The following is a 55,838-nucleotide window of genomic DNA, read 5'->3' on the forward strand; positions in this document are numbered from 1 at the left end:
AACCGGCGAGCCGGTTGAGGCTGCCATCCTCCAGCTGCACGTCGAGGAAGAAGGACTCGAGCAGCTCCAGCCGCTGCAGTGCGGCAACGAAGGCCGGCGTCGCATCCACGCCCTCATGCAGCGCCAGCAGCACCGACCGGATGCGCTCGAGGTGCTCGCTCGATGCGCCCTCCGCGTCGAACAGCAGTGCGCCATCGCTGCCGGCGTCGCGCACGCGGGGATGATCCAGGTCGACGTGGACCAGTCGCTCGCCGCCCGCGACGCCGATCAGGAATGGCTGGCGCTGTACCGACAGCGGAACATAGGTCGCATCCCAGCGGTCGCCGTCGAGGAACAGGTTGCAGCCCTCCTGCAGGCCGAACAGCACCAGCGGCAGGAAGCCCCCCGCCGGCTCGCGACGGAACACGATCGGATAGTGCGCCTGCACGTTCCGGAACTCGTCCGGGAACGTCAATGCACCCATGACGTCGTCACCCAGCCGGGCGCCGTGACCGGCGTGCACGCGCAGCCCACGGTGTTCCACGCTGTTCAGGAGGACATGCTGGCCCATCGATCCTCGATCGTTCCGGGGGCGGGTGTCGCGGGTCAATCGTGCCCCATCGACGCCCACAGGGAAAGAAGCCGACGGGGATCCGTCGGCCTCTTCCGCTGCGCGCCGCTGCGGGCGGGAGCCCGCCTCCATCAGAACTTGTAGCGCACCCCGAACATGTAGCGTGGGCCGGTCTGGGTCGCGAACCGGACCATGTTCTCGTGGCGCGCGTGCGTGCGCATCGTCTCGTCGGTGAGATTGATGCCTTCCAGGCTGAGCGTCAGGTTGTCGCTGACCTGGTAGCTGATGTTGGCATCCAGCTGGCCGTACGCCTCGACATGGTTGGGATCGGTCCGCGGGCCGACACCGTTGAAGAACTCGTCGCGCCAGTTGTAGGCCAGGCGCACCTGCCAGTCGTTCCGGTCGTAGAACGCCACCAGGTTCGCCGAATCGCTCAGGCCGACCAGCGGATACTGCTGGCCCAGGCTCAGGTCGTCGAACGTCAGGCCGGAGTCGACCATGGTGTAGTTCGCCGCCAGGCCGAAGCCGGTCTGGCCGAACATGTGCTGGACGTTGATTTCCCAGCCGTCGATCTCGTCGGAGCGCTGGTTGGCCGGCACGCTGATGTTGAAACCGGCAACCGGATCGCCCGGCTGTCCGGTGATGCCGCCGGTCGGGTTGCCCTCACCGTCGAACCCGGTCTGGACCACGCCCGGCTGGCCGGCGAAGTTCTCGAAAATGTAGTTGCGGATGCAGGCGCCGTCGGTCGCCGGGCACACGGAGAGCGCGGCGTTCCAGTAGGCGCCGCCCACCGGCGTGGTCATCTCGAACGGCTGTTCGCGCACGATCGTCTGGCTGATGAAATTCTCGATGTCCTTGCGGAAGTAGCCGACGGAGAAGTAGTTGCCCTCACCGTAGTACCACTCGAACGACAGGTCGAAGTTGTCCGACTTCAGAGGCTCCAGTGATGGATCTCCGCGCCGTCCGTCGCCGCCGGAGGCACGCACGACCGGCTGCAGCACCTGTCCGGCGCTGATGTCGCCCCAGCCGGGACGGGCGATGGTCTGGCTGTAGCTGCCGCGCAGGACCATCTCGTCGCTGAGGTCGAGCTTCAGGTCGAGGTTGGGCAGGACGAAGTCGTAACTGCCCGTGTCGCGCGTGAACTCGCGCTCGGGCGCATAGTCCACCGCAAGCTCGTTCGCGGCGATCCAGGTGATGGTCTGGCCGACGCGCTGCAGCCCTTCGGATTCGACGTCGGTCTTCTCGTAGCGCACGCCGAGCGCCACATGCAGCGGCATGACGTCACCGAACGTGGACGTCCACTGCAGGTACGCACTCTGCGACTTCTCGCGGGTACGGATGTCGTCGGTGAACTCGGTCGGCATCTCGTAGCAGCTCGGGCAGCCGGTGATCTCGATCGCCGCCTGGCGCAGGCGCTCGAAGTCGAACACCAGGAAGTCGTCGGTCCACATCGGGTTGTCGTGGTTGCCGAACGCCTCGAAGTAGCGCGACATGCTGTCGTTGTACCAGATGTCGTCGTCGTAATCGGCCGGGGTGCCCACGCCGCCCCACGTATCGCGCTGCATCACCGCCGATGCGGACCGGTTGTTGACCTCCATCGTGGAGATGCCGAAGTCCAGCCCGGAATAGTCGCCGAACTCGAACCGGCCATTGGCCTGGAGCTGCTCGACCTCGGACTTGTTGTAGCTGTTCTGGAACACCGACCCGGTCACCAGGGCCTGCGACGGATCGACCTGGCTCACGCCCGCCGGCAGCAGCACGTTGACGATCGGAATCTCGCCGCTGTAGTCCACCGTGGTGTTGCCGCGGATGTACGCGGCCACGCCGAGCACGCCTGCCGAACCGTACGGGCCGTCGGGCCGCGATGTGGCGCTCGAATCGTGATAGTCGAACTCCAGGCTCAGGGCGTCGTTGACCTGCCACTCGACGTTGAAGCCGAGCATGTCGCTGGTGGTCTCGTTGCCGATCTTGGCACCGCCCATCGACAGGTCCGAACCGACCATGTCCTCCGAGTACATGATCGGCGCCGCGATCGGGCCATCGGTCCAGCTGCTGTCGCCGGCGCCCTGGTTGAACCACACCGAGAGCTCGCTGCGCTGCAGCTGCACCTGCTGCTCGATGTAGTTGTAGTCGACCGTCGCGGTCACGTTGTCGGTCGGCGCCCACTGCAGGGTCACCTGGCCGTTGGTGCGCTGGCGCTGGATGCCGTTGACGCTGTAGCCGGTGTTCTGCGGACGGGCATAGATGTCGCCCGGGCCCGGCCGGTTCTCGATGCGGTCGGAGTAGCCCTGGCCTTCCTGCGGCAGGCACTGCCAGCAACCCGGATCGGCGTTGTCGCCGGCGAAGGTCAGCCAGCCATCGGCGACCGAGGCCTGGTTGAACCCGGAGTCGCGCTCCTGGTAGCTGCCGCTGAGCATCACGCCGAAGCGGCCGTCGGCGTAGGTCTGGCTGAAGATGCCCGACAGTTCGCCGGTGAAATCGCTGCCCTGCAAGGTGCGCGGCAGGCGCTGGTTGGACTCGTCGTAGACCGACTTGAGTCCGACGCTGACCACGGGCTCGGCCTCGAGCGGACGCGCGGTGCGCACGTCGATGGTCGCGCCGATGCCACCGGTCGGATTGTCCGCGCGCCCCGTCTTGTAGACGTTGACCGCGGAGATGGATTCGCTGGCCAGGTTCGAGAAGTCGAACGAGCGCGCCGAGGACGCGCCTGCTCCGCCGGGCCCGAGGTTCGACGCGGGCATCTGGCGGCCGTTGAGCAGCACCAGGTTGTAGTCCGGCCCGAGGCCGCGGACGGTGATCTTCTGGCCTTCGCCGCTCGACGTGCGGTCGATCGACACGCCGCTGATGCGCTGCAGCGATTCGGCCAGGTTGGTGTCGGGGAACTTGCCGATGTCCTCGGCGACGATGCCGTCGACGACGCCCTGGGCATCGCGCTTGATGTTCATCGACGACTCCAGGCTCGCACGGATGCCGGTGACGACGATGGTGTCGAGTTCCGCGGGATCGTCGTTCGTCGCCTGTTCGGCGGACGTCGACGGCGCGGGATCCTGGGTAACGGTTTGTGCCGCGAGCGGCGGGGCCAGCGCAATCAGCAGCGCAGACGTCAACAGGCGCCGCTTGGGCGCTGCATGCGTGTATTTCATGAACCTTCCCTCTCCCAAGGTCGTCACGAAAGCGATTTGTGATGCCACGACCATTGCGGTCGAAGCGCGGGCATTAGGAAACCAACCTGACAGCGTTGTCAACCGCCGATTGGCGTGTTACCGCTAACTTTTTTTCAGATCGTGCGTGCCGATTTCGCGCAGGCCATGCACGGGTCAAACGATGACCTGCGTGTGTCATTGCAGCGCAGGAGCGCGACGAACGCGTGGGCTTCGGGAGGCCGTTGACTGCGTGCGACGGAGGGTGTGCGAGACACGCGCGCACGCAGCGTCACGCCGCCGAGGGTCCTCGGATCGAATGCCGCAATGCGAACCGTCGCGCATCTCGACGTGGCGATGCCCAGGCAGCGGAGTTGTGGGTGTCTGGAGCGGCAGGGCTGGCGCGTGCGGCCCCGGACATCATGCGCGTGCGGCCGCGAGGCCTGCGCGTCCACTCCGAAGTCTCCCGTTGCGCCCGCGGAGGGACGTCGCGCATTGCGCACGCGCAGGTCGCGATGCGACCTGCGTAGATTCAGATGCGTCGCCCCGGCACCTCGAGCGCCGCAATCATCCTCACGCGCCGCGATCGCTCGCGACCCGTGCACGCGCCCGCGTGCTGCACGCACGGCGGCCAGCGTCAACGTGCGTGTCGCGCAATGACGCAGGATCGCGTCAGCCGCGCCGTGGACCGGTCGAGCGCCGCAGTTCCAGCGTGTACGGCACGGTCACCAGGCCACCTTCGCCGTGGTCGCGGATCGCCTTGAGCAGTTCCAGGCCCGCCAGGCGGCCCATCTCGCGCGTGGGCTGGCGCACGGTGGTGAGCGAGGGATAGATGTGGCGCGCGATCGGCGTGTCGTCGAATCCGCACACCGACACGTCGCGCGGCACCGACATTCCACGCTCGCAGATCGCGCCGATCGCGCCGGCGGCCATGTCGTCGTTGGCGGCGAAGATCGCGGTCGGCGGGTCCGGGAGGTCGAGCAGCCGGTTGGTGGCGTCGAAGCCCGAGTCGTAGGAGAACTCGCCCTGCACGACGAGCGCTTCGTCCGGCGCGATGCCCGCGTTCGCGAGTCCGTCGCGATAGCCGGCCAGCCGCCACGCGCTCGCGCCGTGCGCCGCGTGCCCCTTGATGTGCGCGATCCGCCGGTGCCCGAGCGAGACCAGGTGCGCCACCATGTCGGCGACCGCGCTGCGTTCGTCGACGACCACGCCGATGCGGCGGTTCGACTCGGTCGGCGAGATGCTCGACCACGGGATCTCGAGTTCGTCCAGGCGCGCCAGCAGCGCAGCGTCGTCGGTGATCGGCGGCGTCAGTACCACGCCGTCCAGCCGCGACTGCAGCACCAGCGACTCGACTTTCGAGACGATGTCCTTGGCGTCGTAGACCAGCGGCGCCAGCATCAGGTTGTAGTGCTGCGCCTGGCAGGCATCGAGCACGCCGAGCTCGACCTCCATCAGGTAGTTGCTCGACGGGTTGTCGTAGAGCATCGCCACCAGGTACGACCTGCGCCCGGCCAGCACCCGTGCGGAGGGATGGGGCCGGTACTGCAGGCGTTCGACCACGGCGCGCACCCGTTCGCGGGTGGACTCGGAGACGTTCGGTTCCTCGTTGAGCACGCGCGAGACGGTCTTCATCGACACGCCCGCTTCCGCCGCCACATCCTCGATCCGTACGCGCGCCATCGGTCTGCCGGTCCTTCCCGCGAAGGCTGCGGATTCTGCCAGAGCCGCGGGCATCGCATCGGCATCGCGCGCGCCACGGGCGACGGACTTGCCTGCCCCATCGCGTTGCGGTGCCATTGCGCTGCTCCGGTCGGGCGCGGTCCGCGCTTGTGCTGTGCAACAAGCTTCGCCGCGGCAGACCGGGTATGGTGCATATTCTGACAACGCTGTCATGCCGCGCCGCGCCATCGCGCCACGGCTGGTGGGCTGGCATACGACCCTACGGAACCGATTCCCATGAGCACACCCCGCGCCTTCCTGTCCGTGTCGCGCCTGAGTGCCGGCCTGGCCGTCGCCCTGCTGCTGGCCGCCTGCGGCGACCGCGAAGCTGCCACCGCGAATGTCGCCACTCCGGCGGATGCACCCGCGAGCACGGCCGATGCCACCGGCGTCGATCCGGCCAACTGGCCGCAGCCCGAATGGCCGTTCGCCGAGGATGCCGCGCTCGAACAGAAGGTGGACGCGCTGCTGGCGTCGATGACGGTCGAGGAAAAGGTCGGGCAGCTCATCCAGGGCGACATCGGCAGCGTCACGCCGGAGGACGTGCGCAAGTACCGGCTGGGCTCCATTCTCGCCGGCGGCGGCTCGGATCCGGGCGGCCAGTACAACGCGAAGGCCGAGGCGTGGCTCGCGCTTGCCGACGAATTCTGGGAGGCGTCGATGGACACCTCCGGCGGCGGCAAGGCGATCCCCGTGATCTGGGGCATCGACGCGATGCACGGCCAGAGCAACATCGTCGGCGCCACGCTGTTCCCCCACAACATCGGCCTGGGCGCGATGCGCAACCCCGAGCTGCTGCGCGAGATCGCGCGCATCACCGCGATCGAGACCCGCGCCACCGGCATGGAGTGGACGTTCGCGCCGACCGTCGCCGTGCCGCAGGACGACCGCTGGGGCCGCGCCTACGAAGGCTATTCCGAGGATCCCGAGCTGGTCGCCAGCTACGCCGGCGTGTTCGTCGAGGGCCTGCAGGGCAAGCCCGGCACGCCCGAGTTCCTCGACGACCACCACGTCATGAGTTCGGTCAAGCACTATCTCGGCGACGGCGGCACCGGCAACGGCAAGGACCAGGGCGACACCACGGTCGACGAGGCGCAGCTGCGCGACATCCATGCCGCCGGCTACATCCCCTCGATCGCCGCCGGCGCGCAGGCGGTGATGGCGTCGTTCAACAGCTTCCACGGCGAGAAGATGCACGGCCACAAGCCGCTGCTCACCGACGTGCTGAAGGAGCGGATGAACTTCGGCGGCTTCATCGTCGGCGACTGGAACGGGCACGGCCAGGTGCGCGGCTGCAGCAATACCGACTGCGCGCAGACCTTCACCGCCGGCCTCGACATGGCGATGGCGCCCGACAGCTGGAAGGGCATGTACGACTCGACCCTGGCGCACGTGAAGGCCGGCACGATCCCGATGGAACGTCTCGACGACGCGGTGCGCCGCATCCTGCGGGTCAAGTTCCGGGCCAACCTGTTCGAGAAGCCGAAGCCGTCCGAGCGCGCGCTCGGCGGCAGGTTCGAACTGCTCGGCTCGCCGGAGCATCGCGAGGTCGCGCGACGCGCGGTGCGCGAATCGCTGGTGCTGTTGAAGAACCAGGGCGGAATCCTGCCGCTGTCGCCGACGTCGAACGTGCTGGTGGCCGGCGACGCCGCCGACGACATGAGCAAGCAGGCCGGCGGCTGGACGCTGACCTGGCAGGGCAGCGACACGAAGCGCGAGGACTTCCCGAACGCCGACACGATCTGGGACGGGTTGAAGGAACAGGTCGAGGCCGCCGGCGGCAGCGCCACCCTGTCGGCCGACGGCAGCTACACCGCCAAGCCCGACGTGGCGGTGGTGGTGTTCGGTGAAGACCCCTATGCCGAGTTCCAGGGCGACCTGGCGAACCTGATGTTCAAGGGCGGCAAGTCCGGCGACCTGGAACTGATGCGCAAGCTCAAGGAAGACGGCATCCCGGTGGTGGCGGTGTTCCTCAGCGGCCGCCCGCTGTGGCTCAACCGCGAGATCAACGCCGCCGATGCGTTCGTCGCGGCCTGGCTGCCGGGTTCGGAGGGCGGCGGCGTGGCCGACGTGCTGCTGCAGGGCGCCGACGGCAAGCCGCAGCATGACTTCAAGGGCACGCTCAGCTTCTCCTGGCCCAAGCGCGCGGACCAGTACGCCAACAACCACGGCCAGGACGGCTACGACCCGCTGTTCGCGTTCGGCCATGGCCTGACCTACGCCGACAGCGGCGACCTCGCCGCGCTGCCGGAGGATCCGGGCATCGATGCGGATGCGGCGTCTGGCAACGTCTGGTTCGAGCGCGGCGTGCCGACCACGGGCCTCACGCTGCGCCTGGTCGGCGCCGACGGCAGCGCGATGGACGTGGTGCATCCGGCGGCGAAGACCGCGGACGGTTCGCTGGAGATGACCGCGGTCAACACCGACGTGCAGGAAGGCGCGCGGCTGTTCGCCTGGACCGGTCCGGGCACCGTGCAGCTGCTGTCCAACGCGCCCCTGGACCTGACCCGCGAGACCAACGGCGACGTGCCCGTGGTCCTGTCCCTGCGCGTGGATGCGATGCCGTCCGACGGCAAGGCGTCGCTGCTGGCTGCCTGCGGCGAAGGCTGCAGCGGCACGGTCGAGGTCGGCGAGGCGCTGGCCAAACTTCCGGCAGGGCAATGGACGCGCCTCGCGGTGCCGCTGAAGTGCCTGCGGGCGCAGGGTGCGGACACCAGCCGCCTGGACGTGCCGGTCCAGCTGCGGACCGGTGCCGGCGCGAAGATCGCGCTGGCGCGGGTGGCGGCCAGCACCGAGTTCGACCACCAGGTGGACTGCACCACCAACTGAGGGCTTCCTCCGCCGGGGCGCGCCGATCGGGAGACCGGTCGCCCCGGTTTTTTCGACAGCAAGAGCCTGCAATGGCATCGGCAGGCGTGCGCACGCACCGCCAGCGCCGCACCGGACCGGCGCTGCGCGCGGCTTGCACGCGAACCGTCTGCGACCATCGCGCCATCTGCAACGCAGCAACCCGCCGCCCGTGACGCTGCCTGCGCATCGCGCGGCCTAGACTGGCGACCCACGTCGCAGGAGGCCGCCATGATCGACCTGTACTACTGGCCCACGCCCAACGGGCACAAGGTCACGCTGCTGCTCGAGGAACTCGCCGATGCCGGCGCGCGCCTCGACTACGCCGTGAAGCCGGTGAACATCGGCAAGGGCGACCAGTTCGCGCCCGACTACCTGGCGATCTCGCCCAACAACAAGATGCCGGCGATCGTCGACGACGATCCCGAGGACGGCGGCGCGCCGCTGAGCGTCTTCGAGTCCGGCGCGATCCTGCTCTATCTCGCGGAGAAGACCGGTCGCTTCCTGCCGACCGGCCTGCGCGATCGCACCGCAGCGCTGGAATGGCTGTTCTGGCAGATGGGCGGCCTCGGGCCGATGACGGGGCAGTACGGCCACTTCCATGTCTACGCGCCGGAACCGATCGAGTACGCGAAGACACGCTACGCCGGCGAGGCCAACCGCCTGCTGGGCGTGCTCGACCGCCGCCTGGTCGGGCGCGCGTTCGTGGCCGGCGACGAGTACTCCATCGCCGACATGGCGATCTATCCGTGGATCGGCGTGTACGACAAGGCCCCGATCGACATGACGCCGTATCCGGAAGTCCGCCGCTGGCACGCCGCGATCGCCGCGCGCCCGGCCACGGTGCGGGCCTATGCGCTGGCCGCGCAGGTCAACCCGGATGCGGGCAAGCCGATGGGCGAGGCGGAGAAGAAGCTGCTGTTCGGGATCGAACCGAAGGGTTGAGAGCACTCGCGTCGCTCGCGTAGCCCGGATAATCGCAGCGCATCCGGGTTCGCCTTCGCCGACACGTCTGCCCCGGATGCGCTTCGCTTATCCGGGCTACAGGGCGGGCTCAATGATGCGGGCGCCGGGCGGTACGCGCTCCTACAATGGGCGGCAAGCCCGCCGGATGTCGTCCATGCGCCTGACCGCCCTGCTCACCATGACCCTGATCGCCGCCACCGCCGCGCACGCCGCGCCCGACTCCCGCCCCGGCAAGCTCACCCTCGAGGCCATCACCGGAGATGCGCCGCTGTCCGGCCCGACGCTGATGAAGCCGCTGGTCGCGCCCGACGGCTCGCGCGTGAGCTTCTTGCGCGGCAAGGACAGCGACCGCAACCGGCTGGACCTGTGGGAATACGACATCGCCAGCGGCGAAACGCGGATGCTGGTCGATTCGCGCGTGGTGCTGCCCGGAGAGGAATCGCTCAGCGACGAGGAGAAGGCGCGACGGGAACGCCAGCGCATCGCCGGGCTGTCGGGCATCGTCGACTACCAGTGGGCGCCGGACGCACGGTCGCTGCTGTTCCCGCTCGGCGGCGAGCTGTACCTGTACGACCTGGCGAAGTCGGGTCGCGACGCGGTTCGCAAGCTCACCGGTGACGGCGGCTTCGCCACCGACCCCAAGCTCTCGCCCGGCGGCGGCTTCGTCAGCTTCGTGCGCGAGCGCGAGCTGTGGGTGATCGACCTGGCCAGCGGCAGGGAAGTCCGCCTGACCCACGACGCCAGCGACACCGTCGCCAACGGCATCGCCGAATTCGTCGCCGACGAGGAGATGGACCGCCACACCGGCTACTGGTGGGCACCGGACGATTCGGCCATCGCCTTTGCCCGCATCGACGAGTCGCCGGTGCCGCTGGTCAAACGCTACGAGATGTACGCCGACCGCACCGAGATGGTCGAGCAGCGCTATCCGGCCGCCGGCGAGGCCAACGTGCGCGTACGCCTGGGCGTGGTCGCGCCGCGCGCGGGCGCGAAGCCGCAGTGGATCGACCTCGGCCCGGAGCAGGACATCTACCTCGCCCGCGTCGACTGGCGCGATCCGGCGCGGCTGACCTTCCAGCGCCAGTCGCGCGACCAGCAGCGCCTCGATCTGGTGGAGACCACGCTCGCTACCGGCGCACAGCGCACCCTGATCACCGAGACGTCCGGGACCTGGGTACCGCTTCACAACAGCCTGCGCTTCCTCGACGACGGACGCTTCGTGTGGCAGTCCGAGCGCGACGGATTCGAGCATCTGTACCTGGCCAGCGAGGACGGTTCGACGCTGACCCGGCTCACCCGCGGCGACTGGCCGGTCGACGCGCTGCTCGCGGTCGACCAGGCCGCAGGCCAGGTGTATTTCAGCGCCGGCATGGTCACGCGCCGGCCCGGCGTGCGCACCGACGCCGAACTGCCGGCGCCGGTGGCGGCGCCGACGCAGCGCCACATCCATGCCGTGTCGCTCGAAGGCGGGCGCATCCAGACGCTCTCGCGCGAGAACGGGATCCACAACGCCAGCTTCGCGCGCAACGCCAGCGTCTACGTCGACAACTGGTCGAACACCACCACCCCGCCGCAGATCGAACTGTTCAAGGCCGACGGTGCCCGCATCGCCACCCTGGTGCCGAACGACCTCGACGCGCCCGACCATCCCTACGCGTCCTTCCGCGCCGCCCACCTGCCGACGGAGTTCGGCACCCTGACCGCGGCCGACGGCGCGACCCCGCTGCACTACAGCCTGATCCGGCCTGCCGGCTTCGATCCGTCTCTCCGGTATCCCGTGGTCGTGTACGTCTACGGCGGGCCCGCGGCGCAGACCGTGACCGACGCCTGGCCCGGGCGGACGGATGCGTTCTTCAACCAGTACCTCGCGCAGCAGGGCTACGTCGTATTCTCGCTCGACAACCGCGGCACACCGCGGCGCGGGCGCGAGTTCGGCGGCGCCCTGTACGGCGTACAGGGGACGGTGGAAGTGGACGACCAGCGCAAGGGCGTGGAATGGCTGCGCGCGCAGCCGTGGGTCGACGGCGCACGCATCGGCGTGCACGGCTGGTCCAACGGCGGCTACATGGCGCTGATGCTGCTCGGCCGCGCACCGGACAACTACGCCTGCGGCGTGGCCGGCGCGCCGGTCACCGACTGGGCGCTGTACGACACCCACTACACCGAACGCTACATGGGGCTGCCCAACGCCAACCCCGCCGGTTACCGCGACGCGCGCGTACTCGAACACGCCGCGGGCATCCGCCCCGGCGCACTGCTGCTGATCCACGGCATGGCCGACGACAACGTGTTGTTCACCAACTCCACCGCGCTGATGAGCGACCTGCAGCAGCGTGGCACCGGGTTCGAGCTGATGACCTACCCCGGCGCCAAGCACGGTCTGCGCGGCAGCGACGCACTGCACCGCTACCGGTTGGCCGAGTCCTTCCTCGGGCGTTGCCTCGCGACCGGCGGGTAGGGTCGCCGGCGCTGGCCGGGCCCGGTGCCGGACCACGGTCCGGTCGCAACGCCGCTGATGGATGGTCCCGTGTGCGGCGACGTCGCCCGCGCAGGACGCTCAGGCGATCCGGGCCAGCATCGCGCGGTCGCCGACCAGCCGCGCCCAGCGCGCGCCGAGGTCGACCCAGCACACGCAAGCCGATTCGCAGGCGATGCGCCACAGCGTCAATGGTGTCCAGCGCAGCGCAGGTTCCGCCGCGCACAGTTCGTGCTCATAGCCCAGCCAGCCGGCGAACAGCGCACAGCGTGCCAGGTGGTAGCGGCTGCTCAGCAACACTACCGGTGCGGCGCCGGCCTGGCCGCACAGCAGCACGCGTGCGTTGCGCAGGTTCTGCAAGGTGTCGCGCGAACCCGATTCGAGCAGGCACGTGGCTTCGTCCGTGACCCCTTCGTCGAGCAGTCCGCGCCGTGCGAGTTCGGCCTCGCTCGCGCCAATACCGAAGCCGCCGCCCAGCAGCACCATCGGCCGCGACGGCGACTGCCGCCACACGTGGGCGGCGCGGCGCAGGCGCCCGCGGAAATCCGCGTCGACGCGTCCGCCGGGCGCATGCTTGCCGAACACCAGCAGGCAACCCTCGCCCGCCGGGCGGCTCGGGGCACGCCGGGCGGTCCGCAGCACGTGCAGGAAGTAGCCGACGTAGACCAGGCCGAAACTGAACACGCAGGCGGCGCCCGCCACGGCCAGCGCGGTCCAGGCGTGCCGGTCGCCGAGCAGCCGGGCGCGGTGGGCCAGCCGCCCGTTGCGCGGCGCGGCCGTGTCGATGTGATCGTGGGTCTGTTCCACGCCGATATAATCCACGGTTTCCCGTCCGGTGGCATCCGTGGTCGAAACGCAATCGCCTCAAGCCATGCCTGCGCTGGCGATCCGCGCCTTCACTGCCACCACCGCCGTCGGCCGCGGCCGCGAAGCCCAGGCCCAGGCCCTGCGCCAGCGCCGGAGCGGGCTGCGCGGCAACGACTTCGGTGACCAGCCCCTGCCGACCTGGATCGGCCGCGTCGATGGCCTCGAGCACGCACCGTTGCCCGATCGGCTGGCGCAGTGGGAGTGCCGCAACAACCGGCTGGCCTGGCTGGCGCTGTCGCAGGATGGTCTGCAGGGCGACCTGGAGGCGCTGGTGGCGCGCCACGGCGCCGGCCGGGTCGCGCTGGTGGTCGGTACGTCCACCTCCAGCATCGGCGCCAGCGAGGAGGCCTACGCGCGCGCGATCCCGGCGGCCGACGGCACGCCCGCGATGCCGGAGGACCTGCGTCGTCCGATCGTCCACACACCGCACTCGCTGGGCGATTTCCTGCAGCACGCGACCGGCCTGCGCGGCCCCTGCGTGACCGTGGCCACCGCCTGCTCCTCCAGCGCCAAGGTGTTCGCGCAGGCGGCGCGGCTGATCCAGGCCGGGGTGGTGGATGCGGCCCTGGTGGGCGGGGTCGACACCCTGTGCGGCAGCGTGCTGTTCGGCTTCAACGCGCTGGGGCTGGTGTCGCAGCAGCCCTGCCGCCCCTTCGATGCCGCGCGCGACGGACTGTCGCTGGGCGAAGCCGGCGGATTCGCCCTGCTCGAGCGCATGGCGCCGGGCGAGGACGCGCCGCTGCAGCTGCGCGGCTACGGCGAATCGAGCGACGCGCACCACATGTCCGCGCCACATCCGGAGGGCCTCGGCGCGAGCCTGGCCATGCGCGATGCGCTGGCGCGCGCCGGCGTGGAGGCTGCAGACGTGGGATACCTGAACCTGCACGGCACCTCGACCCCGGCCAACGATGCGATCGAGGCCCAGGCGGTGTCGTCGCTGTTCCCGCCGACCCTGCACGCCAGCTCGACCAAGGGCTGGACCGGCCACACCCTGGGCGCGGCCGGAATCGTCGAATCGGTGTTCGCGCTGCTCGCGCTGCGCGACGGGCTGCTCCCGGGCACGCTCAACAGCAGCGCGCCGGATCCTGCCTGCGGCCCGCAGATCCGCTTCGACAACGCGCAGCGCGACATCGGGCTGGCGATGAACAACTCCTTCGGCTTCGGCGGCAACAACTGCTCGCTCGTATTCGGCCGCGGGGACGCCGCATGAGCGCGCTGGCGGCCAGCATCTCCGGCGTCGGCTACTGGAGCGACGGCCTGCCCGACTGGACCGCGGCGCGCGCGTTCGCCGCCGGCGGCACGCTGCCGACGGATGCGCCGGCACGGCCGGCGCCGCAGCTGCTGGCGCCGAACGAACGCCGGCGCGCGCCGCCCTCGGTGCTGGTGGCGCTGGAGGTCGCACTGGCCGCCTGTCGCGATGCCGGCCGCGACCCGGCCTCGCTGCCGTCGGTGTTCGCCTCGACCCATGGCGACCTCGGCATCACCGACTACATGTGCGCCACCCTGGCCGGCACTCCCACCGACGTCTCGCCGACCAAGTTCCACAACTCCGTGCACAACGCCGCCGCGGGGTACTGGACCATCGGCAGCGGCTGCATGCGCACCGCGACCGCGATCAGCGCGCACCGCGCCACGTTCGCCCAGGGACTGCTGGAAGCGCTGTCGCAGCTGGCCACCGATACCGACGCGGTGCTGCTGGTGGGCTACGACACCGCCTCGTCCGGGCTGCTGGGGACGATCACCCACAGCGAGGGCCTGCTCGGTGCCGCGCTGGTGCTCACGCGCACAGGCACCGGCCCGCGCCTGGTCGCGACGCTCGAGGACGGCGAGGCCGCCGGCGGCGCGGGCGTGCTCGCGACCCGCGGCCGCGCCAATGCGATGGCACCGATGCTGCCGCTGCTGGACGCGCTCGCCACGGGCGCCGCGCACCTGGACCTGCATGCCGGGCCCGGCCGCCGGCTGCGCCTGGACCTCGCGCATGGTTGAGCAGCCGACGCTGCACCGCGGCAACGTCGCGGTGGTGATCCCCGCACTGGACGAGGCGCTGCGCATCCGCGGCGTGGTCGAGGACGCGCTGGCGCACGGCGACCTGGTGATCGTGGTCGACGACGGCTCCGACGACGACACCGCCGCGATCGTCTCGGCGCTGCCGGCGGTGCTGCTGCGACACCCGCGCCGCATGGGCAAGGGCCAGGCGCTGCGCACCGGTTTCGCCGAGGCCCTGCGCCGCGGCATGGCGGCGGTGGTGACCATGGACGGCGACGGCCAGCACCGCGCCTCGGACATCCCGCGCCTGGTGGCGGCGGCGAACGCGCACCCCGGCAACATCGTCAACGGGGCGCGGCTGAAGAAGCGCGAGACCCAGCCCTGGTACCGGCACCTGGGCAACGACTTCGGCGACTGGGGCATCGCCTGGGCCTGCGGCTTCCGGCTGTTCGACAGCCAGAGCGGACAGCGGCTGTACCCGGCCCCGGTGCTCGCGCTGGAGGATGTGCCCGGCGAGGGCTTCGTGTTCGAGGCGCAACTGCTGATCTCCGCCGCCCGCCGGCTGGGGTTCGGAGTGGTGTCGGTGCCGGTGGAGACGCGCTATGCGGTCCCCGGCTCGAGCGAGCAGTTCCGCAAGAGCCATTTCAAGCTGTTCCGCGACCTGTACCGGATCACCTCGCACGTGGTCGGGCAGGTGTGGAGCCGGGGCGGGATACTGAAGCGCTACCGCGATGCGCGGGCGCGGCCGCCGGTGGTGTACGACCCCGGCACGTGAACACGGCGGGCGCCGGCGTGCGGTAGGCTCGCAGTCCCCGCCCGCCCCCGGACCCGCCATGCCCCAGCCTACCGACCGCGCCGACGTCGCCATCCTGGGCGGCGGGCTCGCCGGCCTGACCCTGGCCCTGCAGCTGCGGCAGCAGCAGCCGGGGCTGTCGGTGGCGGTGATCGAGCGCCGGGCGCATCCGGTGCGCGAGGCGGCGCACAAGGTCGGCGAATCCACGGTCGAGATCGGCGCCCGCTACTTCGCCGACGTGCTCGGTCTGCGCGACCACCTGGAAACCGAACAGATCCGAAAATTCGGTTTCCGCTTCTTCTTCTCCGAAGGCAGCCACGCGATCGGCGACTGCACCGAGCTGGGCGTGAGCCAGCTGCTGCCGACGCCGTCGTGGCAGATCGACCGGGGCCGGTTCGAGAACCACCTGGGCACGCTCGCGCGCGAACACGGGGTGCGTTTCGAGGACGGCGCGGTGGTGCGTGGCATCGAGCTGGCCGACGACGACACCGACCACGTGGTGCGCTACGCGGCTGGCGAGGACGAACGGACACTCGCCTGCCGCTGGGTGGTGGACGCCAGCGGCCGTGCCGGACTGCTCAAGCGCAAGCTCGGGCTGGCGCAAGGCAACGACCATGTCGCCAACGCGGTCTGGTGGCGCGTGGACGGCATCGTCGACCCGAACGGATGGTCGGGCGACGCCCAGTGGCTGCAGCGCTGCGATCCGCCCGACCGCTGGCGCTCGACCAACCACATGTGCGGACCGGGCTACTGGTTCTGGCTGATCCCGCTGGCGTCGGGCGCGCATTCGCTGGGCATCGTCTGCGATGCGGCGATGCATCCGCTGGAGACCATGAACACGCACGCCAGGGCGATGGACTGGCTGCGCATCCACCAGCCGCAGGTCGCCGCGAGCCTGGACCGCGCCGAGCACACGCTGCAGGACTTCATGTTCCTGCGCGATTTCTCCTACGGCGCCAGCCAGGTCTTCTCCCGCAACCGCTGGGCGACCACCGGCGAGGCGGGGGTGTTCCTCGATCCGTTCTACTCGCCGGGCAGCGATTTCATCGCCATCGCCAACACCTACATCTGCGACCTGATCGGGCGCGATGCCGCGGGCACCGGGTTCGAGCCCTACGTCGCGCTGTACGAGCAGCTGTATTTCTCGTTCTACGAGAACACGCTCACCCTCTACCAGGACCAGTATCCGCTGTTCGGCGACGAGCGGGTGATGCCGCTGAAGGTGATCTGGGACTACACCTACTACTGGGCGCTGCTGGCGCCGCTGTTCTTCGCCGGGCGGCTGACCGACCTCCCCACGCTCGGCCGGCTGCGTCCGGCGTTCGAACAGGCCCGCGCGCTGAACCTGGCGGTGCAGCCGCTGCTGCGCGAATGGGGCCGGCGCAACGCCGGACGCGCGCCGCCGACCGCGCGCCTGCTCGACCAGTTCCGCATCGACTGGTTCCGCGAGATGAACCGTGCGCTCAACGACACCTTGGACGCGCCCGCCTTCCTGGCCCGGATCGAGGCCAACGTGGCGCGCATGCGCTGGCTGGCCGGCGAACTGCTGCAGCGCGCCCGCGTCGACCATCCCGACATCGACGACGGCGGCCTGTCGGCGATGCTGCATGCCGATGGCGGAGGCGAGCCCGAGGCCTCGCTGGCCGCGGAGTGGTACGCGCGCATCGCGGCCTGACGACCCGGCAGCCGCGCGCGCGATCGCCGAGCGCCGCGGGCACATGACCCGCGCCCGATGCCGCGCATTCCGGACTACGGATTAAGGATCAAGGACTACGGAAGGCTCGTGCGTCGCGAGACCGCCCATCCCTGGCCATGGCGCATTACGACGCGACCGCAGCGGCCTCCATCCCCTGCCGCGACCGCCACCCGTCCTACGGCGTCGCGGGCGCCGGATCCGCTGGCGGCGGGTTCGGGACCCAGATCGCGATGCCGTTGGCGTATTTCTGCCGCGGTGAGATGTTCACCCCCACCCCGACGCCGCCATAGCTGCTGCCGCCGACGCGGCCACCGCCGCCGCCCACGCTGACCCCGCCGCCGCCCTGGCCATCGGCCGTGCCCTGGAACAGGATGCCGTTCGCACCCAGGCGTGCGGCTTCCTCGCGCAGCTTGCGCAGCACCGAGTCGGTCTTGTTCTGCTCGCCGTAGGTGAGCGCGCCGCTGTTGACCTCCAGCCGCGCGATCTCCTCGAAGCCGCCGGGCGGTGGCCCGTAGTACAGCCGCACCTGCGCCGGATCGATCGGCGGGCGGGGGGTGCCGGTGAGCACGTGCGAACTGGAACAGGCCGCGAGCAGCGCGATCGCGGCAAGCAGGACGGGAACGGCGAAACGGCGCATGGCATCGACTCCAGCCGGGAGGGCGCCATACTCCGCCCGGCGGCGTGAACGGCATGCGACACGCCGCACGCGCTCCGTCCGCTCAGCTCATGCCGCCGTCGATGCCGATCACCTGGCCGTTGATGTAGCCGGCCTCGTCCGAGCACAGGAAGCCGACCAGCGCCGCCACCTCGTCCGGGGTGCCGGCGCGCGCCGCCGGCACCATCCGCCGGATCGCGTTCGGATCGAACACGCCCTCGGCCATGCCGCCGCCGATCACGCCCGGCGCGACCACGTTGGCGGTGATGCCGCGCGAGCCCATTTCCCGCGCCAGCGACTTGCTGGCACCGTGCAGCGCGGCCTTGGCCGCCGCATAGTTCGTCTGCCCGCGGTTGCCCAGCACGGCGGCGACGCTGGAGACGCTGACGATGCGGCCCCAGCGCATGCGCGCCATCGGCAGCAGCAGCGGCCGGGTGACGTGGAAGAAGCCGTGCAGGGAGACGTCCACCACGCGCTTCCACTGCGCGTCGGACATCCCCGCCATCGGGGCGTCGTCGTGGATGCCGGCATTGTTGACCACCGCCTGGATCGCGCCGCCGGCCAGCAGGCCCTCCATCGCGATGCCCGCAGCCTCGCCGTCGGCGACGTCGAAGGCGATCGCCTCGGCGCTGCCGCCGTTGCCGCGGATGGCGTCCACCACCTTGTCCGCGCGCGCGAGGTTGGCATTGGCATGCACGATCACGTGCCAGTGCGCGGCCGCGAGCCGGCGGCAGATCGCACCACCGAGATCGCCGCTGCCGCCGGTGACAAGGGCACGCTTCATCGCATCGTCCATCGTGTGGTGCGGGGATTATGCAGACTCGCGAAGGCGTGCGCCGCAGGTCCGTGGCGATCGCCAGGTCGCTGCCGGCCTCGCGCCGGAGGCATCAGCGATCCGATACACGCCCGAAACGTGGGCGCGCGTGCCTGCGCGATGCGCGCAGGCACGCCGTCGGTCGCGTCCATTCGGGTCCGGCGCCGCGCCTAGCGCAGCATCGCCGTCGCGCGCCCTTCGGCCAGCAGCTGGCCGGCGTGATGGATGCGGAATGCGTACTGCTGGCTCGTCTCGCCCGCGGCCAGCACGCCCGCTTCGCATTCGATCGCGCCGGGCAACGTGTCGATGCGCGCGACCTGCAGCCGTACCTCGCGCAGCGCCACCAGCAGCCCGGGCCGCGCGGCACCGCCGGCCGCGCGCGCCAGCACGCCCCCGTGCACGGCCATGGCCTGGGCGCCGTACTCGCACAGGTGCAGCGCGCGCAGCACGCCGCCGCTGCGCAGCGGATGCGCGGGATCGCGATGGTTGTCCGCGCGCAGGTGGATGCGTTCGACGTCCCAGGCCATTACCTCGTCCCACAGGCACATCGCGTCCTTGTGCGGCACCAGGGATTCGATGGTGGCCCGATCGAGCCCGCGTCCAGGCTCCGGGGGCGGTGAATCGGCCTCGTGTGCATTGCCCATGCTCATGCCGGCTCATCCCGGACCACGGTGCGCGACGCCGTCCCGCCACCGACCGGCGCGCGCGCCACCAGCAGCGCCAGCACGAAATTGAACACCACGCCCAGCGCCACCGTGCTGCCGATCGCGCGCAGCACCGGGATCGACGACAGCGCCAGCAGGCTGAACACCAGCAGGGTCATCAGGCTGCATACGATCACCGCGTGCAGGGTGCGCAGCTGGTCGTCGCGGTCCTCGCCGGCGTGTTCGAAGAACAGCGCGTAATCCAGCCCCAGCCCCGCGGCGAGGATCAGCGAGACCAGGTGGAACAGGTTCAACTCGACACCGAAGCCGCGCAGCACCGCCAGCACCAGCAGCGTGGTCATCCCCATCGGCAGCAGCACCCGCCACACGCGCCGCGGCGTGCGCAGCGCGAACCAGACCGTCGCCACCAGTCCCAGCGCCGCCAGCGCCAGCGCGCCGAGGATGCGGGTGCGGTAGTCGGCGACCAGCGATTCGCTGGCCTGCTTCATGTCCAGCAGCTGCGCCCCGTGCGCGGCCGCCATCCGCGCCACTGCCTCCACGTCGCGCAGGCCGGTGAGCGAGACCAGGGCGGTCGCTCGGCCCTCGCCTGCCAGCAACAGGCCTTCGACGCGCGTGGCGAGCGGCGTGCCGTCCAGGTCGCGCGCCTGCAGCGGCGGCGCGGTGCGCGCGCGCTCGACGTCGGCGAGAAACGGAGCGAACGCGTCGGCGCGGAACGGCGAGTCCGCGACCGCGGCGTCGAGCGCCCGCTGCAGCGCGTCCGCCGACGGCAGCGCCCGCTGCCGTTCGCGTTGGCGTGCCGCACTGGGGAGGTAGCGCGCCGCCAGGTCGTAGCCGTCGATCGCGCCCGCGCCCGCCAGCGCGTCCAGCGCCGGACGCATCCGTTCGCTGGCGGCGAGCGCGGCGTCGGCATCGGCGGCCTGCAGCGTCAGCACGTAGCGCACGTCCGGCGCGCCGAGCTCGGCCCGCAGCGCCGCGTCGCGCTGCAGCAGCGGTTCGGCCACCGGCGTCAGGCGCGAGAGATCGTTCTGCCAGAACGCGCCCGGGCGCAGCGCCACGACGGCCAGTGCCGCCAGCGCCAGCGCGACCAGCGACCAGCGCGGACGCGGCAGGCGTTCGATCCGGTGCCACAGCGCCAGCAGCCGTGGCGAATCAGCGACATCGCGCTGCGCCGGATCGATCAGCCCCGGCAGCGCGAAGCGCGTGCACAGCGCCGCGGTGGCCAGGGCGACGATGGTGAACACCGCCAGCTGGCGCAGGCCGTCGACGCCGGCGAACAGGAACGTGAGGTAGGCGATGCAGGTCGCGGCCACGCCGGTGGCCAGCGCCGGCCACAGCCGGCGCACGCTGCGCCAGGGCGAGAGCCCCGCGTGCTGGTGGCTGAAGAAGTGGATCGGATAGTCCTGCACCACCCCGATCAGGGTGAAGCCGAAGGCGATGGTGATGCCGTGCACGCGGTCGCCGAACAGCAGCATCAGCGTCGCCAGTCCGGCCAGGCCGGCGCTGGCCAGCGGCAGCACGCCCAGCAGCGGGATCTTCCAGCTGCGGTAGGCGAGCAGCAGCAGCAGCACCAGGCCGATGCTGTCGACCGTGCCGATCCAGCGCGCCTCGCGTGCGGTGCGGGTGCCGATTTCGTCGGCGAACGCACCCGGGCCGCTGATCTCCAGCATGGCGTCCGCTGCTCCGCCGCTGGCGGCGAACGCAGCCTCGATCGCGTCGACCGCTTCTCGCTGTCCATCGGGGTCGAAGCCCGCCGCGCGCGTTTCCACCAGCAGCAGCGCCTGCGCGCCGGCACGGTCGAACCACGCTTCGTGCAGCGTGCGGGGCGCGTGCGCCGGCATCCAGGCCTCGGCCAGGGCGAGCGTTTCCAGGGTGGGGTCGGACGCCAGCAGCGGCTCGACCAGGTCTGCCGCGGGCGAGCCCAGGTCCTGCAGCCGCGCCTCCAGCGCCTCACCCAGGAAGGCGGCGTCGAACGCCTGCGCATCGAGCGTCGGCGAGAGCAGGTAGCGGTACGGCCGCAGGCGTTCGGGAATCGCGTCCAGGCCCGCCTCGGCGCCGTTGGCGACGAAGGCGAAGCGCGCATCGCCGGCAAGCGCCTCGCGCATCGCGTGCGACCGGGCCGCGAGTACGTCAGGCTCCGCGCCCGACAGCGCCAGCAGCAGCAGGCGCGAGCCGGGTCCTTCGCCCAGCTCGTCGATCAGCAGCCGCTGTTCGGGCGTGCGCGCATCGGGCAGGAAGCGGCGCAGGTCGCCGCTGACGGTGAGCGATTGCGACAGCCACGTACCGCCGGCCAGCAGCAGCGCCAGCCACGCCAGCGCGCAGGCCAGGCGCGCACGTGCGCTCATCCGACGCCGGCGCCGCCGCGGCACAGCGCGGCGATGTCGGCGGCATCGCCGGCGCGGATCGCGGCCTCGGCCGCGACGCCCGTCAACGTGCGCTGCACGTCGCCCTTGACCGGCGTGTTCTCGATGCAGTGCAGGTCGGCGCCACGCCCGTGCAGCACCAGGTCGCGCAGGCGCGCGGCGAGCTTCGGGTCGCGCGGCACCAGCCGCAGCGACCAGCGATCGGCGCCGCCCTGCGCGTCGATGGTGTAGTGGCGGCGCAGCGTCTCGGCATCGCCGGCCAGCAGCGCGCCGAAGCTGCCGTGCAGCGCGGCCAGTTCCGGCGCGCGCGCCAGCGGGAACCGCCGGTCCGGCTTGCCGGCGCGCGCCAGCACCGCTTCGCCGTCGCGGATGGTGGTGGTCTCGGCATAGGGGGCGCGCACCTCGCGCACCAGGGTCCCGGCATCCGGCCGGCGGTACTCGCCGCTCACGCGCAGCGGCGCCTTGAGCATCTGCGACTCGCGCACTTCCACGAACGGCGTGGCCGCCGGCACCGGGCGGGCCAGCGCGCGCAGGATCGCGCCGCTATCGGGGCTGGCCTGCGCCCACGCCGACGGCGCCATCGCCAGCAGCAGGCACGCCGCCGGCCAGCAGCGACGGGGGCGCATCGGTGGAGGCCTGCGGAACGGAACGGAGCTGCTGTTGGTCGACATGCCAGAAATCGTAGAAGTTGAACCAGTTGTAGGGCGCCAGCCGCGCATGATGCTCCAGCCGCGCGGCGTAACCGCGGATGAGCGCGGCCAGCACGGCCTCGCGCCGGCCGCGCGGTGCGTCGATGGGATCGCTGAAGGGCTCGAACTCGAGCGAATAGCGGTTGCCGCCGCGGTACAGGCCGAAGCCGAGCATGACCGGCAGCTTCAGCACCGCCGCCATCTGCCATGGCGCCAGCGGGAACGGCGCCGGCGCGCCGAGGAACGGTGCCGTCACCGCCGGCTGGCCCGGGAGGGTGCGGTCGACCAGCAGCGCGACCAGCGCGCCTTCGGCCGCGGCCTGCTGGATCTGCAGCATCAGCGCCGGGCCGTCCTGGCCGGCATCGATCACGCCGGCGGCGATCTCCGGCGCGAGCGCATCGAGCACCTGGGTCAGCGCGCGGCTGTGGGCCTTGTCCAGCACCACCCGCAGCTTGAGCCCCGGGCGCTCGCGCGAGAGCACGCGCATCGCCTCGAAACTGCCCAGGTGCGAGCCGAACAGCAGCACGCCGCGGCCTTCGTCCACCTTCGCCGCCAGCGCCTCCACCCCCCGCACCTCGACCTCGAACCGCCCCGGCTTGCCGTCGAGCAGGTACAGCCGGTCGAGGATGGTGGAGGCGAAGGTGTGGATGTGGCGCGCGCCGTCCAGCAGCCGCGCCGGCCGGCCCAGCGCGCGACGCAGGAAGGCGATCGACGCGCGGCGCTCGGGTCCGCGGCGGAGCAGGAAATACAGCGTGGTCGGATACAGCAGCAGCCGCGCCAGCGGTCGCCCGCCATGGCAGGCGACGGCGCGGATCACGGCCAGCCCGAGGCGGCTGCCGCCCTCCGGACGCTGCTTCCAGTCCACGGTCATGCCGGCGTCCCCTGCGCCACCGCGATCTCGCCGCTGGCGATCAGCGCGTCCCCGCGCAGCACGCGGAAGCGCCAGCGCGCCGCAGGCATGGGTGCGACCGGCTCGATCGCGATCTCGGCGGCCTCGCCCGGCAGCAGCGGCTGCACGAACTTCACCTGCGGCATCCGCAGCGCGCCCAGCGGCCCTGCGCCGCGCTCGATCGCCTCCAGCACATGGTCCAGCACCACCACGCCGGGCACCACGGGCTGGCCCGGGAAATGTCCGGGCAGGGCGGGATGGCCGGGATCGATCACGAACCGCATGCGCCGCTCAGTCCCGGGCCTTCAGCATCGCCAGCACGACGTCGCGGGCGCGATCGGCCAGCACCTGGCGGCGCACCGGGACGCCGTCCTCGCGCACCGGGATCGGCTTGCCGAAGGCCACGCGGATGATCCCCGGGCGGGCCTGGAAGAACCCCTCCGCCGGCAGCACCCGGCCGGCGCCCTGCAGGGCCACCGGCACCACCGCCACCCCGGCATCGATCGCCGCCTGCAGCGACCCGCCCTTGAACGGGCCGACCTCGCCGCTGCGGCTGCGGGTGCCCTCGGGAAACAGGCACAGGCTCTGGCCACCTTCCAGCACGGCCGCGGCCTGGCGCCGGAACAGGGCGCCGGCGCGGGCGTTGTCGCGCACGATGAACAGCATGCCGGTGGCGCGCGCATACCAGCCCACGAACGGCACCCGCTTCATTTCCTCCTTGAGCAGGAAGCGCAGCGGCACCGGGACCGCGCGGAACAGGGCGCAGATATCGAAGATCGACTGGTGGTTGGCGACCAGCAGGCAGGGTCTGGACCAGTCCACGTTGTCCGCGCCCTCGACCTCCAGGCGCGCGCCGGCCAGCAGCAGCAGCCCGGGCCCCCAGCACCGCGACGCCATCCGCAGCGGCAGCCGCGCCTGCGGCCCCGACAGCGGCCGCAGTAGCAGCGCCAGCGTGATCCAGGCCGCGGTCCAGACCAGGCCGACCGCCAGCTGGAGCATGTTGTACGCCCGCCACAGCACAGCCCCTGTCGTCACCCGCCCCGCCTCCATGGGGAATATTGCTCCCGTGCGATCGTTGCACAGGATATCGTCGCCCCGGGCGGTTCCCTTAGCGGCGGGATCGCCGTGCATGCCGTCCGGGCTCATCGCAGCACGTCCCGCCAGAAGGCCGGACCCAGCCCGCCGAGGCGGCGCAGGAATCCGAAGAAGCCCGGGTTGCGCTCGGGAAAGCGATGGCGCCGGTACTGGAACTCGAGCACGAAGAAGCCCCCGACCACGCCATAGCCCAGCAGGTTCGCCACCCAGGACCACTGTTCGTGCGTGATCGGCCAGGGCGGGTCGATGCCTGCCTGCGCCAGCAATCCGCCGGGACTGGCCAGCAGCGCCAGTACCAGGTTGGCAACCGCCATCAGCACCAGCAGGCCGGCCCAGATCGCGGTCAGGCCGCGCGCGTAGGCGGCGACGTCCGCGGGCAGTCGCTCGGGCGAATCGCCATCCAGGCCGCACACGATCCTGGTGATCAGCGGCACCCGCCCGGCGACCAGGCTGCGCGCGAACACCCAGGCCACCAGCGCCACGAACACCACCGGCACCAGCAGCAGCGGCAGCGTGGCCAGGCCCTGCCGGTACAGCCACCACGCAGCGGCCGTCGACAGCGCCGCGAGCGCGAACGCCCACGGCCGCAGGTGCAGCAGCGGCGCCGCCAGGACCATCGCCACCAGCACCAGCAGGGCGGCGAACGCCAGGCGCGCGTCGTCGCCGGCGCTGGCGCCGTGCGCCAGCAGCGCGTAGGCCACCGCCAGTGCGATCTGCAGGGTCGGGATCAAGTCGTTCTGTGTTGCTGGACGTGTTCGGACAGCGCCCGCAGCGAAGCGAAGATGCGGCGGTTCTCATCGCTGTCCGAGCGCAGCTGGAAGCCGTAGCGCTTGCTGATCGCCAGCGCCAGCTCGAGCGCATCGATCGAATCCAGGCCCAGGCCGGCGTTGAACAGCGGCGCCTCGGGATCGATCCCGTCCGCGGCCACCCCGTCCAGGTTCAGGCTCTCGACCAGCAGTTCGGCGAGTTCGCGTTCGGCGTCTGTTTGCACGGGCATCGGCATCGGGTCGTTCGGACAGGACCCGCAACGATCCGGCATCGCGCCGCCGTGCGCAACCCGCGCCACGCCGTTCAGGAACGCCCCGCCCGGGGGGCGGTGGCGCGTCCGGCCGCGCGCCGGACGTCCGCTATCATGCGCACCCGCTCCGCCCGCCCCGACCGCAGACGACCTCCGGATGGCCAGCCAAGCCCCGCCCGCCAGTACCCCGCCCCCGCCCGAGGACTGCGACGTCCTGGTGATCGGCGGTGGTCCGGCCGGCAGCACCGCCGCCGCGCTGCTTGCGCGCCGCGGCTGGCGCGTGGTGCTGCTGGAGAAGGACGCCCACCCGCGCTTCCACATCGGCGAATCGCTGCTGCCGATGAACCTGCCGATCCTGGCCGAGCTCGGCGTGCTCGAGCAGGTGCGGGCGATCGGCGTGCACAAGCCGGGCGCGGACTTCCCGCTCGAGGAGACGGGCGGCGGACGCTACGTGTTCCACTTCAGCCGCGCGCTCGATCCGCGCCACGACCATGCCCTGCATGTGCGGCGCGACCAGTTCGACCAGCTGCTGTTCGCGCACGCGCGCACCTGCGGCGCGGACACGCGCGAGCGCACCCGGGTGGTCGAAGTGGGCTTCGGTCCCGGCGACCGCCCCGGCGTGGTCGAGGCGCGCGACGCCGATGGCGCGGTGCTGCGCTGGGCACCGCGCTACCTGCTCGATGCCAGCGGCCGCGACACCTTCCTGGCCGCGCGCCGCCGGCTCAAGCGCAAGGATCCGCGCCACCAGTCGGCGGCGGTGTTCAGCCACTTCCGCGGCGTCGCCCGGCACCCCGGCGCGGATGCGGGCAACATCACCGTGGCCCGCTTCGACCATGGCTGGTACTGGCTGATCCCGCTCCCGGACGATGTCATGAGCGTGGGCGTGGTCTGCTCCCCGGACTACCTGAAGCAGCGCAACGTCGCGGACGGCGGCCGCGACAACGAGGCGCTGCTGATGCGCACGCTGCAGGCCAATCCCGGCGTGTGGGCCCGCATGCAGGACGCGCAGCGGGTGGCCCCGGTGCACGCGACCGGCAACTACTCCTACGGCGCCACGCGCATGGCCGGCCCGGGCTGGATGCTGCTCGGCGATGCCTACGCGTTCCTCGACCCGATCTTCTCCTCCGGCGTGTTCCTGGCGATGGACAGCGCGCGCGAGGCCGCCGCGGTGGTCGACGGCGCGCTGCGCGATCCGTCGCGCGAACCGGCGCTGCAGCGCGCGATGCGCCGGCGGCTGCGGCGCGGCATGCGCCACTTCGCCTGGTTCATCCAGCGCTTCAACACCCCGGTGATGCGGCGCCTGTTCTCCGCGCCGCGCAACGACTGGCAGCTGGAGCAGGCGGTGATCTCGATGCTGGCCGGCGACGTGTTCGACAACCGCCGGGTGGGCTGGCGGCTGTACCTGTTCCGGCTGGTGTACGCGGCCAACGCGATCGCGATCGCGCCACGGGCGCTGCGCGGCTGGCGCGCGCGCCGCCGCCAGGCGCGCGCCGCCTTCGCCGGCGACACCCTGCACGAGGGCAGCCCGTGAGCCGCCCGGTCCCGCTTCCACCGGTGGCGCCGCCGCGGCTGCAGGTCGAATACGTGGAAGCGGCCACGCCCGACGCCCTGCTCGCGCGCGACGACGTGCTGGCGGTGCTGGGCTTCGGCGACGCGGCGCCGCGCGACCCCGACCCGCGCTACCTGCGCGTGCCGCTGCAGCCGCACGGCCCGGCGCCGTTCGAGGTCTGGCACGCGTCCGCGCCGGTCCAGGCCGGGCGCGAGCCGGCCGCGGAAGCGGGCGCGGAGATCGCCTGGTCGTGCGACGGGCAGCTGCTGTTCGGCGCGATCGAGGTCGACGAACCGGCCGGCCATACCGGCGACGGCGACAACAGCGGCATCGCGCTCGCCGCCGAAGCCGCCTACCGGGCGCTCACGCGCTTCGTCGGTGCCAGCGGATACCCGCACCTGCTGCGGGTGTGGAACTACCTCGACGCGATCACCCTGGGCCACGGCGACGCCGAGCGCTATCGCCGCTTCTGCGTCGGCCGCGCGCGCGGCCTGGGCGACTTCGACGCCGGCGCGCTGCCGGCCGCCACCGCCATCGGCCGCTGCGACGACGCGCGCACCATCCAGGTGTACTGGCTGGCCGCGCGCACGCCGGGCACTCCGGTCGAGAACCCGCGCCAGGTCAGCGCCTACCGCTATCCGCGCGAATACGGCCCGCAGCCGCCGAGCTTCGCCCGCGCGATGCTGCCGCCGCCCGGCGCGCAGATGCCGCTGCTGCTCTCGGGCACCGCCGCCGTGGTCGGGCATGCCTCGTGCCACGACGGCGAACTGCTGGCGCAGCTGGACGAGACCTTCGCCAACTTCGACGCGCTGCTGGACGCCGCGCGCAGTCGCGCGGCGGCGCTGCCGGCGCGGTTCGGCGCCGGCACCCGGCTCAAGGTCTACGTGCGCGACGCCGGCGACCTGCCGCTGGTGGCCGACGCCCTGCAGTCGCGCTTCGGAAACCGGGTGCCGCGGATCGTGCTGCACGCCGCGATCTGCCGGCGCGAGCTGGCGATCGAGATCGACGGCGTGCACGGCGCCGGCTGAGCCGGACGACTTGCGCGGCGCGCGGCACGCGGCGACGGCGTCCATCCGGCACTTCGGTCACAATCGCCCCGCACGCGCAGTCCTGTCACCACGGGCATCGGGCCCGGTACCGAGGAGAATCGTCACCATGGGAATGATCAGCCTGGTCTGGGGCATCATCGCGATGATCTGGATGGTGCTCGCCCTGATCCCGTTCATCGGCATCACCAACTGGCTGCTGATCCCGTTCGCCGCGGTCGGCGCGATCGTCGCCGCGATCGGCCTGCTGGTGACCCGCACCGGCCGTCGCGGGCGCGCCAAGGCGGGCCTGATCATCAACGGCATCGTCATCATCGTCGCGATCTGGCGGCTGGGGCTCGGCGGCGGCCTGATCTGAGGGGTCGGCACGGCGGCGTTCGCGCCGCCGTGTGCCATCGCCGCACACGCGGGCGGAGTCGCCAGTGGCCGCCGCCCGGAACGGCGGCACGCGTCCTCGCGCACGGTCCTCACGCGTCGCGCCGGACCGTCCTCCGGGACGCCCATGGCCGAAGCGCCTAGAATCCGCGCATGGCCTATCCCGATACCCGCCTGCGGCGGATGCGTCGCGACGCGTTCTCGCGCCGGCTGATGCGCGAAACCGTGCTCACGACCGACGACCTGATCCAGCCCGTGTTCGTGCACGATGCCACCGGCCGCGCGCCGGTGGCGTCGATGCCGGGGGTCGAACGGCTGTCGATCGACGAACTGCTGCGCGTGGCCGAGGCGGCCAGCGAACTGCGCATCCCGGCGCTGGCCCTGTTCCCGGTCACCGCACCCGAGGCCAAGTCGCTGCACGCGACGGCCGCCTGGGACGAGGACGGCCTGGCCCAGCGCGCGGTGCGTGCGCTGAAGAGCCGCTTCCCGCAGCTTGGCGTGATCACCGACGTCGCACTCGATCCCTACACCGCGCACGGCCAGGACGGCCTGCTCGACGACACCGGCTACGTGTTGAACGACGCCACCGTCGACGCGCTGGTGAAGCAGGCGCTCTCGCACGCGGCGGCCGGCGCCGACGTGGTCGCGCCGAGCGACATGATGGACGGGCGCATCGGCGCGATCCGGGTCGCGCTGGAAGAGGCCGGCCACGTGCATACCCGCATCCTGGCCTACGCCGCCAAGTACGCCAGCGCGTTCTACGGCCCGTTCCGCGACGCGGTCGGCTCGGCCGCCGCGCTGGGCAAGGCCGACAAGACCACCTACCAGATGGATCCGGCCAATGCCGACGAGGCGCTGCGCGAGGTCGCGCTCGACCTCGACGAGGGCGCGGACATGGTGATGGTCAAGCCGGGCCTGCCGTACCTGGACATCGTGCGCCGGGTGAAGGACACCTTCGGCGTGCCGACGTTCGCCTACCAGGTCAGCGGCGAGTACGCGATGCTCAAGGCCGCCGCCGCCAACGGCTGGCTGGACGAACGTGCCTGCGCGCTCGAAGCGCTGCTGGCGTTCAAGCGTGCCGGCGCCGACGGCGTGCTGAGTTACTTCGCGCTCGATGCGGCGCGCTGGCTGCGCGACGCATGATCCGCCGCGCCGCCACCGAAGACCTGCCCGCGATCGCCGCGCTCGCGGCCGTGCTGGAGGCCGATGCCGATACCGCGGGCGTGCAGGCCCGGCTGGCGCGGATCCTGGACCTCGCCACGCATGCGGTGTTCGTGGCCGAGGGCGACGCCGGTCCCTGCGGCTTCGCCGCCGCCGAGCATCGCCTGCTGCCCGCGGGCGAGCGGATCGAGCTGACCTGGCTGGCGGTCGATCCCGGCGCGCAGCGCCGCGGCATCGGCACCCAGCTGGTGGCCGCGACCGAAGCCTGGGCGCGGCGCCGCGGCGTGGGCCAGGTGCTGGTGCGCGCCGCGCTGGCGCGCGAGGCCGCGCACGCGTTCTATCCGGCGCTGGGCTACGAAGCGCTCAAGACCCAGCACGTCTACGTCCGGGCGCTGCGCTGATCGTCCGCGCTCCGGGTAGACTCGGACCCGGTCCACGAACGCAAAGCGCCCCGCCATGAGCAGCCACTACGCGGTCTTCGGACACCCGGTCGGGCATTCGCTTTCGCCGCAGATCCATGCCGCGTTCGGCCGCCAGACCGGCATCGACCTGCGCTACGAGGCGATCGACGCTTCGCTCGACACCTTCTTCGACGCGCTCGAGGTCTTCGCCGCCGCCGGGGGCCAGGGCGCCAGCGTGACCCTGCCGCTGAAGGAGTCCGCGTTCGCGCTGAGCGCGACCACCACCGACCGCGCGCGTCGCGCCGGCGCGGTCAACACCCTGGCGCGCATGGGCGACCAGTGGCACGGCGACAACACCGACGGCGCCGGCCTGGTGCGCGACCTCACCGAACGCCGCGGCCTCGACCTGCGCCAGCGCCGCACGCTGATGATCGGCGCCGGCGGCGCCGCACGCGGGATCGCGCCCTCGCTGCTGGATGCCGGCATCGGCGAGCTGTACATCGTCAACCGCACGCCCGAACGTGCCGACGCGCTGGTCGACACCCTGGGCCAGCCCGGGCGCGTGCACGCGCGCTACCTGGCCGACCTGCCGGCGCTGGGCGATTTCGGGCTGCTGATCAATGCCACCTCGGCCGCCCGCGGCGGGCAGCTGCCGCGGCTGCCGATGTCGCTGCTGGGCCCGCGCAGCGCCGCGATCGACCTGAGCTACGGCGAGGCGGCGATCCCGTTCCTGGCCTGGGCCCGCGCGGCGGGCGCACACGAGGCGGTGGATGGACTGGGCATGCTGGTCGAACAGGCGGCGGAGAGCTTCGCGTTGTGGCACGGCGTGCGGCCGCAGACCGACGCGGTCTACGAGCACCTGCACGCGCGGCATGCGGCGCTGGTGACGGCGGACTGATGCGCGGCGGCGACAGGGACGGAACTGCGAACCGGTCAGCCAGTCGGCGACGGGCACATCGGCGCCGCGCTGGTTCCCGCCGCGGTCGCCGGCCGGAGGCCGCAGGGCGACACGGCGCCTGCGAGCGCGATTCGCGGCTGCGGTGGCCGGACGTTGTCCGTCCGTCCACCGAGCGGGCACGATCCGGGACCGGTCATCCGGCAGGGCAGGCGGCATGATCGCTGGTGATTCGTTCCTCGCGGTGTTCCTGTCCACTCTCGCCGGCCAGGCGCCGGTGCTGCTGGTGGAACTGGGGTTCGCGATCGCCGTGCTGGTGATGCTGCTGGTGCAGGGCCCGAAGCTGGGACGCGCGCGCGGCGTGGCGCTGGCAGGCGCCGGCCTGCTGGTGGCGCTCGCGGTGGTCACCCGGGTCGTGTTCGCCGGGATGCAGGCCTGGATCATCGAAGGCGGGATCGCGCCCGCAACGGTGGGCCTGGCCTACACCGCGGTCGGGATCGTGTTCCAGGCGCTGCATGGCGTGGCGATCGTGCTGCTGGCGCTGGCGGTGATCCGGCGCCGCGATTGAACCGGGGATCCAGCCGGCGTCCGTGTCCGGACGACCTGTGGGGCGATGATCCGAGGCAACCGGCGAAATCCCTTTCCCGGATGCGGCCTGCGGCCTTATCCGGGCTACGCGGCCGAACCACGCCGGTGTGACGGCTGGCGGCCCGTCGCGGGCGCGGCGAACGGCGACGCTCAAAGCGACCGGGCACTCCCGGATGCGGCCTGCGGCCTTGTCCGGGCGACACGGCGGCGCCGCAGGACGTAGCCCGGGTAAGCGCAGCGCACCCGGGGCGCCGGGGACGCGCCAGCGGACGTTCGCCTGCCTCCGCATCCGGCTGCACGTCGAAGCGCCCGTATTTCGCAGACCCGGAATGCGGTCCGCAGCCTTGTCCGGGCGACAGACTCGCCAGACATCCGCCGCTCATCCGACGACGCCATTCCGGATCCGCTACAGCAGCCCCTCGCGCTTGATCGCCAGGTAGCGCTCGACCAGGGCGCCGGGCAGCTGCGCGGCGGTGACGTCGAGCACGGCGACGCGATGGCGGCGCAGGGCGTCGTGGGCGGCGGCGCGCTGGGCGAGGTAGCGCGCGGTGGCGCCGGCGCGCACCGCGGCGGCCTGGTCGGGCACGTCCTGGTCCAGCACCGCGTCGAGTACCCGCTCGCGCAGCGAGGCCACCACCACCAGGTGGCGCTTCTGCAGCAGGCGCACCGCGGCGAGCAGGTCGTCGATGTCCTCGTCGCGCAGGTTGGTGACCAGCATCAGCAGGCCGCGGCGGCGCTGGCGCAGCGACAGTTCGGTGGCGGCGGCGAGGTAGTCGGTGGCCACCGGCGCCGGCTGCAGGTCGTAGCTGGCGCGCAGCAGGGTGTCGATGGTCGCCATGCCGCGCGCCGGCGGCACCCAGCGGCGCTCGCCGCCGGTCGCGTACAGCCCGACCGCATCCCCGCGCCGCAGCGCGAGCCAGGCCACCAGCAGGCTGGCGTCGAGTGCGTGGTCGAAATGCGACAGGCCGTCGCCCTCGCCCGCAGGTTCGCGCGCCAGCATCCGCCGGCCGGTGTCGAGCACCACCACCAGCTGCTGGTTCTGCTCGTCCTGGTATTCGCGCGAGATGAGCTTGCGCGCGCGCGAGGTCGCCTTCCAGTCGATCTGGCGCAGGCTGTCGCCCACCCGGTACTCGCGCATCTGGTGGAAATCGGTGCCCTCTCCGCGGCGCCGGCGCAGGTGCGCGCCGATCATGCGCGAGGCGCGTTCGGCGCTGACCAGGGCGAACTTCGACAGCGGGGCGAAATCCGGGAACACGCGCACCCGTTGCGTCGCGCCGGCCAGACACAGCCGCCGCCACAGCCGCAGCGGCGAATGCAGCACCAGGTGCACGCCGTCGAAGGCGACGGTCCCGCGCATGTCCGGCCGCGCCAGGTAGCGCACGGTCGAGACCATGCCCGGCGCCAGCGCGACCCGCCGCGGCAGGCCCGACACCGCCCATCCGCCCGGATGCAGGTCGTGCACGTCCACGCGCACGGCACGCGCGCCGGGCTCGAGTTCCAGCGCCACCTCGCGTTCGACCCCGAGCGCCAGCGCGTCCGGCGCTCGCCGCGCCACGTCCGGCACCGGGGTGCGCCACAGCCAGGCCAGATCGCCCAGCGCCAGCAGCGCCAGCGCGGCGCCGGCCAGCGTCCACGCCGGCGCCGGCACCCAGCCCAGGCTGGCCGCCACGCCCAGCAGGCCCCAACCCACGGCCGCCCACACCAGCCCCGACGCAGGCCGCGGCAGGAAGCCACGACGCACCGGCGTCGCATTGGCGGCCGCCGGACTCACTGGCGCGGCGCGTCCACCCGGGCCAGCAGCGCGCGCAGCACCTGGTCCGTGTCCTGGCCTTCGATCTGCAGCTCCGGCGCCAGCGCGATGCGGTGCCGCAGCGCCGGCGTCGCCACGTCGCGCACGTCGTCGGGGGTGACGAAGTCGCGTCCCGACAGCACCGCCTGCGCGCGCGCGGCGCGCACCAGCGCCAGGCTGCCGCGTGGCCCGGCGCCGAGCGCGATGCCGGGCCAGGTGCGCGTGGCGGCGGCGATCCGCACCGCGTAGTCGACCACCGCCGGATCCAGCGTGGTCGCCGCGGTGCCGCGCTGCAGGGCGACAATGCCGTCGGCGTCGAGCACCTGCGCCACCTGCGACAGGTCGAACGCGGCCGCCACGCGGCCCTCGCTGATCGCGCTCACCATCGCCACCTCGTCCGCATGGTCGGGATATCCGATCAGCACCTTCAGCAGGAAGCGGTCGAGCTGCGCCTCGGGCAGCGGATAGGTGCCCTCCTGCTCGACCGGGTTCTGGGTGGCCAGGGTCATGAACGGCGGCGGCAGCGCGAAGCTCTGGCCCTCGATCGTCACCTGCAGTTCCTGCATCGCCTCCAGCAGCGCCGACTGGGTCTTCGCCGGCGCGCGGTTGATCTCGTCGGCGAGCAGGATGTTGGTGAAGATCGGGCCGCGGCGCACGCTGAAGGTCTCGCTGCGCGCATCCCACACGGCGTGGCCGCTGACGTCGCTGGGCATCAGGTCGGGGGTGAACTGGACCCGCGCGTGGCCGCAGCCCAGGGCCTGCGCCAGCGCACGCACCAGCAGCGTCTTGCCGAGCCCGGGCACGCCCTCCAGCAGCACATGGCCGCCGGCGAGCAGGGCCACCAGTATCTGGTCGAGCACGTCGTCCTGGCCGATGAAGGCACGCGAGACTTCGGCGCGCACGCGCGCCACGCGTTCGGCCAGGGCCTCGCCGGTGAGCGCGGGCGTGGGGGAAGGAGTGTCGGTCATAGTCGTCTTCTCATGTCGATGAGCCGGGCCACACGCTGGCGGAAGTCGTTGCCGTCGCGCGGCCGGGGCGCGCGCAGGGCGTGTTCGATGTCGGCGGCGGCCAGGCCGGTGCGCGCGGCAATCGCCTCGGCACGGGCGCCGCCGTCGAGCGCGGCGGCGAGTGGATCGCGTCGGCGCAGGCGGTCGAGGAACGCGTCGCGCACCGCCGCGTGCAGCAGCGCGGCGTGGCCGTAGCGCCGCAGGTGCTCGCCGCTGGCCTGGACGTGTTCGAGCAGCGATCGGCGCTGCTGCGGCGGCGACGGCAGGACCGGACCGAACCGCTGCAGCCGCATCCACAGCCACGCCACCAGTGCCAGCAGCAGCGGCGCCCACGCCATCCACCCGCGCTCGAGCAGCAGCCGCCACAGCGCCGGCATGCTGGCCGCATACACCAGGTGGATCGTGCCCCGGCCGTAGTTGCGGTCGAGCAGTTGCCGGGTGAGCGCGGCATGCGGCGCTTCGTCGAGCGCGCCGTTCTCCAGGAAATCGTGCGCGGCCAGCACGTCCACCACACCATCGCCGCGGCGCAGGCGCGCGAACACGAAGCCGGCGGCGAAATCGCCCCAGGCCAGTTCGGGATCCACGCCGCGCGGGATGAAGCGGGTGCCGCCGCAGAACTCCACGTGCGGATCCTGGCCGGGCAGGTGCAGGCGCTCGCAGCCCCCGCCCGCACGCAGCTCGATGCCCAGCCGCGGCAGCAACGCCGCCGCCGGCGCGGCCGCCACGCGCCGGCCGCGCGGCGTGGACACCAGCAGGTGGCCGCCGCCGTCCACCCACGCCAGCAGCGCGTCCACCTCGCGCGGGGCCAGCGTATTCGCATCGCCGAGCAGCAGCACCGTGTCGAGCGGCCCGGGCGGATGCGCGGCGAGGTCCAGGCGCTGGCGCGAGGTGGCGTCCACGCCGTCGGCGCGCAGCGCCAGTCGCAGTGCGTACAGCGGGTTGTAGGACGCCTCGCCGGCGGGCGGCAGCGGCTGGCGGCGCTCCACGCGTTCGAAGCTGTGCAGCCACCAGGCCGCGAACACGGCCACGCACAGCACGCCGAGCGCGGCCATCGCGATCCTGGGCGTGCGCCCGTTCACCGCGCCCACCCGAAGCGTCGCGACAGCGCATCGAGCAGCGATTCGAACGCCGCATCGTCCGGCAGGCGCCGGGCATAGGCGGCGTGCTGCCACACGCGCACCACGCGCGCGAAGGCGTCGCGGTCGTCGGCCTCGGGCAGCCGGCGCGACGCGCGCAGGCACTCGGCCTCGGTCGCGCCGGGCACCAGGTGCACACCGGCGCGCGCGGCCATCGCCTCGACGCTGCCGCGATACAGCAGCGCCAGCGCGCGACGCGGCCGCCCCTCGCGCCAGAGCCGGCGCACGTGGCCGGTCAGGTCGTCGGGCAGTGTGTCGGGCTCGACCACCGCGGCGTGTTCGACCGGCGTCGCGGACGCGCGCGGCGCGGCCAGCCCGCGCATCCACGGCCACCAGCGGCGCGCGGTCAGCGCCGCCACCAGCACGGCGATGCCCAGCAGCAGCCACAGCCCGTACTCGGCCACGATCGCGACGACCCGCCCCGCCGCCAGCAGCCAGGGCGGGAGTTCGCGCTGCTGCGGTTCACGCCGGTTGCGCGGCTCCCAGCTGCGGACGAGGCGGCTGCGGTCGAGCAGCGGATCCTCGTGCGCGCGCCGCACCGCCTGCCGGAACGGTCGGGTGTCCGCCAGCGCCGATTCGCCGAACACGCGGGCGAGCGTGTCCGCATCGGTGTCCGCGGGCGCGGAGCGTTCATCGGGGACGGATTTGGGCGGCAGGTGCGCGCGCCGCTCGCGCTCGGCCTCGATGCGCTGCGCGGGCGAGGCCTGCGCCCGCGCCGGCACAGGCAGCAGCAGCGCCGCAGCCAGCACGCATGCGACCGGCGCGGCCAGGCGCGCGCGCATGCGCCGCAGCGCCAGCTCGATGTCCCAGGCCTCGATCCGCACCCGGCGGCTCAGGTACAGCCCGAAGCCGGCGCCGACGACGAACGGCTCGATCGTCGACAGCGCCAGCCACAGCGCCAGGTTGAAGCCGAGCTGGGCCCAGCGTGGCGGCGCGTCGGTCACCAGCGACCACATCGCGCGCGCGGACTCGGACAGCAGTTCGGCCGGCACGAACATCAGCACCAGCGACAGCAGCGAGACCAGCAGCGCGACCACGAACAGCTGGCTGACCAGCGTGAGCAGGAACGCGTGTCCCTGGATGCCGTCGACCACCACGTTGCGCCGCTGCCGCAGCGCGTCGCCGTCGAGGCCTTCCAGCAGTTCCACCGGCATCGCGATCGAGCGCCAGGGGCTCGGGCGTGCCCAGGCCAGGCGCGCACCGGTGCCGCGCCAGCCCAGGCGCCACTGCGCCGCCAGCACCTCGCGTGCCCCGGGCGCCTGCCCGAAGACCGCGCGCGAGAGCACCAGCAGCACGATCCGGTCGAACAGCGGCAGCAGCCACCACATCGCCAGCGCCGCCAGCCACAGCGCGTCGATCGTCCATGCGGCGGCGTTGAGCAGCGCGAACAGCGGCAGGGTCGCGATCGCCCACGGCCGCCAGATCGCGCGCGCATGCCGTCGCACCAGCGCCGTGCCCAGTTCCATCGCCTCCCACGCCGAACGCGGGCGCAGTTCGACCCGGGCCCGGTCAAGGCGCATGCGGGGTCGCTCCCTGCGCGCGCCGGCGCGGGCCACGCGCGGCGGATGCGGCCGGCGCCTCGCCGCCGCGTCCGGCCAGCGCCAGCCACCCCAGCACCAGTGCCCACAGCGCGCCGCCGACGGCGAACTTCACCGGCGCCGGGATCGATCCGGTCGAGGACCAGAACGCCTCGACGAACGCCGCGAACACCAGCATCGCCAGGATCCCCAGGCACAGCTGCGCGCCCACCCGGCCGGCCTGCGCCAGCGCGTCGGCGCGGCGCAGGCGCCCGGGTGCCAGCAGCGCCAGGCCCAGGCGCAGCCCTGCCGCGCCGGCGATCACGATCGCCACCAGCTCGGGCGCCGAATGCCCGGCGACGAAGCGCCAGAACGGATCGCCGTGGCCCACCGCCTGCAGGTGCCCGGCGACCACGCCGAACACCACGCCGTTGAAGACCAGCACGAACGCGGTGCCCACGCCCGCCAGCAGGCCGGACGCGAACGTGCGGAAGCCGATGCTGACGTTGTTGAGGATGTAGTAGCCGAACATGGCCAGGTCGGTGCCACTCTCGCGGCCGAGCGCATGCGAGGGATCGGCCGGGTCGTACATCGATTCGAACCGGGCCAGTTCGTGCGGGGCGAACACGCTGTGCGCCAGCTGCGGCCACTGCTGCACGGCCGCGAACATCGCCAGCGTGGGCAGCACGAACAGCGCCGCCGACAGCCACAGGCAGCCGCGCTGGTCGCGCACCAGGCGCGGGAACCCGGCGGCCAGGAACCGCAGCGCGCGTCGCCACGGCGCCGGCGGCGCGCGGTAGAGCACGTCGTGGCCGCGCTGCACCAGCGCCTGCAGGTGTTCGACCAGCTGCGGGCTGTAGCCGCGCCGGCGCGCCAGCGCGAGCTGCTGGCACAGGCGCCGGTAGCGCGCGGGCATGTCCTCGTCGCGCAGCCCGGGGGCGTCCGGCGCCGGTCGCGCGCGCGCGCCACGGCCGCCGCGGCGCTCGAGCCAGCTCTCGAACCCGCGCCATTCCGGCCCGTGGCGTGCGGCGAACGCCTCCTGTCTCATGGCGCCCGCCCCAGCAGCCAGCGGGCGATGCCGAACAGTCGCTGCATGCCCGCCTCGCCGGTGGCGCCGGTCAGCGGCGCGGCGATATCGGCCAGCTCCTCGCGCCGCTGCAGCGTCAGCGTCCAGGCGCGCTCGGCGAATGCCACCACCGCCGCCTGCTCGGCGGGCAGCAGCGCGACCGCCGGCGCCGCCCCCGATCCGCCCGGCAGGTCGGCGGCCGGGCGCGGGCGCACGACGTGCACCACCAGCGTGCGCGCCACGATGTCGCCCAGGCGGCGGTTCCAGCGGTCGACCAGGCTCGACGCCAGCCCGAACCCGTAGCCGAACGGCAGCATGTCCACGGTCCGCATCAGGTTGCGCACGCACGCCGCCAGCCAGCCCACGGGCGCACCGTCGCCGGCCACCACCCGCAGCCCCAGCGCGCGCTTGCCCGGCGTCTGCCCGTCCCACAGCACTTCGAACAGCACCGGATAGGCCCACACCACCAGGAACAGGAAGCCCAGGTACAGGCCGCTGCCGGCCTCACCGAGCAGGGCCAGCGTCATCGACGCCACCAGCAGCAGGCCGAACCTGATCGCAAGGTCGATCAGCCAGGCGCAGGCGCGCGGCACCGGGCCGGCCGCGGCCAGTCGCAGCGCGACGCCTTCGGGAGTGTGGATCTCGCGCAGGGTGTCGAGCACCGCGCCATCGCGTGCAGGCTGCTCCGCCGCATCCGTTGCGGTGGTCCCGTCTCCCAAGTCGCCGTCTCCCCCGTCGCCGTGCCGTCGCCGGCACGCGGCTACTGTACGCGAGCGCGCGCGGCCCCGGCTCAGCCGCCGGCGGCGTCGGCCAGGTAGTCGTCCTTGAGCCGCACGTAGTGCTGCGCGCTGTAGTACAGCGCCTCGATCTGCGCCTCGTCCAGGCGGCGCACGAAGCGCGCCGGATTGCCCAGCCACAGCTCGCCCTCGCCGACCACCTTGCCGGGCGAGACCAGCGCGCCGGCGCCGACGAAGCCGTGCTTCTTCACCACCGCGCCGTCCATCACCACCGCGCCCATGCCGATCAGGCAGGCGTCCTCGATCCGGCAGGCATGGATGATCGCCTTGTGGCCGATGGTGACGTCCTCGCCGATCACGGTGGCGAAGCCGCCGTCCTTCAGGTGCGGGCCGTCGTGGCTGACGTGGATCACCACCCCGTCCTGCACGTTGCTGCGCGCGCCGATGCGGATGTAGTTGACGTCGCCGCGGATCACGGTCATCGGCCAGATCGACACGTCGTCGCCCAGCACCACGTCGCCGATCACCTCGGCCGACGGGTCGACGTAGACGCGCTGGCCCAGTTCGGGCAGGCGGCCGCGATGGGGCCGCAGGCGGGTAGGCATCGGAGTCATGGCGCACATTGTAGGGCCTGCGCCCGCGCGGCCCCGTCTACACTGCGTTCCATGCTGCCCGCTGCGGACACCCCGCCCGCCGACCTCGCGCCCACGCTCGCGCGGCTGCGCGGCGCCTGGCAGGCACAGGTGCCCGGCCTGGCCCAGCGCCGCGCCGACCTGCAGCGTCTGCGCGATGCCCTGAAGCGGCGCCTGCCGGAGATGGCCGACGCGATCGCCGCCGATTTCGGCCACCGCTCGCGACACGAGTCGCTGGTGGCGGACGGCATGACCGTGCTGACCGAACTCGACCACCTGCGCCGCCATCTGCGCCGGTGGATGCGGCCGCGCCGCGTGCGTACCGGCTGGCGCTTCTGGCCGGCGCGTGCGGAACTGCGCCACGCGCCGCTGGGGGTGGTGGGCGTGATCGCGCCCTGGAACTACCCGGTCAACCTCGCGCTGATCCCGCTCGCCACCGCGATCGCGGCCGGCAACCACGTGTACCTAAAACCCTCGGAACACACCCCGCGCAGCGCGCAGTTCCTGCGCGCGCTGCTGGCCGACGTGTTTCCCGCCGACCGGGTGTCGGTGGCGACCGGCGGTGCCGACATCGCGTCGGCCTTCTCCGCGCTGCCGTTCGACCACCTCGTGTTCACTGGCTCGACCGCGGTCGGCCGCAAGGTGATGGCGGCGGCCGCGGCCAACCTCACCCCGCTCACCCTGGAGCTCGGCGGCAAGTCGCCGGCGATCGTGTGCGCGGATGCGGCGGTGGAACGCGTGGCCGCGCGGCTGGCGACCGGCAAGTGGTTCAACGCCGGGCAGACCTGCATCGCGCCCGACTACGTGCTGGTGGTGGGCGATGACGCGCGTCGCGACGCGCTGGTGGCGGCGCTGCGGGCCGAGGTCGCGGNGCGGCGCGCTACGGCGACCTCGGCACCGCCGGGGACTACACCCGCATCATCAACGACGCCCGGTTCGCGCGCCTGCAGGCGCACCTCGACGACGCGCGCGGGCGCGGGCTCGCGGTGCTGCCCCTGGCTGCCACCCACGACCGCGCGCGGCGCGTGTTCGCGCCGACCCTGGTGCTCGATCCCGGCGACGACGCCACCGTGATGCAGGAGGAGATCTTCGGCCCGATCCTGCCGATCCGGCGCGTGGCCACGCTGGAGGCCGCGATCACCGAGGTCAACGCGCGCGACCGGCCGCTGGCGCTGTATCCCTTCAGCAACGAGCGCGCCAGCATCGAGGCGATCCTGCGCGGCACCCTGGCCGGCGGCATCACCGTCAACGACACCCTGGTGCACTTCGGCATCAACGCACTGCCCTTCGGCGGCGTCGGCGCCAGTGGCATGGGGGCCTACCACGGCCGCGCGGGGTTCGACGCGATGGGCAAGCAGCTGCCGATCCTGTGGCAGCCGCGACTCGCGGCCAGCGACCTGCTCAGGCCGCCCTATGCGAAGGTCGCCCGCCTCATCGACGTCCTCGTGCGCTGAGCCATGACCGAGCCGCCGCCCGGCGACCTGACCGACGACGAGCAGCGGCTGCGGCGGACGCTGCCGCGCCCGCCGCCGCTGCAGGACGTCGCCACCACCGGGGTGTGGATCGCGGAATGGCGCGCCGAGCACGGTCCGCGCCCCGGCACCGCGCTGCACCGCTGGCTCGAGCCGCGGCATCCGGGCTGGTCGCGGCTGGTCGCCTGCCAGGGCCGCACCGACGTGGTGTCCGCGATCAAGGCCGCGACCTGGTTCGCGCGCGACGGCAAGGCCAGCCCGGTCCTGCACCTGGAGGCGGACTGCGATGCGGAAGGCCTGATCGGACCCGGCCGCGACGGCGCCGCCGAACGCATCGGCTGGCACGAGCTGGCGCCGCACCTCGCGCGGCTCAACCTCGCCACCCGCTGCAACCTGGTGCTGGTCTGCACCGCCGGCGCGGGGGTCGCGGCACAGCTGGCGGCCGCGACCGGCCAACGCGTTCCCTGCGTGGCGGTGATCGCGCCGGCCAGCGCCATCGCGCCGGCGCCCGCGCAGTGGCTGATCTCCATCCAGCGCCTGTACCGCTGCTGGCAGGCCGGCCAGCCGGGGCTGGAGGAGGCCTCGGTCTCGCTGGCGCCGATGCGGCTGGAGGCGACCTCGATGCCGGCCTGCGTGTACCGGCACCTGATCGCCCACCTGCTGCTTGCGACCCGTGCGGACCGGCAGACGTCGGACCCGCGCGGCGCGGCCACCGCCATCGCCCCGCTGCGCGGCGCCGTGCCCGAGACCCTGCCGGATCTCCAGGCACGCTGGCAGGCCCTCCCGCGGCAACTGCAGCGGCACTGGCGTTCGCTGTTCATGGCCGATCTCTACCCCGCCAACCTGGTGCGCTTCGACTTCGACGCCCGCACCGCAGCCTGGCGCATCCTGCAGGCGCGCGGTCTGGCCTGAGGCACGGGCCAGGGGCGCCGGGGGCGCCGCCGGCCGCGGAGGGATCAAGGCGAGGGCGGCGCGGTCGATAACGGGCCCGAGCCGCCCCTTCCCGCCGACCCCCATGACCATCCCCGTGCCCCGCCGCCGGCGAGGCCCCCGCCCCGCACTCCGGACGCCTGCCCCGCGCCGGCTCGCCGGACTGTGCCTGCTGTGCGTGCTGGCGCCCGCCGCGGGCGCGCAGGACACCCCGGACCTGGCGACGCTGTCGCTCGAAGAACTGCTCGACGTCGAGATCGTCACCGCGTCGCGCTTCCAGCAGAGCGTGGCCCAGGCGCCTTCGGTGGTCCAGGTGATCGGCGCGGACGAGATCCGCCGCCATGGCTGGCGCACGCTGGCCGAGGCGCTCGACAGCCTGCCCGGGCTGTTCCTGAGCGACACCGGCCTGTACACCTACCTCGGCACGCGCGGGCTGCTGCGGGCCGGCGACTACAACACCCGCTTCCTGGTGCTGGTCAACGGCCAGCGGATCAACGATGCGGTCTACAGCCAGGGGCCGGTGGGGGCCGAGTTTCCGGTCGACATGGCGCTGGTGGAACGGATCGAGTACGCACCCGGCCCGGGCTCGGCGGTGTACGGCTCGAACGCCTTCTTCGGCGTGATCAACGTGCTCACCCGCGATGCGCAGAGCGTCGGCGACGGTCAGCTGCGCGCGGTCGCCGGCAACTTCGGCAGCAGCGGCGTGCAGGTTACGCTGCCGGTGAACGGCGGCGGGGGATCGACCCTGCTGTCGGCGCGCCAGTTCCATCGCAGTGGACGCGATCTGTTCGTGCCCGAGTTCGCCGACGGCCCGTCGCGCGGACTGGCGGCCGGACACGACGACGAGCGCGTGCGCCAGCTGTTCGTGCGCCACGTGCAGGGCGGCCTGGCGCTGCAGCTGTTCGCCGGCGACCGCCGCAGGGAGGATCCGGTGGCACCGTACCTGCAGACCTTCGGCGCGCCGGGCGGACAGGTGCAGGACCGCTGGATCGGCTTCGGGGCGCACTACGGCGTGCGGCTCGGCGAGGCCACCGAGGCCAGCGCGCGCCTGGAGGTGAACGACTTCCGCTACGTCGGCGACTACGTCTACGGCGACGCGGACGAGCTGTACCTCAACCGCGACGTCGCCTCGGGCCGTTCGTTCTCGCTCGGCGGCCAGCTCGTGTCCCGGCTGGGCCCGCGCTACACGGTCGTCGCGGGTGCCGAGGTGCAACTGGACCGCTCGATCGAACAGCGCAACTTCGACCTCGCGCCGCCGGCCAGCTACCTCGACTCGCGCCAGGACATGGCCAGCTGGGGCGTGTTCGTGGACAACGAGGTCCGGCTGGGCGGCCACTGGAACTTCAGCGGCGGCCTGCGCGTCGACCGCAGCGACCTCGGCACGGTGCGGCTCAGCCCGCGCATGGCGCTGGTCATGTCGCGCCCGGACGACGGCGTGTTCAAGCTGATCGTCGGCCAGTCCTACCGCTCGCCTAATGCCTACGAGCGCTACTACCAGGTCGAGTCCGAGGAAGGCTCGCAGCTCGCGAATCCATCGCTCGGCGCCGAGCACGTGCGCAGCGCCGAGGTGTTCTACGGGGTCGGCCTGTCGGCGCACAGCCGCGCCGAACTGAGCGTGTACCACTATCGGCTGCGCGACCTGATCACGCTGGTGCCGGTCGACGACGCATCGCTGATGCTGACCAACGCCGGCAGCGCCGCCTCCCGCGGCGCGGAACTGGCGTATGCGTACCAGCCGCCGTCGGGCGTCTCGCTGCGCGCCAGCTATGCCTACGCCGACGTCAGCGATTCGGAAACCGAGCGGCCGCTCAACGCACCGCGCGGCATCGCCCGGATCTCCGGCTACTGGCCGCTGGCCGCGGACTGGGGCCTGGCGATGAGCGCCCAGCGCATGGGCCGGCGCGCGAGCCGGGCGGCGATGGCGCCCGCCTACAGCATGGTCAACGCCAACCTGCACTGGCGGCCGGTCGCACTGCCGGTCTCGTTGGCCCTGGGCGTGCGCAACCTGCTGGACGAACGGACGTTCGACCCGGTCGGCCCGGAGTTCACCCAGGACCTGTTCGAACGCAGCGGCCGGCACTACCTGCTCGAGGCGACATGGCGGTTCTAGGCCCCCGACGATCGCTGCTGCACGGCGCGGCGCTGGCCATGGGCCTGGGGCTCGGGCTGGGCGCGGCGGGCGCCTGCCGCGCCCAGGTGGACGAGCACGCGCTCAAGGCCGCGTTCGTCTACAACATCGCCGCGTTCACGCAGTGGGAGGCCCCGGCGTCGGAGGCGCTCACCATCTGCCTGCAGGTCGACGCCCAGCTCGAAGCGGCGATCGCCGGCCTCGCCGGGCGGCAACTGGCGGGCCGACCGGTCAAGGTGCGCTGGGCCAGCCCGGTGACCGGCTGCGACGTGCTGGTGCACGACGTGGACACGCCGGTGCTCGCGGCCGCGGGCACCCTGGTGATCTGCGATGCCTGCCGCCTGCCGGACGGCGCCAGCGCCGTCGCCCTGGTCCGCGAGGGCAACCGGATCCGCTTCGACATCGATCCGGCGCGCGCGCGGGATCGCGGCATCACCCTGAGCAGCCAGCTGATGAAGCTGGCCCGGCACGTGCTGTGAGCGCGAGCGCGCTGAAGGCGGGTTCCCCGGACCTGCGGATGAACAGGCTGGGCGCCGCGCTGGTGCTGCTGCTCGCCGGCGGCGTGCTGATGCTCATCCAGTGGGTGGGCATCCGCGCCGAATACGTCGCCGACGCGGAGGCCCAGGCGCGGGTGATCGCCTCGAGCAGCGCCGCGGCGGTCATGTTCCGCGATGCCGCCGGCGCCGCCGACACGCTGGCGCCGCTGGCGTCGGTGCCGATGGTGCGCCGGGCCCGGATCCTCGACGACCGCGCGGCGACGATCGCGCGCTACCCGGAGGTCGACCGCGACCGCGGCCCGGACAGGGACGACGGCGCCGACTGCCGCCCGGGCTGCACCTGGGTCAGCGCCCCGGTGCAGCTGCATGGACGCCGGGTGGGGGTGGTGCAGCTGCAGATCGACATGGCCCGCGCGCATGCGCGCCTGTGGGGCCTGCTGCTGGCCTTCTGCATCGCCGCGCTGATCGCCTATGCGCTGGCCTACCCGCTGATGCGGCGCATGCGCGAGCGCGCGCACGGCGCGGAAGCGCAGTTGCGCTACCTCGCCCACTTCGATCCGGTCACCGGGCTGCACAACCGCAATGCCTTCAACGTGCAGCTGGAGGACGCCCGCTCGCGTGGCGAACGCATGGCGCTCATCCAGATCGACCTGGACCGTTTCAAGGACGTCAACGACAAGCTCGGCCACCAGGGTGGCGACCAGTTGCTGCGGCAGGTGGCCGCGCGCCTGGCCGAGACCCTGGGCGAGGGCCAGCACCTGTTCCGGCTCGGCGGCGACGAATTCGCCGTGGTGCTGCTGGAAGCGCGGCGCATCGCCCAGGTGCGCGGCACCGCGGAAGCGATCCTGGCGCGGTTCGCCGCGCCGTTCGTGGTGGACGGCGTGACCCTGAGCATCACCGCCAGCGCCGGGACCAGCCTGTGGCCGGACGACGCCGACCGCCTGGATACCCTGGCCGCGAACGCCGACATGGCCATGTACTGCGCCAAGCGCGAGGGCCGCAACCGCGTGACCACGTTCGAACCGCGGCTGCGGGAGGCGCAGCTGGCGCGGATCGGCATCCGCGACGCGCTGGGCCTGGCGATCGCCGCCGGCCAGCTGGAGCTGCACTACCAGCCGCAGGTCTGCGCCCGCAGCGGGCAGCTGCAGGGGGCCGAAGCCCTGCTGCGCTGGACGCATCCGGAACTGGGCACGGTGCCGCCGTCGATGTTCATCCCGATCGCCGAGGAAGGCAGGCTCATCATCGACCTCGGGCGATGGGTGGTCGCCGAAGCCTGCCGCCAGGTCGCGGCCTGGCACGAGGCCGGCCACGGATACGTGCGCCTGGCGGTCAATCTTTCCGTGCGCCAGACCCGCGACGAGGCCCTGCCGGCGTTCATCGACGAGATCCTGCGCGCCACGGCGGTGCCGGCGCGCTGCCTGGAACTGGAAGTCACCGAAAGCGTGCTGATGGAAGACACCGACCTGGCAGTCTCGCAACTGGCGCGGCTGCGCGCGCGCGGCCTGCAGCTGTCGATCGACGATTTCGGCACCGGGTATTCCTCGATGGCCTACCTGCGCCGGCTGCCGATCGACAAGCTCAAGATCGACATGGCCTTCGTGCAGGCCGTGCCGGGCGAGGGGGAAGCGATCGCCAGCGCGATCCTGGCGATGGCGGACGCGTTCGGACTGCAGGTGGTGGCCGAGGGTGTGGAGACGCCGGCGCAGCGGGACTTCTTCCGCGATGCCGGTTGCCAGCACCTGCAGGGCTATCTGTTCGGGCGCGCGGTGCCGGCCGCCGAGTTCGCGACGACGTGGCTGGCCGCACCCGCCGCAGCCGGGGCCCGCGCCGGGAGCCGCGCGCCCGTCGCCGTGCAAACGCTTCCAGGCTGACCCGCAGTCGCCGGGGTTCGGCGACCCCGCCGATGACGGTTTCAAGACACCGCGCAGGCGGCCGTTACCGGAGGCGAACCACTCCCGATCGCCCCGCCATGTCCGTTCCGTGCGTCACCACCGTGCCATCGACACCCGGCTCCGGCCGCGGGACGGCACCGCGCGCGCGGGACGTCGACCGGCAGCCGCGGCCGTGACTCCCTGCGTGCCCGAGCGGCAATCCCCGCCGCGCTCCGCCTCCCCGGCCGAACTGCAGCCGGACCGGATCTGGATCCGCAACCTGCTCGACGCGTCCGACGAGGCGATCTACTTCAAGGATCTCGACAGCCGCTTCCTGCGCGTCAGCCTCGGCCTGGCCAACCTGCACGGGCTGACCCAGGCGCACATGTGCGGCATGACCGACGCCGACCTGTTCGCCGATGCGCACGCGGCCGAGGCGCTCGCCGACGAACAGGCGATCCTGCGCACCGGCGTCGCGATCCTCGACAAGGAGGAGTGCGAGGATTTCGACGACCGCCCGGTGCGCTGGGTGTCGACCAGCAAGTTCCCGCTGCGCGACCTCGACGGCACGATCATCGGCACCTTCGGCGTGTCGCACGACATCACCCGGCGGGTGCTGGCCGAGCAGGAGATGGTGCGCCTGGCGGAGGCCTCGGCCGAGGCCAGCGCGCGGCTGGCGCAGGTCGAAGCGCAGCTGCGCTCGGTGCTCAACGGTTCGGCCGACGCTATCGCGCAATACGCGCCGGACCTGACCTACCGCTACATGAATCCCGCCGGCGAACGCCTGCGCGGACGGTCGCTCGACCAGCTGGTCGGGCGTACCGACCGCGAGGTGGGCCCCGCGCACGAGGCGGCCGATTCCTGGGAAGCGGCGCTGCGGCAGGTGCTCGAGACCGGCCGCCAGGGCGAACACGAGTTCTGCATGGCGCTGCCCGGCGGCAAGCGCGGCTGGTTCCACACCACGCTCTCGCCCGAGACCGAAGGGTCCGGCGCCGTCGTCGGCGTGCTGACCTCCACCCGCGACGTCACCGCGAACAAGGAAGCCGAACTCGCGCTGGCCCACCAGGCCATGCACGACCCGGTGACCGGTGTGGCCAACCGCTACCTGCTGATGGACCGCCTGGACCAGGCGCTGCTGCGGCTGGAACGGATGCGCGGGCAGGTGATGCTGACCTTCATCGACCTGGACCACTTCAAGTCGGTCAACGACACCTACGGCCACGACGTCGGCGACGAGGTGCTGGTGGAACTGGCGCAGCGGCTGTCCGTCCTGACGCGGCGCGAGGACACTGTCGCCCGGCTGGGCGGCGACGAGTTCGTGGTGCTGTGCGAACACGTGACCCGCGACGAGGACGTGCGCGCGGTCGCCGCGATCCTGGTCGAGGCGATGGCCGAACCCTTCTGCGTCGGCGACGGGCTGCAGGTGCGCCTGTCGGCGAGCATCGGCGTGGCCGTGACCTCGGACGCCTCGATGCGCGCCTGCGACCTGCTGCGCAACGCCGACAGCGCCATGTACCGGATCAAGCAGCAGGGCCGCAACGGCTTCCATGTCTTCGATCCCGCGGCCGACGCCGGCACCAGCGGCGCGGTGCAGCTCGAAGCGGACCTGCAGCATGCCCTGGGCCGCGACGAATTCGCGCTGGTCTACCAGCCGCTGCTGTCGCTGGCAGACCAGCGCGTGATCGGCTTCGAAGCGCTGCTGCGCTGGCGGCATCCGGCGCGCGGCACGCTCGCCCCGGCCGAGTTCCTGTGCGCGGCGGAGCGCATGGGCCTGATGGGGCGGATCGGCGACTGGGTGCTCGACACCGCCTGCAGCCGCCTCGCGGCCTGGTCCTCCGGCAGCGGACAGCGTGCGGGCGCGCAGCCGCTGAGCATGGCGGTCAACATCTCGGGCAGCCAGCTGCGCGCGCCCGGCTTCGCTGATCGCGTGCGCGCCGCGCTGGCCGCACACGCGGTTGCACCGGCCTCGCTGCGGCTGGAGATCAGCGAACGCGAACTGATCCACGACGACCCGCGCGTGACCGGCGCGCTGGCCGAACTGGGCGAGGTCGGCGTGCAGCTGGTGGTGGACGATTTCGGGGCCTCGGTGACCTCGCTGTCGCGACTGCCGCGGATCCCGGTGAGCGTGGTCAAGCTCGCGCGCTTCGCCGACCTGCACCAGCGCGGCATCGTCGCGGCGGTGATCGCGACCGCGCACGGCCTGGACATGAGCGTGGTCGGCGGCGGCATCGAGGACGCCGCGCAGCTGGCCGAACTCAAGGCCATGGCCTGCGACGATGGCCAAGGCTTCCTGCTCGGCCGCCCGCTGGACGAATCGGCGGCCGAGGCGTTGTTGCACGGCGGTCGCGGGGCGGGGGCTATCGGCGCCGCAGGGGTCACGCTGACGGCCTGAGCGAGGCTGGCGCGGATCGCGGGCGGCGGCCGCCTCGGGGAACTCGCCCACACTGGCTTCGCGCAGCAAGCTGCCCGACGGCGACATCCCGCGTCGCGGCCCTCAGTGCGCGCCCGGCCCGCCGCCGCACGCGGCAGGCACGACCACCGCACGCCAGCGCCCTGTCCGACACGCGTCACGCACGCGGCGCGCATCGTCGCGGTTCCGTCCATGCCCGGTCCGCGGTAGAGTCCGGGCGCGCCCGTCGGTTGCAGTGGCTCGCTGCCGCGACACACGCGTGCACGGCGCACAGCGCGACATCGACCGTGCGACGCGCCGGCAGGTTCGGGAGCGGACATCGGGCCGACACGCCGCATCTCCGCCAACGGACCCCAACGCGCCCATGAAGATCGCCAGCTGGAACGTCAACTCGCTCAACGTGCGCCTGCCGCACCTGGAACAGTGGCTGCGCGACGCGGCGCCGGACGTGGTCGGGCTGCAGGAAACCAAGCTGGAGGACGCGAAGTTCCCCGACACCGCGCTGGCCGGGTTCGGCTACCGCAGCGTGTTCCACGGCCAGAAGACCTACAACGGCGTGGCGATCCTCGCGCGCGAACGCGCGATCGAGGACGTGCAGGCGGGCATCCCCGGCTTCGAGGACGACCAGAAGCGGGTGATCGCCGCCACCGTCGGCGACGTGCGCATCGTCAACCTGTACGTGGTCAACGGCCAGGACGTGGGCACCGACAAGTACGCCTACAAGCTGCGCTGGCTGGACGCGGTGCACGCCTGGCTGGCGGACGAACTGCAGCGGCATCCGAAGCTGGTGGTGCTGGGCGATTTCAACATCGCGCCCGACGCGCGCGACGTGCACGATCCGGAGGTCTGGAACGAGGCCCACATCCTCACCTCCACCGCCGAACGCGACGCACTGCGCCGGCTGCAGGCGCTGGGCCTGCACGATGCGTTCCGCCTGCACAGCGACGAGGCCGGCGTGTTCAGCTGGTGGGACTACCGCCAGGCCGCGTTCCGCCGCAACCTGGGCCTGCGCATCGACCTGACCCTGGTCTCGGACGCGCTGCGGCCCCGGGCCGCCGCCTCCGGCATCGACCGCGAACCGCGCACCTGGGACCGCCCGAGCGACCATGCGCCGGCGTGGGTGACGCTCGCCGGTTGAGGCATCCGCGTAGCCCGGATAAGCGCAGCGCATCCGGGGCCCTCATCGCACCCCGCCGGAACGGCGTGGGTCACCTCACCCCGCACGCCAATGCGGTCATGTGTCGCATTTGCCCGGTTTTTCTTGCGCCTGGCGCATTGGCGTTCGCGGCGGCCGCCGCGGTCCCGGATGCGCTGCGCTTATCCGGGCTACGCACCGAGCGTCCGTGTCCGGCATCGAAGCCAGGGGACCGGCCACGCACCACGCCCGGGCCTGGGCGGACCTGCCAGGTCGAGTGCCGACCGCCAACGCACGCGCCGGGGCACGATGGCCCGGGCTCGGCCATCGGCTTACTCGGCTTCCGCTGCAGCCCTGGCGGCGGCTTCGATGGCCGCGTCTGCGGCCTCCACATACCGCTCCAGCCGCCGTTCGAAGCAGTGCCGCCCGGCCGGATGCAGCCAGGCATCGTCGTAGGTGGGCTCGGCCTGGCGGACCTGGATGCGGCTGTCGGTGGCGAAGTCCGCGCACAGGCGGTAGCGACGCCGGTCGATCGCCTCGAAGACGTAGGGCGCGCCACTGGCGGGGTCGACCGTCGCGAGCCCGCGTCCGGCAGCCGACAGCGCACCGAGGTCGCGCGGCAGGGCATCGTGCAGCTTCGCGTGCGCGTCGATCGCCGTTTCGATGCGCCGCAGGTCCGCGACCCGTCTCGCATCGAGCTTCGAGGCGCGCTGCGCCGCCGGCGAACCGATCACCACGATCGCGGTGATCACCGTTGCCGCGATCACCACCGCCGCCAGGATCACCAGCCCGCGTCCCACGTTCGCACCGCTCACGATTCGTGCTCCTCGCGACGCAGGTCGACCAGGTAGTAGCCGAAGATCGTGCCGGCGATCGCGCCGACCACGCCGACCTTCAGCAGGAACCGCAGGCTCGCCTCGCCGCCGAGCACGTTGTACACCAGCACGATCAGGTCGCCGATCAGCGCGCCGGCGGCGATGAACAGCGTCAGGTAGGTCAGCCAGCGGCGTACCGGCGAAAGCCGCTTGACCGGGTGCCGCGCCAGGTCCATGCCGATGTGGCGCGCGAGGAAGGCGAACACCGGGAACGCGATCGCCAGGGTCGCGATCGACCAGCGCATCGATTGCCCGAGCGTGCGCACGCGGTACTCCGGATCGGCCGCATCGGGGAAGGCGTGGTTGACCAGGTCGAACAGCAGGCTGCCCAGGTGCCAGGCCGTGAGATAGAGCGTCGAGAACAGCAGCAGGTACAGGAACGCCTCGCGTGCCGACAGGTGGGCGCGCGGCCTGGGCACGGGCACGGGAAACGCCACGTCGGCGTACGCCGCGAGTGCGCCGCGCACCTGGTCCGCCGTCCAGCCGGCGGCGACCAGCACCGACTCGACCTGCTGCCGGGACGCGCCCGCGGCGAGCGCGTCGCGCACGAAGCGCTCGAGTTCCTGCGTTGCCGCGGCCATGGCCTGCGCTCCCTTGTGCGGTCCGGCCGCCACCGTGGAGACACCGCCCACGAGAGTCAAGCCGGATCGGCGGAGTCGAAGCCGGCACGCCAGCGCGGCCACTCCTGCGTCCCCGCTGGGAACGGATCCCCGCTACGCGATCAGCAGCGTCGACATCTCGAACAACATCGACGGCCAGCTGTCGTGGGCGCCGGGCAATGCTCCGACCACCGCGGTCATCACCGACCAGGACACGCAGTCGGGCGAGGGCTACTACCGGGTGGTGGTGTCCGACAGCGTCGCCAACTGCACGTTCCCCTGCGACCCGCGCATCAAGAACGTCTGACCCACCCCGGCTGCGCCACGGCGACGCGTAACGTCGTGGCGCATGCCGCTCCATCGAACCTGCGCAGGTTCCTGGACGCAGGACACGTGCAGCCGGATGCCTCGACCCCGGATCGCAGCGGGGGCGACCTTTCTCAGCCCGCGTCGCGCACCGTCAGCGTGCCCGGCGGATGCGTCCCCAGCTCCAGGCTCATCGCCAGCAGGTCGCCCGACAGTTCTTCCTGGTAGAAGTCGTTGGACAGCACGCGGAACACCTCGTCCGGCGTGGTCGCCGCGGCCAGCGATTCGGTCAGGCCGAAGGCGACGATCGGATCGCGGTCGATCGCATCGAGCTTGTCCTGCCCGTACTCGCCCTGCAGGCGGACGATGTAGTCGCGCGCATCCTCGCGGATCCGCATCAGGTCGGCCTCGGTGAATTCCAGCCGCACGTGCTGGCCGCCGTCGAAGCTGCCGTAGGAGGACTCTGGACTGGCGATGTCGCGGGTGTAGGCGTCGCTGATGTAGGCCGACAGCGCCGGGTCGTAGTTCGCCAGCACCATGCCGTAGCGGGTGGTGCCGGGCACCGGCTGGCCGGCGGCATCGCTGGTCCAGGTGACCTGGCTGTAGTGGTTGTCGCCGACCTGGTAGCTGCTGGTGTTCTCGCTGGTGCCGTCGGCCCAGCGCGTGGACACGATCTCCAGCTCGCTGCTGTTGATCTCCGTGCCCCAGCCGAAGCCGCCGATCTCCAGCCCGAAGCGCGCCGCATGGTCGGCCGCGAGCACCTCGGTGGTGCCGGCCTGCAGCACGCCCGGCGGCGACCACTGCGGCATCTGCCCGCCGCTCATGAAGGCCTGGTAGGCGGCCTGGCCTTCCTCGGTGCGCAGGTCCAGGCGCGCGACCGACATCTCGCGCTGTTCCAGGCTGCGGTCGGAACTGAGCCCGATTGCGGCGATGCCGCGGTAGCCCAGGCCGACGAACATCTCGTTCTCCACCGTCTCCACGTCGCCGGCGACGATCTCGAACGTGTTGGCGTCGATCCGGCGCACGCCGAACCCCTGGCCGGAGAGGTCGGTGCTGGTGCCGTTGACGTGCAGCAGCTTGTAGTTGGCCTCGAAGTGGCTGCCGGTGAGCGTCTGCCCGCGCATCAGGGTGCCGGTGCCGATCGGCATCGACATAGGATCGAGCGGGTTGGGCGCGGCGGACAGGTCGCCGTCGGCGATGCGCGCGCCCTGCTCCGGGGTCACCACCGCCTCGTAGCTGACGCGGGTGCCGGCGAACTGCTCGTAGCTGCCCGAGACCGGGATCGGCAGGCCCTTGACCACGTTGCGCAGCAAGGGCGAGTTGTCGACCATGTTGCGCAGTTCGGGGAACGCGTCGAAACGCTCGGCGATGCGGCTGCCCCATTCGTAGTACTTGTTGAGCGGCGTGCGCCCCACCGCCGCGGTGGCCGTGCCCTGCATCTGCACTTCCATCTCGAAGGTCTGGGTCTGGCGGAAGTCCATGCCGGTCTGCACCCCGGACAGGTCCACCTGGCCCACCAGGGTGAGGTCGACGCCGCCGCGCACCGGCAGCGGCAGCGTCGCGGCGCCGGCCACGGGCGTCTCGAAGCGCACCTGCTGGCCGGGGTTGATCGCCCACGCGAGCACGCCGTCGGGCGCCAGCGCCAGCACCTCGTAGCCGGCCTGCACCTGCGCCGGTGTGGCGTCGGCCGGCAGGTCGATGCCGAGCGCCCCGAGCGCGGTGCGCACCTGGGTGATGTCGAGCCGGGTGACATCGGTCGACGGTCCGTCGCCGTTGCGCAGGTAGGCCGGCACCGTGGTGGGGCTGGAGGTGGCCTCGTCGACGATCCGGCGCAGCTGCTGCACATGCGGATCGCTGTCGAACGCACTGCGCGCCTCGCCGTACTCGAACGAGCGGGTGGCGCCATTGAGGCCGTCGTAATCCGACAGCTGCGGCTCGAGCCGGTCGAGCGCGGCCTGCGCCTGCGCGGCGCGACGCTCGTTGAACGTCTCCACGCGCGATTCGTAGATCGAGCGGCGGTCCTCGTCGGGGAAGCCGGTGGGGATGTCAGACCAGGTCGGCAGCGGGAGGTCGTGGATCGCCTCCACCGCCTCGGCGGGCGTCTGCGCAGTGGCGAAGGTGAGCGGTTCGGCCGCCGGCGTCTCCGGGCCCGCGGGCGCCTCGGGCGCCGGTGCGGGCGCTTCGACCTGCGCCGCCTGGTGGCTGCTGCGGATCGCCTGCTGGTCCTCCGGCGGCAGGCGATGGTAGGTACTCGAATCGATGCCGTAGATCTCGGACACGGGGCGACGCTCCGCGGGAGGGATGGCACGGACCTTAGCCCCGGGGTCGCGCCCGCGGTATCCGGTGCGACCCTAGGTCGGCTTCCCCGTCGCTGGCCGCCTGCCGGAGCCCGGCAAGGCCGAGAGATTGGAATACCTCGTCATCGTCCGGCTGCGCCCCGGCAAGGCGCCGCCTCAGGGCCGCGCGAACGCCGCGAACCCGGCGACGAACTCGCGCAGCTGGCCCGCCACCCGGTCGTCGACCAGCCTGCCGTCCGCGTCGAACACCGTGCCGGCGCGCGAGACCATCAGCCGCCCTCCGAACCAGACCCGTGCGCGCAGGGTGCGCAGCACCGGCCACCAGGCGTCCTGGGCCAGCACCGTGCCGAACCCCCCGGGCGAGGCGCCGATCACGGCGAACGGCCGGTCGCCGAACACCGCGGGGATGTCCGCGCCCGGGCGCGAGAGCCAGTCGATCGCGTTCTTGAACACGCCGGGGATGCCGTTGTTGTACTCCGGCGTCGCCAGCAGCACGCCGTCGGCGGCGCGCACGCGGTCCTTCAGCGCCTGCACCGCCGGCGGCGGCCCCGACGCGGCTTCGGCATCGCCGTCGTAGAGCGGAATGCCATGCAGGGTGGCGACCTCCAGCGTGGCGCCCTCGGGCACCATCGCGGCGGCGGCACGCAGCAGCGCGGTATTGAACGAACCGGATCGCAGGCTTCCGGAGATGCCGAGCAGCTGGGTCATGGGCGGGACTCGTGGGACCGGACACCATGCTAGCGCCCGCGACGCGTCGAACGCGGGCGCCGCCGTTCGTCGACCGCAGACACCACCACACTCAGGCAGCCCATGGGCAGGATCATCGTCGAACAGATCGTCAGCGCCGACGGCTATGCCGCCGGGCCGGACGGCGGCATCGGGTTCTTCGGCTCGTCGGGCGACCTCGCCGACCCGGAGATGGAGGACGAGCAGATGCGCATGCTGGACACGGTCGGCGCGATCGTGCTCGGGCGCACCACCTACGCGATGTTCGAGGCCTACTGGCCCGACACGTCGCCGCAGGCCGAGCGCGTCGCGACGCCCATCAACGCGCTGCCCAAGTACGTGGTGTCCTCGACCCTGACGAGCGCGCCCTGGGGCAGCCGCGGCGACCAGGCCCGGATTCTTCAAGGCGATGGTGTCGCGTCGCTGCGCGCACTGCGCAACCACAGTGCGGGTGACCTGATCGTCTGGGGCAGCCTCACCCTGACCGACGCGCTGCTGCGCGCGGGCGAGGTGGACGTGCTGCGCCTGCGCATGCTGCCGGTACTGATCGGCGCCGGCCGTTCGTTCGCGCCACCGGATCTCGGGCAACGCCCGCTGATCCTCGATCGCGCACGGACGTTCGCGTGCGGCGCCCAGCTGCTGGTCTGGCGCTTCGCCTGAGCCGGGGGCCCAGACGCAACGATGCCCGGCGGCGCCGGGCATCGCGTTCGTCAGGACGGGTGACCGACCAGCGTCAGTCCCTGGCCTTGCCGATGATCTCGCCGGTATCGGGATCCATGCGGATCTCGACCTGCTTGCCGGCCTGGTCGTCGGCCTCGGCCTTCCACACGCCGTCGTCGAACTCCACGTCGTGCACGTTGGTGTACCCGGCCGCCGCCAGCTTGGCCTCGACGTCGGACTGGCCGAGTTTCGCGACCTGCTCGTCGGGGTAGATGTCGCCGGTATCCGGATTGATCGACAGGTCCACCCGGTTGCCGTCCGCGCTGCGCGCGTCCGCGGTCCACACCCCGTCCTCGAACTCGACGTCGTTGACGTTGGTATAGCCCTGGGCCTCGAGCTTGGCGCGCACCTCGGCGGCCGTCAGCGCATCCTGGGCCAGCACGGTACCGGCGGCGGCCACCAGCGCCAGCGCGAGCAGGGCCTTGCGGCCATTGCGGATCGAGTGCATCACGGACTCCTGTTGCTTGATCGTGTCGGGAGCCCGATCGTGGCGAGCCGGCGTGCAAGCCGCCGTGAACCAGGCAACGCCGACCGGCTGCGGTTCAAGCTTGCGAAGATCGCGCGAAAGATGCAGTTGGCGGAACCCCCGGCTCAAGTGGCGCGAGCCGTCAGAATGGAATCCAGTGCGGATTCGCCTCATCGCGATGCAGCGGCCCGCGTCGCAGCGCAGGGGACAGGTCGCCAGGCTCATTGCCTGGCGCTTCGCCCGCCTGCGATGCAACCGGACGGGGCCCGACGAGACCGG

Annotated in this window: 48 protein-coding genes and 1 pseudogene (1 of these 49 only partly in view); 23 read left to right on the forward strand and 26 right to left on the reverse strand. The window is 72.3% G+C overall.

Annotated features, from left to right (window positions below):
* The 3 genes from QFW81_RS04735 to QFW81_RS04745 all read right to left on the reverse strand — a co-directional run.
* Nucleotides 1-550, reverse strand: the 5' portion of a protein-coding gene (locus QFW81_RS04735; RefSeq protein WP_280577490.1) for a SapC family protein. The gene continues 164 nt to the left of window position 1, outside the view; 550 of the gene's 714 nt are visible here — the first part of the coding sequence; it begins with the start codon at nucleotides 548-550; its stop codon lies beyond the left edge, outside the window.
* 131 nt (nucleotides 551-681) lie between these two features.
* Entirely contained in the window at nucleotides 682-3,693 is a 3,012-nt protein-coding gene (locus QFW81_RS04740; protein WP_280577439.1) for a TonB-dependent receptor, read from the reverse strand.
* 669 nt (nucleotides 3,694-4,362) lie between these two features.
* Nucleotides 4,363-5,373 (reverse strand): LacI family DNA-binding transcriptional regulator, encoded by a 1,011-nt coding sequence (locus QFW81_RS04745; protein ID WP_280577440.1) that lies wholly within the window; start codon nucleotides 5,371-5,373, stop codon nucleotides 4,363-4,365.
* Between the two features lie 276 nt (nucleotides 5,374-5,649).
* Here QFW81_RS04745 and QFW81_RS04750 point away from each other — a divergent pair, with 276 nt between their 5' ends.
* The 3 genes from QFW81_RS04750 (at nucleotide 5,650) to QFW81_RS04760 (ending at nucleotide 11,683) form a co-directional block, all read left to right on the forward strand.
* Nucleotides 5,650-8,241, forward strand: a complete 2,592-nt coding sequence (locus tag QFW81_RS04750; protein ID WP_280577441.1) for a glycoside hydrolase family 3 protein — start codon at nucleotides 5,650-5,652, stop codon at nucleotides 8,239-8,241.
* 249 nt (nucleotides 8,242-8,490) lie between these two features.
* Entirely contained in the window at nucleotides 8,491-9,204 is a 714-nt protein-coding gene (locus QFW81_RS04755; RefSeq protein ID WP_280577442.1) for a glutathione binding-like protein, read from the forward strand.
* Nucleotides 9,205-9,379: 175 nt separating this feature from the next.
* Nucleotides 9,380-11,683 carry a S9 family peptidase gene (locus tag QFW81_RS04760; protein WP_280577443.1) on the forward strand — a complete coding sequence of 768 codons (2,304 nt, stop codon included), beginning with the start codon at nucleotides 9,380-9,382 and terminating at the stop codon, nucleotides 11,681-11,683.
* Nucleotides 11,684-11,782: 99 nt separating this feature from the next.
* Here QFW81_RS04760 and QFW81_RS04765 read toward each other — a convergent pair whose 3' ends face one another.
* Nucleotides 11,783-12,508 (reverse strand): YdcF family protein, encoded by a 726-nt coding sequence (locus tag QFW81_RS04765; RefSeq protein WP_280577444.1) that lies wholly within the window; start codon nucleotides 12,506-12,508, stop codon nucleotides 11,783-11,785.
* 64 nt (nucleotides 12,509-12,572) lie between these two features.
* Between QFW81_RS04765 and QFW81_RS04770 the strand changes: the two genes are divergently transcribed.
* Genes QFW81_RS04770 through QFW81_RS04785 form a run of 4 tightly spaced genes read left to right on the forward strand, consistent with a single transcriptional unit; the run spans nucleotide 12,573 to nucleotide 17,022 of the window.
* Complete coding sequence (locus QFW81_RS04770) at nucleotides 12,573-13,778, forward strand: beta-ketoacyl-[acyl-carrier-protein] synthase family protein (RefSeq protein ID WP_280577445.1); 1,206 nt, start codon at nucleotides 12,573-12,575, stop codon at nucleotides 13,776-13,778.
* A complete protein-coding gene (locus QFW81_RS04775) occupies nucleotides 13,775-14,554 on the forward strand; it encodes a beta-ketoacyl synthase chain length factor (protein ID WP_280577447.1) in 780 nt (259 codons plus the stop codon). The genes QFW81_RS04770 and QFW81_RS04775 overlap by 4 nt, the downstream gene beginning before the upstream one ends.
* Entirely contained in the window at nucleotides 14,547-15,329 is a 783-nt protein-coding gene (locus QFW81_RS04780) for a glycosyltransferase family 2 protein (RefSeq protein ID WP_280577448.1), read from the forward strand. The genes QFW81_RS04775 and QFW81_RS04780 overlap by 8 nt, the downstream gene beginning before the upstream one ends.
* Nucleotides 15,330-15,387: 58 nt before the next feature.
* Nucleotides 15,388-17,022, forward strand: a complete 1,635-nt coding sequence (locus QFW81_RS04785) for an NAD(P)/FAD-dependent oxidoreductase (RefSeq protein WP_280577449.1) — start codon at nucleotides 15,388-15,390, stop codon at nucleotides 17,020-17,022.
* A 196-nt stretch (nucleotides 17,023-17,218) separates the two neighbouring features.
* Here the strand turns inward: QFW81_RS04785 and QFW81_RS04790 are convergent, their stop codons facing one another.
* The 10 genes from QFW81_RS04790 to QFW81_RS04835 form a co-directional block, all read right to left on the reverse strand.
* Nucleotides 17,219-17,680, reverse strand: a complete 462-nt coding sequence (locus QFW81_RS04790; protein ID WP_280577450.1) for a hypothetical protein — start codon at nucleotides 17,678-17,680, stop codon at nucleotides 17,219-17,221.
* A gap of 82 nt (nucleotides 17,681-17,762) precedes the next feature.
* Entirely contained in the window at nucleotides 17,763-18,494 is a 732-nt protein-coding gene (gene fabG / locus QFW81_RS04795; RefSeq protein WP_280577452.1) for a 3-oxoacyl-ACP reductase FabG, read from the reverse strand.
* Between the two features lie 188 nt (nucleotides 18,495-18,682).
* A complete protein-coding gene (locus QFW81_RS04800) occupies nucleotides 18,683-19,156 on the reverse strand; it encodes a hotdog family protein (protein ID WP_425603978.1) in 474 nt (157 codons plus the stop codon).
* A gap of 2 nt (nucleotides 19,157-19,158) precedes the next feature.
* The gene (locus tag QFW81_RS04805) at nucleotides 19,159-21,519 is read right to left on the reverse strand and encodes an MMPL family transporter (RefSeq protein ID WP_280577454.1); all 2,361 of its coding nucleotides are present in this window, start codon (nucleotides 21,517-21,519) and stop codon (nucleotides 19,159-19,161) included.
* The gene (locus QFW81_RS04810; protein WP_331488033.1) at nucleotides 21,516-22,163 is read right to left on the reverse strand and encodes a LolA-related protein; all 648 of its coding nucleotides are present in this window, start codon (nucleotides 22,161-22,163) and stop codon (nucleotides 21,516-21,518) included. Before QFW81_RS04810 ends, QFW81_RS04805 begins: the two co-directional genes overlap by 4 nt.
* Complete coding sequence (locus QFW81_RS04815; protein ID WP_280577457.1) at nucleotides 22,081-23,097, reverse strand: lysophospholipid acyltransferase family protein; 1,017 nt, start codon at nucleotides 23,095-23,097, stop codon at nucleotides 22,081-22,083. The genes QFW81_RS04810 and QFW81_RS04815 overlap by 83 nt, the downstream gene beginning before the upstream one ends.
* Nucleotides 23,094-23,399 carry an ApeI family dehydratase gene (locus QFW81_RS04820; RefSeq protein WP_280577458.1) on the reverse strand — a complete coding sequence of 102 codons (306 nt, stop codon included), beginning with the start codon at nucleotides 23,397-23,399 and terminating at the stop codon, nucleotides 23,094-23,096. Before QFW81_RS04820 ends, QFW81_RS04815 begins: the two co-directional genes overlap by 4 nt.
* Before the next feature lie 7 nt (nucleotides 23,400-23,406).
* A complete protein-coding gene (locus tag QFW81_RS04825) occupies nucleotides 23,407-24,114 on the reverse strand; it encodes a lysophospholipid acyltransferase family protein (RefSeq protein WP_425603979.1) in 708 nt (235 codons plus the stop codon).
* A gap of 143 nt (nucleotides 24,115-24,257) precedes the next feature.
* Entirely contained in the window at nucleotides 24,258-24,941 is a 684-nt protein-coding gene (locus QFW81_RS04830; protein ID WP_280577460.1) for a COG4648 family protein, read from the reverse strand.
* Nucleotides 24,938-25,207 carry a phosphopantetheine-binding protein gene (locus QFW81_RS04835; RefSeq protein ID WP_280577462.1) on the reverse strand — a complete coding sequence of 90 codons (270 nt, stop codon included), beginning with the start codon at nucleotides 25,205-25,207 and terminating at the stop codon, nucleotides 24,938-24,940. Before QFW81_RS04835 ends, QFW81_RS04830 begins: the two co-directional genes overlap by 4 nt.
* Nucleotides 25,208-25,385: 178 nt before the next feature.
* Between QFW81_RS04835 and QFW81_RS04840 the strand changes: the two genes are divergently transcribed.
* The 7 genes from QFW81_RS04840 to QFW81_RS04870 all read left to right on the forward strand — a co-directional run bounded on the left by QFW81_RS04840 (nucleotide 25,386) and on the right by QFW81_RS04870 (nucleotide 31,223).
* Complete coding sequence (locus QFW81_RS04840) at nucleotides 25,386-26,759, forward strand: NAD(P)/FAD-dependent oxidoreductase (RefSeq protein WP_280577463.1); 1,374 nt, start codon at nucleotides 25,386-25,388, stop codon at nucleotides 26,757-26,759.
* The gene (locus tag QFW81_RS04845) at nucleotides 26,756-27,805 is read left to right on the forward strand and encodes a chorismate transformation FkbO/Hyg5 family protein (RefSeq protein WP_280577464.1); all 1,050 of its coding nucleotides are present in this window, start codon (nucleotides 26,756-26,758) and stop codon (nucleotides 27,803-27,805) included. The genes QFW81_RS04840 and QFW81_RS04845 overlap by 4 nt, the downstream gene beginning before the upstream one ends.
* 133 nt (nucleotides 27,806-27,938) lie before the next feature.
* Nucleotides 27,939-28,181, forward strand: coding sequence for a hypothetical protein (locus QFW81_RS04850; protein ID WP_280577493.1), 243 nt, complete (start codon nucleotides 27,939-27,941; stop codon nucleotides 28,179-28,181).
* A 170-nt stretch (nucleotides 28,182-28,351) separates the two neighbouring features.
* On the forward strand, nucleotides 28,352-29,341 hold the full coding sequence (gene hemB, locus QFW81_RS04855; RefSeq protein ID WP_280577465.1) for a porphobilinogen synthase: 990 nt from the start codon (nucleotides 28,352-28,354) through the stop codon (nucleotides 29,339-29,341).
* The gene (locus tag QFW81_RS04860; protein WP_280577467.1) at nucleotides 29,338-29,760 is read left to right on the forward strand and encodes a GNAT family N-acetyltransferase; all 423 of its coding nucleotides are present in this window, start codon (nucleotides 29,338-29,340) and stop codon (nucleotides 29,758-29,760) included. Before hemB ends, QFW81_RS04860 begins: the two co-directional genes overlap by 4 nt.
* A 55-nt stretch (nucleotides 29,761-29,815) precedes the next feature.
* A complete protein-coding gene (gene aroE, locus QFW81_RS04865) occupies nucleotides 29,816-30,658 on the forward strand; it encodes a shikimate dehydrogenase (RefSeq protein ID WP_280577468.1) in 843 nt (280 codons plus the stop codon).
* A gap of 214 nt (nucleotides 30,659-30,872) precedes the next feature.
* Nucleotides 30,873-31,223: a hypothetical protein gene (locus QFW81_RS04870; protein WP_280577469.1), complete on the forward strand. Its 351-nt coding sequence runs from the start codon at nucleotides 30,873-30,875 to the stop codon at nucleotides 31,221-31,223.
* Nucleotides 31,224-31,649: 426 nt separating this feature from the next.
* Here the strand turns inward: QFW81_RS04870 and QFW81_RS04875 are convergent, their stop codons facing one another.
* The 7 genes from QFW81_RS04875 to QFW81_RS04905 all read right to left on the reverse strand — a co-directional run bounded on the left by QFW81_RS04875 (nucleotide 31,650) and on the right by QFW81_RS04905 (nucleotide 39,109).
* Nucleotides 31,650-33,014, reverse strand: a complete 1,365-nt coding sequence (locus tag QFW81_RS04875; protein ID WP_425603976.1) for a DUF58 domain-containing protein — start codon at nucleotides 33,012-33,014, stop codon at nucleotides 31,650-31,652.
* Nucleotides 33,011-34,000 carry an AAA family ATPase gene (locus tag QFW81_RS04880; protein WP_280577470.1) on the reverse strand — a complete coding sequence of 330 codons (990 nt, stop codon included), beginning with the start codon at nucleotides 33,998-34,000 and terminating at the stop codon, nucleotides 33,011-33,013. Before QFW81_RS04880 ends, QFW81_RS04875 begins: the two co-directional genes overlap by 4 nt.
* Complete coding sequence (locus QFW81_RS04885) at nucleotides 33,997-35,091, reverse strand: DUF4350 domain-containing protein (protein WP_280577471.1); 1,095 nt, start codon at nucleotides 35,089-35,091, stop codon at nucleotides 33,997-33,999. The genes QFW81_RS04880 and QFW81_RS04885 overlap by 4 nt, the downstream gene beginning before the upstream one ends.
* A 23-nt stretch (nucleotides 35,092-35,114) precedes the next feature.
* Nucleotides 35,115-36,695 carry a DUF4129 domain-containing protein gene (locus tag QFW81_RS04890; protein WP_280577473.1) on the reverse strand — a complete coding sequence of 527 codons (1,581 nt, stop codon included), beginning with the start codon at nucleotides 36,693-36,695 and terminating at the stop codon, nucleotides 35,115-35,117.
* Nucleotides 36,685-37,740 carry a stage II sporulation protein M gene (locus QFW81_RS04895; RefSeq protein ID WP_280577474.1) on the reverse strand — a complete coding sequence of 352 codons (1,056 nt, stop codon included), beginning with the start codon at nucleotides 37,738-37,740 and terminating at the stop codon, nucleotides 36,685-36,687. The genes QFW81_RS04890 and QFW81_RS04895 overlap by 11 nt, the downstream gene beginning before the upstream one ends.
* Nucleotides 37,737-38,477, reverse strand: a complete 741-nt coding sequence (locus QFW81_RS04900) for an RDD family protein (RefSeq protein WP_425603977.1) — start codon at nucleotides 38,475-38,477, stop codon at nucleotides 37,737-37,739. The genes QFW81_RS04895 and QFW81_RS04900 overlap by 4 nt, the downstream gene beginning before the upstream one ends.
* A 71-nt stretch (nucleotides 38,478-38,548) precedes the next feature.
* Entirely contained in the window at nucleotides 38,549-39,109 is a 561-nt protein-coding gene (locus QFW81_RS04905; RefSeq protein WP_280577475.1) for a gamma carbonic anhydrase family protein, read from the reverse strand.
* A gap of 51 nt (nucleotides 39,110-39,160) precedes the next feature.
* On the opposite strand from QFW81_RS04905, the pseudogene QFW81_RS04910 reads away from it, so the two are divergent.
* The 7 genes and pseudogenes from QFW81_RS04910 to xth all read left to right on the forward strand — a co-directional run bounded on the left by QFW81_RS04910 (nucleotide 39,161) and on the right by xth (nucleotide 49,573).
* Nucleotides 39,161-40,581: pseudogene (locus tag QFW81_RS04910) on the forward strand (aldehyde dehydrogenase family protein).
* A 3-nt stretch (nucleotides 40,582-40,584) separates the two neighbouring features.
* Nucleotides 40,585-41,511 carry a hypothetical protein gene (locus QFW81_RS04915; RefSeq protein WP_280577476.1) on the forward strand — a complete coding sequence of 309 codons (927 nt, stop codon included), beginning with the start codon at nucleotides 40,585-40,587 and terminating at the stop codon, nucleotides 41,509-41,511.
* 196 nt (nucleotides 41,512-41,707) lie between these two features.
* Nucleotides 41,708-43,639, forward strand: a complete 1,932-nt coding sequence (locus QFW81_RS04920) for a TonB-dependent receptor plug domain-containing protein (RefSeq protein WP_280577477.1) — start codon at nucleotides 41,708-41,710, stop codon at nucleotides 43,637-43,639.
* Nucleotides 43,627-44,136: a YfiR family protein gene (locus QFW81_RS04925; RefSeq protein ID WP_280577478.1), complete on the forward strand. Its 510-nt coding sequence runs from the start codon at nucleotides 43,627-43,629 to the stop codon at nucleotides 44,134-44,136. The genes QFW81_RS04920 and QFW81_RS04925 overlap by 13 nt, the downstream gene beginning before the upstream one ends.
* Before the next feature lie 38 nt (nucleotides 44,137-44,174).
* On the forward strand, nucleotides 44,175-46,025 hold the full coding sequence (locus tag QFW81_RS04930; RefSeq protein WP_280577479.1) for a putative bifunctional diguanylate cyclase/phosphodiesterase: 1,851 nt from the start codon (nucleotides 44,175-44,177) through the stop codon (nucleotides 46,023-46,025).
* A gap of 205 nt (nucleotides 46,026-46,230) precedes the next feature.
* Entirely contained in the window at nucleotides 46,231-48,417 is a 2,187-nt protein-coding gene (locus QFW81_RS04935; RefSeq protein ID WP_280577480.1) for a putative bifunctional diguanylate cyclase/phosphodiesterase, read from the forward strand.
* Nucleotides 48,418-48,799: 382 nt separating this feature from the next.
* Nucleotides 48,800-49,573, forward strand: a complete 774-nt coding sequence (xth, locus tag QFW81_RS04940) for an exodeoxyribonuclease III (protein WP_280577481.1) — start codon at nucleotides 48,800-48,802, stop codon at nucleotides 49,571-49,573.
* 329 nt (nucleotides 49,574-49,902) lie between these two features.
* On the opposite strand, the gene QFW81_RS04945 is transcribed toward xth, so the two are convergent.
* Together QFW81_RS04945 and QFW81_RS04950 are read right to left on the reverse strand one after the other, a co-directional pair.
* A complete protein-coding gene (locus QFW81_RS04945) occupies nucleotides 49,903-50,385 on the reverse strand; it encodes a hypothetical protein (RefSeq protein ID WP_280577482.1) in 483 nt (160 codons plus the stop codon).
* Nucleotides 50,382-51,026: a DUF5671 domain-containing protein gene (locus QFW81_RS04950; RefSeq protein WP_280577483.1), complete on the reverse strand. Its 645-nt coding sequence runs from the start codon at nucleotides 51,024-51,026 to the stop codon at nucleotides 50,382-50,384. Before QFW81_RS04950 ends, QFW81_RS04945 begins: the two co-directional genes overlap by 4 nt.
* Before the next feature lie 34 nt (nucleotides 51,027-51,060).
* Here QFW81_RS04950 and QFW81_RS04955 point away from each other — a divergent pair, with 34 nt between their 5' ends.
* Nucleotides 51,061-51,351 (forward strand): hypothetical protein, encoded by a 291-nt coding sequence (locus tag QFW81_RS04955; RefSeq protein WP_280577484.1) that lies wholly within the window; start codon nucleotides 51,061-51,063, stop codon nucleotides 51,349-51,351.
* Between the two features lie 133 nt (nucleotides 51,352-51,484).
* On the opposite strand, the gene QFW81_RS04960 is transcribed toward QFW81_RS04955, so the two are convergent.
* Together QFW81_RS04960 and QFW81_RS04965 are read right to left on the reverse strand one after the other, a co-directional pair.
* Nucleotides 51,485-53,629, reverse strand: coding sequence for a hypothetical protein (locus QFW81_RS04960; RefSeq protein ID WP_280577485.1), 2,145 nt, complete (start codon nucleotides 53,627-53,629; stop codon nucleotides 51,485-51,487).
* Between the two features lie 174 nt (nucleotides 53,630-53,803).
* Nucleotides 53,804-54,355, reverse strand: a complete 552-nt coding sequence (locus QFW81_RS04965; protein WP_280577486.1) for an NADPH-dependent FMN reductase — start codon at nucleotides 54,353-54,355, stop codon at nucleotides 53,804-53,806.
* 102 nt (nucleotides 54,356-54,457) lie between these two features.
* On the opposite strand from QFW81_RS04965, the gene QFW81_RS04970 reads away from it, so the two are divergent.
* Nucleotides 54,458-55,033: a dihydrofolate reductase family protein gene (locus QFW81_RS04970; protein WP_280577487.1), complete on the forward strand. Its 576-nt coding sequence runs from the start codon at nucleotides 54,458-54,460 to the stop codon at nucleotides 55,031-55,033.
* Nucleotides 55,034-55,106: 73 nt separating this feature from the next.
* Here the strand turns inward: QFW81_RS04970 and QFW81_RS04975 are convergent, their stop codons facing one another.
* On the reverse strand, nucleotides 55,107-55,541 hold the full coding sequence (locus tag QFW81_RS04975; protein WP_280577488.1) for a PepSY domain-containing protein: 435 nt from the start codon (nucleotides 55,539-55,541) through the stop codon (nucleotides 55,107-55,109).
* Nucleotides 55,542-55,838: the final 297 nt, after the last annotated feature.

Source organism: Luteimonas kalidii (genome assembly GCF_029887935.1).
Taxonomy (GTDB): domain Bacteria; phylum Pseudomonadota; class Gammaproteobacteria; order Xanthomonadales; family Xanthomonadaceae; genus Luteimonas; species Luteimonas kalidii.

What these genes read in the sequence shown, in the direction of transcription:
- QFW81_RS04740 (WP_280577439.1), bottom strand. Translation starts at nt 3,693, where the DNA reads ATGAAATACACGCATGCAGCGCCCAAGCGGCGCCTGTTGACGTCTGCG.
- QFW81_RS04745 (WP_280577440.1), bottom strand. Translation starts at nt 5,373, where the DNA reads ATGGCGCGCGTACGGATCGAGGATGTGGCGGCGGAAGCGGGCGTGTCG.
- QFW81_RS04750 (WP_280577441.1), top strand. Translation starts at nt 5,650, where the DNA reads ATGAGCACACCCCGCGCCTTCCTGTCCGTGTCGCGCCTGAGTGCCGGC.
- QFW81_RS04755 (WP_280577442.1), top strand. Translation starts at nt 8,491, where the DNA reads ATGATCGACCTGTACTACTGGCCCACGCCCAACGGGCACAAGGTCACG.
- QFW81_RS04760 (WP_280577443.1), top strand. Translation starts at nt 9,380, where the DNA reads ATGCGCCTGACCGCCCTGCTCACCATGACCCTGATCGCCGCCACCGCC.
- QFW81_RS04770 (WP_280577445.1), top strand. Translation starts at nt 12,573, where the DNA reads ATGCCTGCGCTGGCGATCCGCGCCTTCACTGCCACCACCGCCGTCGGC.
- QFW81_RS04775 (WP_280577447.1), top strand. Translation starts at nt 13,775, where the DNA reads ATGAGCGCGCTGGCGGCCAGCATCTCCGGCGTCGGCTACTGGAGCGAC.
- QFW81_RS04780 (WP_280577448.1), top strand. Translation starts at nt 14,547, where the DNA reads ATGGTTGAGCAGCCGACGCTGCACCGCGGCAACGTCGCGGTGGTGATC.
- QFW81_RS04785 (WP_280577449.1), top strand. Translation starts at nt 15,388, where the DNA reads ATGCCCCAGCCTACCGACCGCGCCGACGTCGCCATCCTGGGCGGCGGG.
- QFW81_RS04790 (WP_280577450.1), bottom strand. Translation starts at nt 17,680, where the DNA reads ATGCGCCGTTTCGCCGTTCCCGTCCTGCTTGCCGCGATCGCGCTGCTC.
- fabG (WP_280577452.1), bottom strand. Translation starts at nt 18,494, where the DNA reads ATGGACGATGCGATGAAGCGTGCCCTTGTCACCGGCGGCAGCGGCGAT.
- QFW81_RS04800 (WP_425603978.1), bottom strand. Translation starts at nt 19,156, where the DNA reads ATGGGCAATGCACACGAGGCCGATTCACCGCCCCCGGAGCCTGGACGC.
- QFW81_RS04805 (WP_280577454.1), bottom strand. Translation starts at nt 21,519, where the DNA reads ATGAGCGCACGTGCGCGCCTGGCCTGCGCGCTGGCGTGGCTGGCGCTG.
- QFW81_RS04810 (WP_331488033.1), bottom strand. Translation starts at nt 22,163, where the DNA reads ATGCGCCCCCGTCGCTGCTGGCCGGCGGCGTGCCTGCTGCTGGCGATG.
- QFW81_RS04815 (WP_280577457.1), bottom strand. Translation starts at nt 23,097, where the DNA reads ATGACCGTGGACTGGAAGCAGCGTCCGGAGGGCGGCAGCCGCCTCGGG.
- QFW81_RS04820 (WP_280577458.1), bottom strand. Translation starts at nt 23,399, where the DNA reads ATGCGGTTCGTGATCGATCCCGGCCATCCCGCCCTGCCCGGACATTTC.
- QFW81_RS04825 (WP_425603979.1), bottom strand. Translation starts at nt 24,114, where the DNA reads ATGCTCCAGCTGGCGGTCGGCCTGGTCTGGACCGCGGCCTGGATCACG.
- QFW81_RS04835 (WP_280577462.1), bottom strand. Translation starts at nt 25,207, where the DNA reads ATGCCCGTGCAAACAGACGCCGAACGCGAACTCGCCGAACTGCTGGTC.
- QFW81_RS04840 (WP_280577463.1), top strand. Translation starts at nt 25,386, where the DNA reads ATGGCCAGCCAAGCCCCGCCCGCCAGTACCCCGCCCCCGCCCGAGGAC.
- QFW81_RS04850 (WP_280577493.1), top strand. Translation starts at nt 27,939, where the DNA reads ATGATCAGCCTGGTCTGGGGCATCATCGCGATGATCTGGATGGTGCTC.
- hemB (WP_280577465.1), top strand. Translation starts at nt 28,352, where the DNA reads ATGGCCTATCCCGATACCCGCCTGCGGCGGATGCGTCGCGACGCGTTC.
- QFW81_RS04860 (WP_280577467.1), top strand. Translation starts at nt 29,338, where the DNA reads ATGATCCGCCGCGCCGCCACCGAAGACCTGCCCGCGATCGCCGCGCTC.
- aroE (WP_280577468.1), top strand. Translation starts at nt 29,816, where the DNA reads ATGAGCAGCCACTACGCGGTCTTCGGACACCCGGTCGGGCATTCGCTT.
- QFW81_RS04870 (WP_280577469.1), top strand. Translation starts at nt 30,873, where the DNA reads ATGATCGCTGGTGATTCGTTCCTCGCGGTGTTCCTGTCCACTCTCGCC.
- QFW81_RS04880 (WP_280577470.1), bottom strand. Translation starts at nt 34,000, where the DNA reads ATGACCGACACTCCTTCCCCCACGCCCGCGCTCACCGGCGAGGCCCTG.
- QFW81_RS04885 (WP_280577471.1), bottom strand. Translation starts at nt 35,091, where the DNA reads ATGGCCGCGCTCGGCGTGCTGTGCGTGGCCGTGTTCGCGGCCTGGTGG.
- QFW81_RS04890 (WP_280577473.1), bottom strand. Translation starts at nt 36,695, where the DNA reads ATGCGCCTTGACCGGGCCCGGGTCGAACTGCGCCCGCGTTCGGCGTGG.
- QFW81_RS04895 (WP_280577474.1), bottom strand. Translation starts at nt 37,740, where the DNA reads ATGAGACAGGAGGCGTTCGCCGCACGCCACGGGCCGGAATGGCGCGGG.
- QFW81_RS04905 (WP_280577475.1), bottom strand. Translation starts at nt 39,109, where the DNA reads ATGACTCCGATGCCTACCCGCCTGCGGCCCCATCGCGGCCGCCTGCCC.
- QFW81_RS04915 (WP_280577476.1), top strand. Translation starts at nt 40,585, where the DNA reads ATGACCGAGCCGCCGCCCGGCGACCTGACCGACGACGAGCAGCGGCTG.
- QFW81_RS04925 (WP_280577478.1), top strand. Translation starts at nt 43,627, where the DNA reads ATGGCGGTTCTAGGCCCCCGACGATCGCTGCTGCACGGCGCGGCGCTG.
- QFW81_RS04930 (WP_280577479.1), top strand. Translation starts at nt 44,175, where the DNA reads ATGAACAGGCTGGGCGCCGCGCTGGTGCTGCTGCTCGCCGGCGGCGTG.
- xth (WP_280577481.1), top strand. Translation starts at nt 48,800, where the DNA reads ATGAAGATCGCCAGCTGGAACGTCAACTCGCTCAACGTGCGCCTGCCG.
- QFW81_RS04950 (WP_280577483.1), bottom strand. Translation starts at nt 51,026, where the DNA reads ATGGCCGCGGCAACGCAGGAACTCGAGCGCTTCGTGCGCGACGCGCTC.
- QFW81_RS04965 (WP_280577486.1), bottom strand. Translation starts at nt 54,355, where the DNA reads ATGACCCAGCTGCTCGGCATCTCCGGAAGCCTGCGATCCGGTTCGTTC.
- QFW81_RS04970 (WP_280577487.1), top strand. Translation starts at nt 54,458, where the DNA reads ATGGGCAGGATCATCGTCGAACAGATCGTCAGCGCCGACGGCTATGCC.
- QFW81_RS04975 (WP_280577488.1), bottom strand. Translation starts at nt 55,541, where the DNA reads ATGCACTCGATCCGCAATGGCCGCAAGGCCCTGCTCGCGCTGGCGCTG.